54 protein-coding genes, 1 tRNA gene and 2 pseudogenes (1 of these 57 running past the window's edge) are annotated in these 56,111 nt (G+C 70.8%); 34 read left to right on the top strand and 23 right to left on the bottom strand.

What is annotated here, in order from left to right; translation table 11 throughout:
• A protein-coding gene (locus tag NT132_RS05525; protein ID WP_297786028.1) for a sensor histidine kinase crosses the window boundary here: on the top strand, positions 1-403 show its end. 1,091 nt of this gene lie to the left of the window's left edge; only the last 403 of its 1,494 coding nucleotides appear in the window; the start codon falls outside the window, past its left edge; the stop codon is at positions 401-403.
• A gap of 18 nt (positions 404-421) precedes the next feature.
• On the opposite strand, the gene NT132_RS05520 is transcribed toward NT132_RS05525, so the two are convergent.
• A complete protein-coding gene (locus NT132_RS05520) occupies positions 422-670 on the bottom strand; it encodes a WhiB family transcriptional regulator (protein ID WP_036295594.1) in 249 nt (82 codons plus the stop codon).
• Positions 671-917: 247 nt separating this feature from the next.
• Here NT132_RS05520 and NT132_RS05515 point away from each other — a divergent pair, with 247 nt between their 5' ends.
• Positions 918-1,325 (top strand): histidine kinase, encoded by a 408-nt coding sequence (locus NT132_RS05515; RefSeq protein ID WP_297786023.1) that lies wholly within the window; start codon positions 918-920, stop codon positions 1,323-1,325.
• A 48-nt stretch (positions 1,326-1,373) separates the two neighbouring features.
• Here the strand turns inward: NT132_RS05515 and bcp are convergent, their stop codons facing one another.
• The 3 genes from bcp to aroA are packed head-to-tail and all read right to left on the bottom strand — an operon-like array spanning position 1,374 to position 4,207.
• The gene (bcp, locus tag NT132_RS05510; protein WP_297786020.1) at positions 1,374-1,841 is read right to left on the bottom strand and encodes a thioredoxin-dependent thiol peroxidase; all 468 of its coding nucleotides are present in this window, start codon (positions 1,839-1,841) and stop codon (positions 1,374-1,376) included.
• A gap of 9 nt (positions 1,842-1,850) precedes the next feature.
• Positions 1,851-2,912, bottom strand: a complete 1,062-nt coding sequence (gene rsgA, locus NT132_RS05505) for a ribosome small subunit-dependent GTPase A (protein ID WP_297786017.1) — start codon at positions 2,910-2,912, stop codon at positions 1,851-1,853.
• Complete coding sequence (gene aroA / locus NT132_RS05500) at positions 2,909-4,207, bottom strand: 3-phosphoshikimate 1-carboxyvinyltransferase (RefSeq protein WP_297786014.1); 1,299 nt, start codon at positions 4,205-4,207, stop codon at positions 2,909-2,911. The genes rsgA and aroA overlap by 4 nt, the downstream gene beginning before the upstream one ends.
• A 104-nt stretch (positions 4,208-4,311) precedes the next feature.
• On the opposite strand from aroA, the gene NT132_RS05495 reads away from it, so the two are divergent.
• Both NT132_RS05495 and NT132_RS05490 read left to right on the top strand, forming a co-directional pair.
• Positions 4,312-4,899: a sigma-70 family RNA polymerase sigma factor gene (locus NT132_RS05495; RefSeq protein WP_366940363.1), complete on the top strand. Its 588-nt coding sequence runs from the start codon at positions 4,312-4,314 to the stop codon at positions 4,897-4,899.
• The gene (locus NT132_RS05490) at positions 4,896-5,141 is read left to right on the top strand and encodes a zf-HC2 domain-containing protein (RefSeq protein ID WP_297786007.1); all 246 of its coding nucleotides are present in this window, start codon (positions 4,896-4,898) and stop codon (positions 5,139-5,141) included. The genes NT132_RS05495 and NT132_RS05490 overlap by 4 nt, the downstream gene beginning before the upstream one ends.
• A 116-nt stretch (positions 5,142-5,257) precedes the next feature.
• Here NT132_RS05490 and NT132_RS05485 read toward each other — a convergent pair whose 3' ends face one another.
• On the bottom strand, positions 5,258-8,950 hold the full coding sequence (locus NT132_RS05485; protein WP_297786004.1) for a multifunctional oxoglutarate decarboxylase/oxoglutarate dehydrogenase thiamine pyrophosphate-binding subunit/dihydrolipoyllysine-residue succinyltransferase subunit: 3,693 nt from the start codon (positions 8,948-8,950) through the stop codon (positions 5,258-5,260).
• 298 nt (positions 8,951-9,248) lie between these two features.
• Between NT132_RS05485 and NT132_RS05480 the strand changes: the two genes are divergently transcribed.
• The 6 genes from NT132_RS05480 to NT132_RS05455 all read left to right on the top strand — a co-directional run bounded on the left by NT132_RS05480 (position 9,249) and on the right by NT132_RS05455 (position 15,492).
• A complete protein-coding gene (locus tag NT132_RS05480; RefSeq protein ID WP_297786152.1) occupies positions 9,249-10,577 on the top strand; it encodes a hemolysin family protein in 1,329 nt (442 codons plus the stop codon).
• Positions 10,574-11,626, top strand: coding sequence for a hemolysin family protein (locus tag NT132_RS05475; RefSeq protein WP_297786001.1), 1,053 nt, complete (start codon positions 10,574-10,576; stop codon positions 11,624-11,626). Before NT132_RS05480 ends, NT132_RS05475 begins: the two co-directional genes overlap by 4 nt.
• 29 nt (positions 11,627-11,655) lie before the next feature.
• The gene (locus NT132_RS05470) at positions 11,656-12,507 is read left to right on the top strand and encodes an ADP/ATP-dependent (S)-NAD(P)H-hydrate dehydratase (RefSeq protein ID WP_297785998.1); all 852 of its coding nucleotides are present in this window, start codon (positions 11,656-11,658) and stop codon (positions 12,505-12,507) included.
• Between the two features lie 82 nt (positions 12,508-12,589).
• Positions 12,590-13,873: a hypothetical protein gene (locus NT132_RS05465; protein ID WP_297785995.1), complete on the top strand. Its 1,284-nt coding sequence runs from the start codon at positions 12,590-12,592 to the stop codon at positions 13,871-13,873.
• Positions 13,873-14,217 (top strand): thiamine-binding protein, encoded by a 345-nt coding sequence (locus NT132_RS05460; protein ID WP_297785993.1) that lies wholly within the window; start codon positions 13,873-13,875, stop codon positions 14,215-14,217. Before NT132_RS05465 ends, NT132_RS05460 begins: the two co-directional genes overlap by 1 nt.
• A gap of 18 nt (positions 14,218-14,235) precedes the next feature.
• Entirely contained in the window at positions 14,236-15,492 is a 1,257-nt protein-coding gene (locus NT132_RS05455) for an MFS transporter (protein ID WP_297785991.1), read from the top strand.
• A 224-nt stretch (positions 15,493-15,716) separates the two neighbouring features.
• On the opposite strand, the gene NT132_RS05450 is transcribed toward NT132_RS05455, so the two are convergent.
• Together NT132_RS05450 and NT132_RS05445 are read right to left on the bottom strand one after the other, a co-directional pair.
• A complete protein-coding gene (locus tag NT132_RS05450) occupies positions 15,717-16,922 on the bottom strand; it encodes a homoserine O-acetyltransferase (RefSeq protein WP_297785988.1) in 1,206 nt (401 codons plus the stop codon).
• Between the two features lie 258 nt (positions 16,923-17,180).
• Positions 17,181-18,503 (bottom strand): bifunctional o-acetylhomoserine/o-acetylserine sulfhydrylase, encoded by a 1,323-nt coding sequence (locus tag NT132_RS05445; protein WP_297785984.1) that lies wholly within the window; start codon positions 18,501-18,503, stop codon positions 17,181-17,183.
• 137 nt (positions 18,504-18,640) lie between these two features.
• Between NT132_RS05445 and NT132_RS05440 the strand changes: the two genes are divergently transcribed.
• From NT132_RS05440 to NT132_RS05425, 4 genes are read left to right on the top strand one after another with little or no spacing between them, the layout of a single operon-like run.
• On the top strand, positions 18,641-19,420 hold the full coding sequence (locus NT132_RS05440) for an SDR family oxidoreductase (RefSeq protein ID WP_297785981.1): 780 nt from the start codon (positions 18,641-18,643) through the stop codon (positions 19,418-19,420).
• 47 nt (positions 19,421-19,467) lie between these two features.
• The gene (locus NT132_RS05435; protein WP_297785979.1) at positions 19,468-19,980 is read left to right on the top strand and encodes a phosphoribosyltransferase; all 513 of its coding nucleotides are present in this window, start codon (positions 19,468-19,470) and stop codon (positions 19,978-19,980) included.
• 4 nt (positions 19,981-19,984) lie between these two features.
• Positions 19,985-20,677, top strand: a complete 693-nt coding sequence (locus tag NT132_RS05430; RefSeq protein ID WP_297785976.1) for a uracil-DNA glycosylase — start codon at positions 19,985-19,987, stop codon at positions 20,675-20,677.
• Positions 20,678-20,687: 10 nt separating this feature from the next.
• Positions 20,688-21,311, top strand: a complete 624-nt coding sequence (locus NT132_RS05425) for a GNAT family N-acetyltransferase (protein WP_297785973.1) — start codon at positions 20,688-20,690, stop codon at positions 21,309-21,311.
• Between the two features lie 135 nt (positions 21,312-21,446).
• Here the strand turns inward: NT132_RS05425 and NT132_RS05420 are convergent.
• From NT132_RS05420 to NT132_RS05395, 6 genes and pseudogenes are all read right to left on the bottom strand, one after another.
• A pseudogene (locus NT132_RS05420) lies at positions 21,447-22,191 on the bottom strand (ATP-binding cassette domain-containing protein).
• The gene (locus NT132_RS05415; RefSeq protein WP_297785970.1) at positions 22,188-22,988 is read right to left on the bottom strand and encodes an ABC transporter ATP-binding protein; all 801 of its coding nucleotides are present in this window, start codon (positions 22,986-22,988) and stop codon (positions 22,188-22,190) included. Before NT132_RS05415 ends, NT132_RS05420 begins: the two are co-directional and overlap by 4 nt.
• Complete coding sequence (locus NT132_RS05410) at positions 22,985-23,893, bottom strand: ABC transporter permease (protein ID WP_297785966.1); 909 nt, start codon at positions 23,891-23,893, stop codon at positions 22,985-22,987. The genes NT132_RS05415 and NT132_RS05410 overlap by 4 nt, the downstream gene beginning before the upstream one ends.
• Entirely contained in the window at positions 23,890-24,840 is a 951-nt protein-coding gene (locus tag NT132_RS05405; protein WP_297785963.1) for an ABC transporter permease, read from the bottom strand. Before NT132_RS05405 ends, NT132_RS05410 begins: the two co-directional genes overlap by 4 nt.
• Positions 24,837-26,345 carry an ABC transporter substrate-binding protein gene (locus tag NT132_RS05400; protein WP_297785960.1) on the bottom strand — a complete coding sequence of 503 codons (1,509 nt, stop codon included), beginning with the start codon at positions 26,343-26,345 and terminating at the stop codon, positions 24,837-24,839. Before NT132_RS05400 ends, NT132_RS05405 begins: the two co-directional genes overlap by 4 nt.
• A 119-nt stretch (positions 26,346-26,464) precedes the next feature.
• On the bottom strand, positions 26,465-27,394 hold the full coding sequence (locus NT132_RS05395; RefSeq protein WP_297785957.1) for an alpha/beta hydrolase: 930 nt from the start codon (positions 27,392-27,394) through the stop codon (positions 26,465-26,467).
• 56 nt (positions 27,395-27,450) lie between these two features.
• Here NT132_RS05395 and NT132_RS05390 point away from each other — a divergent pair, with 56 nt between their 5' ends.
• From NT132_RS05390 to NT132_RS05375, 4 genes are read left to right on the top strand one after another with little or no spacing between them, the layout of a single operon-like run.
• Entirely contained in the window at positions 27,451-27,924 is a 474-nt protein-coding gene (locus NT132_RS05390) for a carboxymuconolactone decarboxylase family protein (protein WP_297785954.1), read from the top strand.
• Entirely contained in the window at positions 27,921-28,661 is a 741-nt protein-coding gene (locus NT132_RS05385) for a tyrosine-protein phosphatase (RefSeq protein ID WP_297785951.1), read from the top strand. Before NT132_RS05390 ends, NT132_RS05385 begins: the two co-directional genes overlap by 4 nt.
• A 36-nt stretch (positions 28,662-28,697) precedes the next feature.
• On the top strand, positions 28,698-29,162 hold the full coding sequence (locus tag NT132_RS05380) for an SIP domain-containing protein (protein WP_297785948.1): 465 nt from the start codon (positions 28,698-28,700) through the stop codon (positions 29,160-29,162).
• Between the two features lie 24 nt (positions 29,163-29,186).
• Complete coding sequence (locus NT132_RS05375) at positions 29,187-29,711, top strand: hypothetical protein (protein ID WP_297785945.1); 525 nt, start codon at positions 29,187-29,189, stop codon at positions 29,709-29,711.
• Here NT132_RS05375 and NT132_RS05370 read toward each other — a convergent pair.
• The 4 genes from NT132_RS05370 to NT132_RS05355 are packed head-to-tail and all read right to left on the bottom strand — an operon-like array spanning position 29,702 to position 33,803.
• Positions 29,702-30,088: a Fe-S oxidoreductase gene (locus tag NT132_RS05370; protein WP_297785943.1), complete on the bottom strand. Its 387-nt coding sequence runs from the start codon at positions 30,086-30,088 to the stop codon at positions 29,702-29,704. The two genes, NT132_RS05375 and NT132_RS05370, sit on opposite strands and share 10 nt — an antisense overlap.
• Entirely contained in the window at positions 30,085-30,906 is an 822-nt protein-coding gene (locus tag NT132_RS05365) for an arginase family protein (RefSeq protein WP_297785940.1), read from the bottom strand. The genes NT132_RS05370 and NT132_RS05365 overlap by 4 nt, the downstream gene beginning before the upstream one ends.
• Before the next feature lie 56 nt (positions 30,907-30,962).
• A complete protein-coding gene (locus NT132_RS05360; protein ID WP_297785937.1) occupies positions 30,963-31,751 on the bottom strand; it encodes a PspA/IM30 family protein in 789 nt (262 codons plus the stop codon).
• A 57-nt stretch (positions 31,752-31,808) separates the two neighbouring features.
• Positions 31,809-33,803 (bottom strand): TPM domain-containing protein, encoded by a 1,995-nt coding sequence (locus NT132_RS05355; protein ID WP_297785934.1) that lies wholly within the window; start codon positions 33,801-33,803, stop codon positions 31,809-31,811.
• A gap of 142 nt (positions 33,804-33,945) precedes the next feature.
• On the opposite strand from NT132_RS05355, the gene NT132_RS05350 reads away from it, so the two are divergent.
• The 4 genes from NT132_RS05350 (at position 33,946) to NT132_RS05335 (ending at position 36,201) form a co-directional block, all read left to right on the top strand.
• Entirely contained in the window at positions 33,946-34,779 is an 834-nt protein-coding gene (locus tag NT132_RS05350; protein WP_297785931.1) for a DUF3097 domain-containing protein, read from the top strand.
• Between the two features lie 88 nt (positions 34,780-34,867).
• Positions 34,868-35,533, top strand: coding sequence for a tRNA (guanosine(46)-N7)-methyltransferase TrmB (trmB, locus tag NT132_RS05345; protein WP_297786149.1), 666 nt, complete (start codon positions 34,868-34,870; stop codon positions 35,531-35,533).
• Between the two features lie 52 nt (positions 35,534-35,585).
• A tRNA-Arg gene (locus tag NT132_RS05340) sits at positions 35,586-35,658 on the top strand.
• A 120-nt stretch (positions 35,659-35,778) separates the two neighbouring features.
• Positions 35,779-36,201: a hypothetical protein gene (locus NT132_RS05335; RefSeq protein ID WP_297785928.1), complete on the top strand. Its 423-nt coding sequence runs from the start codon at positions 35,779-35,781 to the stop codon at positions 36,199-36,201.
• Positions 36,202-36,204: 3 nt separating this feature from the next.
• Here NT132_RS05335 and NT132_RS05330 read toward each other — a convergent pair whose 3' ends face one another.
• On the bottom strand, positions 36,205-37,581 hold the full coding sequence (locus NT132_RS05330) for a CoA transferase (RefSeq protein ID WP_297785925.1): 1,377 nt from the start codon (positions 37,579-37,581) through the stop codon (positions 36,205-36,207).
• A 108-nt stretch (positions 37,582-37,689) separates the two neighbouring features.
• Here NT132_RS05330 and NT132_RS05325 point away from each other — a divergent pair, with 108 nt between their 5' ends.
• Complete coding sequence (locus NT132_RS05325) at positions 37,690-37,929, top strand: hypothetical protein (RefSeq protein ID WP_297785922.1); 240 nt, start codon at positions 37,690-37,692, stop codon at positions 37,927-37,929.
• Positions 37,930-37,935: 6 nt separating this feature from the next.
• Here NT132_RS05325 and NT132_RS05320 read toward each other — a convergent pair whose 3' ends face one another.
• The gene (locus NT132_RS05320) at positions 37,936-38,604 is read right to left on the bottom strand and encodes a TetR/AcrR family transcriptional regulator (protein ID WP_297785919.1); all 669 of its coding nucleotides are present in this window, start codon (positions 38,602-38,604) and stop codon (positions 37,936-37,938) included.
• 95 nt (positions 38,605-38,699) lie between these two features.
• On the opposite strand from NT132_RS05320, the gene NT132_RS05315 reads away from it, so the two are divergent.
• Positions 38,700-40,937 carry an ABC transporter permease gene (locus NT132_RS05315; RefSeq protein WP_297785916.1) on the top strand — a complete coding sequence of 746 codons (2,238 nt, stop codon included), beginning with the start codon at positions 38,700-38,702 and terminating at the stop codon, positions 40,935-40,937.
• 18 nt (positions 40,938-40,955) lie between these two features.
• Here NT132_RS05315 and NT132_RS05310 read toward each other — a convergent pair whose 3' ends face one another.
• On the bottom strand, positions 40,956-41,453 hold the full coding sequence (locus NT132_RS05310) for a DUF6328 family protein (protein WP_297785913.1): 498 nt from the start codon (positions 41,451-41,453) through the stop codon (positions 40,956-40,958).
• Between the two features lie 190 nt (positions 41,454-41,643).
• On the opposite strand from NT132_RS05310, the gene NT132_RS05305 reads away from it, so the two are divergent.
• On the top strand, positions 41,644-42,102 hold the full coding sequence (locus NT132_RS05305) for a MarR family transcriptional regulator (protein WP_297785910.1): 459 nt from the start codon (positions 41,644-41,646) through the stop codon (positions 42,100-42,102).
• Positions 42,103-42,107: 5 nt separating this feature from the next.
• Here the strand turns inward: NT132_RS05305 and NT132_RS05300 are convergent, their stop codons facing one another.
• Entirely contained in the window at positions 42,108-42,431 is a 324-nt protein-coding gene (locus tag NT132_RS05300) for an ATP-dependent DNA ligase (RefSeq protein ID WP_297785907.1), read from the bottom strand.
• A gap of 51 nt (positions 42,432-42,482) precedes the next feature.
• The gene (locus tag NT132_RS05295; RefSeq protein ID WP_297785904.1) at positions 42,483-43,286 is read right to left on the bottom strand and encodes an SGNH/GDSL hydrolase family protein; all 804 of its coding nucleotides are present in this window, start codon (positions 43,284-43,286) and stop codon (positions 42,483-42,485) included.
• Between the two features lie 102 nt (positions 43,287-43,388).
• On the opposite strand from NT132_RS05295, the gene NT132_RS05290 reads away from it, so the two are divergent.
• The 9 genes and pseudogenes from NT132_RS05290 (at position 43,389) to prfA (ending at position 54,950) form a co-directional block, all read left to right on the top strand.
• Complete coding sequence (locus tag NT132_RS05290; RefSeq protein ID WP_297785902.1) at positions 43,389-44,189, top strand: transglutaminase family protein; 801 nt, start codon at positions 43,389-43,391, stop codon at positions 44,187-44,189.
• Between the two features lie 129 nt (positions 44,190-44,318).
• Positions 44,319-45,986, top strand: a complete 1,668-nt coding sequence (argS, locus tag NT132_RS05285) for an arginine--tRNA ligase (protein WP_297785899.1) — start codon at positions 44,319-44,321, stop codon at positions 45,984-45,986.
• A gap of 4 nt (positions 45,987-45,990) precedes the next feature.
• A complete protein-coding gene (locus tag NT132_RS05280) occupies positions 45,991-46,803 on the top strand; it encodes a DUF2993 domain-containing protein (protein WP_297785896.1) in 813 nt (270 codons plus the stop codon).
• A gap of 212 nt (positions 46,804-47,015) precedes the next feature.
• Positions 47,016-48,333 (top strand): annotated as a pseudogene (locus NT132_RS05275) (alanine racemase).
• Positions 48,330-49,685: a homoserine dehydrogenase gene (locus NT132_RS05270; RefSeq protein ID WP_297785893.1), complete on the top strand. Its 1,356-nt coding sequence runs from the start codon at positions 48,330-48,332 to the stop codon at positions 49,683-49,685. Before NT132_RS05275 ends, NT132_RS05270 begins: the two are co-directional and overlap by 4 nt.
• A 1-nt stretch (position 49,686) precedes the next feature.
• Positions 49,687-50,772, top strand: a complete 1,086-nt coding sequence (thrC, locus tag NT132_RS05265; protein WP_297785889.1) for a threonine synthase — start codon at positions 49,687-49,689, stop codon at positions 50,770-50,772.
• On the top strand, positions 50,769-51,713 hold the full coding sequence (thrB, locus tag NT132_RS05260; protein WP_297785886.1) for a homoserine kinase: 945 nt from the start codon (positions 50,769-50,771) through the stop codon (positions 51,711-51,713). Before thrC ends, thrB begins: the two co-directional genes overlap by 4 nt.
• Positions 51,714-51,880: 167 nt before the next feature.
• Positions 51,881-53,848 (top strand): transcription termination factor Rho, encoded by a 1,968-nt coding sequence (gene rho, locus NT132_RS05255; RefSeq protein ID WP_297785884.1) that lies wholly within the window; start codon positions 51,881-51,883, stop codon positions 53,846-53,848.
• 22 nt (positions 53,849-53,870) lie between these two features.
• Positions 53,871-54,950, top strand: a complete 1,080-nt coding sequence (gene prfA, locus NT132_RS05250) for a peptide chain release factor 1 (protein ID WP_297786146.1) — start codon at positions 53,871-53,873, stop codon at positions 54,948-54,950.
• A 189-nt stretch (positions 54,951-55,139) separates the two neighbouring features.
• On the opposite strand, the gene NT132_RS05245 is transcribed toward prfA, so the two are convergent.
• Positions 55,140-56,111, bottom strand: a 972-nt coding sequence (locus tag NT132_RS05245) for an amidase (RefSeq protein WP_297785881.1), incomplete at its 5' end; no start/stop codon positions are given.

The following is a 56,111-nucleotide window of genomic DNA, read 5'->3' as shown; positions in this document are numbered from 1 at the left end:
CCGCGTGCTGAAGCTCGCCGCCGAGGTGGCCGCCGCCCCGAACACCCGCGCGAAGACGCGCAAGACCGGGACGTTCGGCACCCTGCCCAGCGAATACGCCACCCCGCTCGCCCTCGCCCTGACCGAACTCGTGACCAACGCCGTCGAGCACGGCTTGGCCGGGCAGGAGGGTGAGGTGGAGATCAGCGCCGAGCGCACGGAGGAGAGCCTCGAGGTGCGCGTGCGCGACACCGGCATCGGGTTGCCGGAGGGTCAGGTCGGGCGCGGTCTCGGGACGCAGATCGTGCGCACCCTCATCCAGGGCGAGCTCGGCGGCACCATCGACTGGCACACCGTCATGGGTAGCGGCACCGAGGTCACGATCGATATCCCGTTGCGGTACATCGAGCGCGACGCCGGCTGACCGTGGGGTGAGGGCGCGTCAGGAGGCGCGGCGGGCGCGCGCGGCGCGGCGCTTCAGCGCGCGACGCTCATCCTCGGACAGTCCGCCCCACACGCCCGAGTCCTGACCGGACTCCAGGGCGTACTGCAGGCAGATCTCGGTGACGGTGCACCGGGCGCACACGGCCTTGGCCTTTTCGATCTGGTCGACCGCAGGACCCGTGTTCCCCACCGGGAAGAACAGTTCGGGGTCTACCGTCAAGCAGGCCGCTTTGTCGCGCCAATCCATGGTTGTGCTCCTCAGGGTACGAAACTTCGGGTGGGTTCTCTTCAGAGCACGAAGACATGTCCGTTACTCTGTTTCGGTGTGCGGACTTCAAGCCCGCCCCACGTCGCTGTGGGAGCACACGACGTACTCCATCGTCCCACAGCGACCCCACCTTGACAAGGTTCAGTTTCCGTTTCCCCGGAGTTCACTCGCCCCGGAGACGGCTCTGAGCGGCGGTTCGCCGCATCCGAATGGAGCATCCACGCGCATGAAAACGACCCTGGCGGAATGGCTGGCGGGGGTCCTCGTGACCCTCGAGGGAGTCGGTGTCCTCGCGCTCGCGGTGTGGCAGGCGGTCGAACTGGCGGGCGGCAACACCGATTCCGTCACCAGCGCGATCGCGCTGCTCGTGCTCACCCTGCTGGGCGCCGCGGCGGTGATCGCCTTCGGCGTCGCGACCCTTCGCGCGCGGTCATGGGGACGCTCGGGCGGTATCGTCACGCAGCTGCTCATTCTCGCGGTCGCGGGTGGCGCCGCCACCGGTGCCTATGCGCATCCGCTGGTGGCACTCCTGCTGGCACTGCCCGCGGTCGTGGTCTTCGTCCTGCTGCTCGTCGCCGTCGCGCACGCCGGGCGGCGCAACCGCACCGCTGAAGGGGACGCGCCGGTCTCGTAGGGCCGGAGACGCGCTGAGGGCCCGCTGGCGGGGCGTGCAGGACCGGGCCTAGGCGTCGACGCCCAGAAGCTTGCGGAGCCGCGCCACGTGGCCGGTGGCCTTCACATTCCGCTGGGCGACCTCGATGCGTCCTTCGGCGTCGATCACGTACGTCGAGCGCAGCACGCCCTCGACGGTCTTGCCGTAGTTCATCTTCTCGCCACACGCACCGTAGGCGTCGTGCACCGCGTGCTCCGGGTCGGAGAGGAGCGGGAAGGTGAGACCGTCGCGCTCGCGGAACTCGCGCAGCTTCGCTGGAGTATCACGGGAGATGCCGAGCACCGTGAAACCTGCAGCCGTCAGCGATGACAGGCTGTCCCGGAAGTCGCACGCCTGCGTGGTGCAGCCGGGGGTCATCGCCGCGGGGTAGAAGTACACGATGACGCGGGATCCGCGCAGATCGTGCAGCGACACCGGGTGCTCGTCCTGGTCCAGGAGGGTGAAGTCGGGGGCCAGATCTCCGGGCTGCAGTGTCATGTCCCCAGCCTATTGCGTGGGCCGGCCGTACCCCACGTCGCGGGACGCGAACGTCGACAGCAGGCGCTGCAGCGAGTCCAGCCGACCGGGACCGGTGGGGCCGAGCCGTCCCGCCGCGACCGCCTCCATGATGGCGCAGTCGGGGGCATCCGGCAGATGCGTGCAGCCGCGGGGGCAGTCCTCGGCGACGAGCGCCAGGTCGGTGAACGCGCGCAGGATGTTGGCGGGGTCCACGTGTCCGAGCCCGAAGGACCTTACGCCCGGGGTGTCGATGACCCAGCCGGTGCCGGCATCGCTCCGATAGCGCAGTGACACGGTCGACGACGAGGTGTGGCGCCCCCGGCCGGTGACCTCGTTGACGTGACCGGTGGCGCGGCCGGCGGACGGCACCAGGGCATTCACCAGGGTCGACTTGCCGACCCCGGAGTGCCCGACGAACACGGTCGAGCGTCCCACGAGCTCGGCTCCGATGCGTTCGACCGGCATCTCGCCGCGGCGGCTGGTGAACACCTGCAGGTCGATCCCGTCGAAGTGCGTGAGGAACTCGGACGGATCGGCGAGATCCGTCTTGGTCACGACGAGCATGGGACGGATCCCGGCATCCAGGGCGGCGATGAGGTAGCGGTCGACGAGACGGGCCCGCGGTTCCGGGTCGGCCGCCGCGACGACCACCAGCATCTGATCGGCGTTGGCGACGACGATCCGTTCGACGTCGTCCGAGTCGTCGGCGCTGCGGCGCAGCAGCGTCGTGCGGGGCTCGATTCCGATCATGCGGGCGAGCGTGCCCTGGTCCCCGCTGGTGTCGCCCACGACCCGCACCCGGTCGCCCGTGACGATGGGCTGCTTTCGCAGCTCCCGGGCCCGGGTGGCGGTCACCTCGCGTTCGGTGGGGCCGTCCTCGTCCAAGAGCACGGCGTACCGACCCCGGTCGACGCCCGTGACCCGGGCGATTTGAGCGTCCGCATGCGCGGGCCTGCGCTTGGTGCGCGGCCGGTTGGCCTTCGGGTTCGGGCGGACGCGGACCTCGTAGTCGGGTTCCTCGTCCTCGTCGTCGGGCTCCAGCCAGCTCATACGGCGTCGTTCTGCCGACCCAGCATCCGGGCCCAGAGCTCCGGGAACTCCGGCATGGTCTTGGCGGTGGTGCCGATGTCGTCGACCTCGACCCCGGGGACCCGGAGTCCCACGAGGGCGCCGGTGGTGGCGAGCCGGTGGTCGTGGTGGGCGCGCCAGACGCCGCCGGCGAGCGGGCGCGGGATGACCCGGATGCCGTCGGGCAGCTCTTCCGCCTCGCCGCCGACAGCGCGGATGTCGTCGACGAGCGCGGCGATTCGATCGGTCTCGTGGCCCCGGATGTGGCCGATGCCGGTGAAGGTGGAGGGGCCGTCGGCGAACAGCGCGATGCCGACGAGGGTCGGGGTGAGTTCCCCCACGGCCGACAGATCCAGCTCGACGGGGGTGAGACGGTCGCCGCCGGTGACCGTCAGCGCGCCGTGGCGACGGACGCTGTGCGCGCCGAACGCCGCGAGGAGCTCCGGCAACTGGGCTCCGGGCTGGGTGGAGTGGGCGGGCCAGCCCCCCACCGTGACGGAGCCGCCGGTGAGGAGCGCGGCGGCGAGAAACGGCGCCGCGTTGGACAGATCGGGCTCGATCGTCACGTCCTTGGAATGCGGCACCATCGGCGGCACGATCCATTCGCCGGGCGCCGGACGCTCCACATGGACACCGCGGTGCGCGAGCGCGTCGACGGTCATGTCGATGTGCGGGATGCTGGGAAGCCGCGGTCCGCGATGACGCAGCCGCAGCCCGACGTCGTACCGTGCGGCGGCCAGCAGCAGCCCCGAGACGAACTGGCTCGACGCGCTCGCGTCGATCTCCACCTCGCCGCCGACGACGCGGCCGCGTCCGCGCACCGTGAAGGGCAGCGCCCAGCTGCCGCCGTCGTCGATGTCGACACCGACCTGCCGGAGGGCCCGGATCATCTCGCCCATGGGGCGGTGCAGCGCGCTGGCATCGGCGGTGACGGCGACGTCGCCTGCCGCGAGACCCGTGAGCGGTGTCACGAACCGCATCACGGTGCCCGCCTGGCCGCAGTCCACCGTGCCACCCCCGGCGAGGTGGGCGGGAGGCGTCACCCGCAGATCGTCGCCGAACCGGCCCTCGCCCGGGACCGGCTCGATGCCGACGCCCAGCGCCCGGAGCGCGTGGATCATGCGCGCGGAATCGTCGGAGTGCAGCGGCGCGCGGACGGTGGCCGGACCGTCCGCGATCGTCAGCGATTTCGAGCCGGGGACGGCCACGGTCGCGGTCACGGGACCGGGGACGGTGGGCGCCGACCAGGGACGGGGGGAATACCGCGGGATGCTCATCGGTTCCAGACTACCGAGGGGCGCACGCCGGCGCCTCCGGAGGGAGGATGCGGATGCTCGCGACCATGCAGCGACCCGACGCACCCCCCGTAGACTTGCGCGTGATGGACGACCAGGCCGATGTGCGCACGCAGTTCGAGGAGCAGGCGCTCCCGTTCATGGATCAGCTCTACGCGGCTGCCATGCGGATGACGCGTAACCCCGCCGACGCCGCGGATCTGGTGCAGGAGACGTTCGTGAAGGCCTTCGCCTCGTGGGCGAGCTTCACGCAGGGGACGAACCTCAAGGCGTGGCTGTACCGCATCCTCACGAACTCGTACATCAACACCTACCGCAAGAAGCAGCGTGAGCCCTACCAGAGCGCGATCGACGACCTGGAGGACTGGCAGCTGGGCGGGGCGGAATCCACCACCGCCACCAGCTCGCGCTCCGCGGAGGCGGAGGCCATCGACCACATGCCGTCCTCCGTGGTGAAGGACGCACTGCAGTCGATCCCCGAGGATTTCCGTCTTGCGGTGTATCTCGCGGACGTCGAAGGCTTCGCGTATCAAGAGATCGCGGACATCATGAAAACCCCCATCGGCACGGTCATGAGCCGTCTGCACCGTGGCAGACGGATGCTGCGTGAACTGCTTGCCGATTACGCCCAGGAGCGGGGCATCACCCCGCCGGCATCCAGGAGCACGAAATGACTGATTGCGGCTGCGACGAGGCCCGTCGCGACCTTGAGGAGTACCTGCGCAACGAGGTGTGCCACACCCAGCACTCCGATATCACCGAGCACCTCGCCACGTGCGAGGCGTGCCGGAACGAGGCCCTCGTGGCCCGCACCCTCACCGAGGTCGTGGCGCGCGCGTGCCGGGAGACCGCGCCGGAGCAGCTGCGCGACCAGGTTCTCAGCCGGTTGCGCGCCGCGCAGGCCACTCACCACTGACGCCTCGCGCGCCCTCCCGCCCGCGAGACCGCATCCATTCGTCGAGACGACATCCGATCCGATGTCGCCTCACGGCATGGATATGGTCTCGGTGGTTCGGGCAGGCGAGTTCGCGATCAGAGCTCGAGGGCCTTCTGCATCAGCGCGGCGTGCTCGATGGCGTGCGTCTTCGCGGAGCCGGCGGCCGGCGACGCGGATGCGGCGCGGGAGACGACCCGGATCGTCCGGCCGTGCAGGTACTTCACGACCTCGAGGGCGATGAACGGCCAGGCGCCCTGGTTCTCCGGCTCCTCCTGCACCCAGACGAGCTCGGCGTTCGGGTAGCTGTCGATGACGGCGTTGAGCTCGTCGATCGGGGCCGGGTAGTACTGCTCCAGGCGCACCAGCGCGATCTTCTCGTTCGGGTTCTTCGCCAGCTCCGCCGCGAGGTCCCAGTGGATCTTGCCGGAGTGCAGCAGGACACGGGTCACGGCGGTGCGATCGAGCTCACGCGAATCGTCGATCACCGGCTCGAACGTGCCCTGAGTGAAGTCCTCCACCGGGCTCGTCGCGTCGCGCAGACGCAGCATCGCCTTCGGGGTGAACACCACGAGAGGCTTGCGCGGCCGGGCATACGCCTGTCGGCGCAGCAGGTGGAAGTGCGACGCGGGCGTCGACGGGCGGGCGACGATCATGTTGTCCTGCGCGCACATCTGCAGGAAGCGCTCGATGCGTGCCGAGGAGTGGTCGGGGCCGGCGCCCTCGTAGCCGTGGGGGAGGAGCAGCACGACGCTCGACTGCTGGCCCCACTTCTGGTCGGCCGCGGTCAGGTAGGTGTCGATGACGGTCTGCGCGCCGTCGACGAAGTCGCCGAACTGCGCTTCCCACAGCACCAGCGCGTCGGGGCGCTCCACCGAGTAGCCGTACTCGAACGCCATCGCGGCGTACTCGCTGAGGAGCGAGTCGTACACGAAGAAGCGGCCCTGGTTCTGGGCGAGGTTGACCAGCGGCAGCCACTCCTGCCCGTTCGAGCGGTCGTGGAACACGGCGTGACGCTGCACGAAGGTGCCGCGGCGGGCATCCTGGCCGGCGAGGCGCACGGGCGTGCCCTCCAGCACGAGCGAGCCGAACGCGAGCAGCTCACCGAACGCCCAGTCGATCCCGCCGTTGCGGCTCATGGCGTGACGCTTGTCCAGCAGCTGCTGCAGCTTGGTGTGCACCGTGAAGCCCTCGGGCTTGTTCACGAACGCGTCACCGATGAGGTGCACGACCTCGGTCGAGACGCCGGTGGTCTCCGGGGCGCCGACGGCGGGCTCGACCTCGGCGGTCTCGCTGACGATGTCGGTCGTACCGGTCTCGGCGGCATGGGTCTGCGCGAATGCCACCTCGAGGCGATCCTGGAAGTCGCGCTTGGCCTGCTCGTACTCCTCCTCGGTGATGTCGCCGCGGCCGACGAGGGCCTCGGTGTACAGGCGACGGACGGACCGCTTCGCCTCGACGAGGTTGGTCATCAGCGGCTGCGTCATCGAGGGGTCGTCGCCCTCGTTGTGACCGCGTCGGCGGTAGCAGACGAGGTCGATGACGATGTCGCGGTGGAACTCCTGGCGGTAGCGGAACGCGAGCTCCGCGGCGCGGACGACGGCCTCCGGGTCGTCGCCGTTGACGTGCAGCACCGGCGCCTGGATGGTCTTGGCGACGTCCGTGGCGTACACGGAGGTGCGGCCGTCGACCGGCAGGGTGGTGAAGCCGTGCTGGTTGTTGACCACGACGTGGATGGTGCCGCCGGTGCGGTAGCCGCGCAGCTGCGACATCTGCAGCGTCTCGACGACCACGCCCTGGCCGGCGAACGCGGCGTCGCCGTGGACGAGGATCGGCAGCCACGAGAAGGTGCCGATGGGCTTGCGGTCCTGCTTGGCGCGGACGATGCCCTCGAGCACGCCGTCGACGGTCTCGAGGTGCGACGGGTTCGCCGCGAGGAGCACGGGCAGCTCGGTGCCCGCATCCGAGACGAACGTGCCCTCCGTGCCGAGGTGGTACTTCACATCGCCGGAGCCGTGCTTGTTGCCGGGGAGCGTGGTGCCCTCGAACTCGCGGAACACCTGGCCGTAGGTCTTGCCCGCGATGTTGGTCAGCACGTTGAGGCGACCGCGGTGCGCCATGCCGATCGCGGCGCCGTCGAGTCCGGCCGAGGCCGCGCCCTGCAGCATCTCGTCGAGCAACGGGATGAGTGACTCGCCGCCCTCCAGGCTGAAGCGCTTCTGACCGACGTACTTGGTCTGCAGGAACGTCTCGAACGCCTCGGCCTCGTTCAGCTTCGACAGGATGCGCAGCTGCTCGTCGTGGCCGGGCTTCTGGTAGTGCACCTCGAGGTTGTCCTGGAACCACTTGCGCTGCACCGGATCCTGGATGTGCATGTACTCCACGCCCGTGGTGCGGCAGTAGGAGTCACGCAGCACGCCGAGCACGTCGCGCAGCTTCATCACGCGCTTGCCGCCGAAACCGCCGGTGACGAACTCGCGGTCCAGGTCCCAGAACGTCAGGCCGTGGTTCTCGATCTCGAGGTCGGGGTGGGTGCGCTGCACGTACTCGAGCGGGTCGATGTCGGCCATCAGGTGCCCGCGGACGCGGTAGGAGTTGATGATCTCCTGCACGCGGGCGGCCTTGTCGATGCGCTCGGCGAGGTCGACGTGGATGTCGCTGGACCAGCGGATCGGTGCATAGGGGATGCGCAGCGCGGCGAAGATGTGATCGTAGAAGTCGCGCTGCCCGATGAGCAGCTCGTGCACCTTCTTGAGGAACTCGCCGGAGCCGGCGCCCTGGATCACCCGGTGGTCGTAGGTGCTCGTCAGGGTGATCGTCTTGCCGATGCCGAGCTCGGACAGCGTGTTGCCGCTCGCGCCCTGGAACTCGGCCGGGTACTCGAGGGCGCCGGCGCCCACGATGCATCCCTGACCCTTCATCAGACGGGGCACGGAGTGGACAGTGCCGATGCCGCCCGGGTTCGTGAGCGAGATCGTCGTGCCCTGAAAGTCGGCGGCCGTCAGCTTGTTGGCCCGGGCCCGCTTGACCAGGTCCTCGTAAGACGCGAGGAACTCGGTGAACGTGAGGGTCTCGGCGCGCTTGATGCTCGGCACCATGAGGGCACGAGTGCCGTCGGGCTTGGGCAGGTCGATCGCGATGCCGAGGTTGATGTGAGCGGGTGCGACGACGGACGGCTTGCCGTCGACCTCGGCGTAGAAGACGTTCTGGCTCGGGAACTCCTTGAGCGCCTGGATGAGCGCCCACCCGATGACGTGGGTGAAGCTGACCTTGCCGCCGCGGGTGCGGGACATGTGGTTGTTGATGACGATGCGGTTGTCGATCATCAGCTTGGCGGGAACCGTGCGCACGCTCGTTGCGGTCGGGACCGTGAGCGACTCGTCCATGTTGGCCGCGAGGGTCTTCGTCATGCCGCGGAGGGTCGTGACGGTGTCCTCTTCGACCGCAGCCTTCGGGTCGGAGGGCTGCGGGCTCGGGGCCTGTGCCGGGATCGGCTGCGGGGCGGCGGGCTTCGCGGTGGTGCGGGCGACGGGTGCGGCGCCGACGACGGGGATCGCGGCGGTCGTCGGCCGGGGCTCCGTGGCGGACGGGGCCGGGGCGGCACTCGCGGTCGCCAGCGTCTTCGCGTCGGTGGTGTCAGCGGGCTTGTACGACTCGAGGATCGGCCACCACGACTTGTCCACGGAGTTCTTGTCGACCTGGTACTGCTCGTACAGTTCCTCGACGAGCCATTCGTTGGCCCCGAACTCTCCTTCGCTCGATACCCCGACGCCTGTCACCTGGCTCGACACTGAAGATCGCCTGCTTTCGTGGATTCCGCTGTGGTCATTTCCGGGCCGTTGGCGACCCGAACACACGAGCTTCCATGGTATCTCAGCGGGTAATCCCATGGTCCGGATCCGGCGTGTCCCAGGGGAACGATTGGGAATCATTATCCGCACTGTCAGGAATCGTCATCCTTGACAGCACGGATGCAGACCGGCGGGGCTGCCGTAGAATGGGCGACACAATGGACGACCCTCCACATTGCAGACGATCGCCCCGCCAACCCGCCTCCCACTCGGGAGGTGACGTGTGACCGCGTACGTCATGCTGGGCGTGGGGCTCCTGCTCACGGTGGGGACGGGCTTGTTCGTCGCCAGCGAGTTCGCGCTCGTGAACCTCGACCGTGCCGATCTCGAATCTCGCCGCGCCGCCGGTGAGACCCGGTTGTCGCTAACGATCGACGCGCTGCGGCACACGTCGACGCACCTGTCCAGCGCCCAGCTGGGGATCACACTCACGACGCTGCTGACCGGTTACATGATGGAGCCGGCGATCTCCGAGCTGCTCGGGCCGCTGTTTGCCGCGGGGGGGTTGCCCGAGGGTGTGCGGGTGCCGCTGGCCGCGATCATCGGCATCGCGATCGCGACCGTGTTCTCCATGATCGTCGGCGAGCTCGTGCCGAAGAACCTCGCCCTGGCGATCCCGCGGGTGACCGCGAAGGTCGTCATGCCGTTCCAGGTCGGCTTCACGACCGTGTTCCGCCCGGCGGTGTGGCTGCTCAACGGCAGCGCGAACGCGGTCCTGCGCGGCATGGGCATCGAGCCCAAGGAGGAGCTGTCGGGCGCCCGCACCGCGGAGGAACTGTCGAGCCTCGTGCGCCGCTCCGCCAGTGCCGGTGTGCTGGAGGAGGACACCGCATCCCTGCTCGACCGGAGTCTCACCTTCGCGCGGCTGACCGCGGCCGACGTCATGACCCCGCGCCCGCGGGTGCACGCGCTCGCCGCCGACGACCCGGTCGAGGAGATCGTGCGGCTCGCCCGTGACACCGGTCACAGCAGGTTCCCGGTCTTCGGCGAGTCCATGGACGACATCGTCGGCATCGTGCACCTGAAGGCCGCCGTCAGCGTGCCCCGCGACCGTCGCGGCGACGTTCCCGCGGCGGCGCTTTCCAGCGAGGCGCTCCGGGTGCCCGAGACCGTGCACCTCGACGCGCTGATCACGGAGCTGCGCTCGCGCGGCTACCAGATGGCGATCGTGGTGGACGAGTACGGCGGCACCGCCGGCGTCGTGACCCTGGAGGACCTGGTCGAGGAGATCGTCGGCGAGGTGCTCGACGAGCACGACCGGCGCCGCGCCGGCGTCGTCCGCGGCGCCGATTCGCTGACGTTCCCCGCGAGCCTGCGACCCGACGAACTGCTCGACCGCACCGGCATCCGCGTCCCCGAGGGCGAGGTCTACGACACTGTCGGTGGCTTCCTCATGAGCGAACTGGAACGCATCCCCGTGGTCGGCGACACCCTCACGATCGACGACGGCACGCTCGAAGTCGTGCGGATGGACGGACGGCGGGTGGATCGGGTGCGGTTCACACCGCGGCCGATGCCGGCAGGCACGGAACCGGATGCGGGCGACCGGGGCGGTGATCGCCGATGAACGATTGGGCGGGAATCCTCTGGCTGGTCGTGCTGCTGATCTTCAACGCCTTCTTCGTCGGCGCCGAGTTCGCGGTCATCTCCGCGCGCCGCTCGCAGATCGAACCGCTCGCCGAACGCGGGTCGCGCTCGGCCAAGACGGCGCTGTGGGCCATGGAGCACGCGACGCTCATGCTGGCCACCTGCCAGCTCGGCATCACGATCTGCTCGCTGCTGATCCTGAACGTCTCCGAGCCCGCCATCCACCACCTGCTCGCGGTACCGCTGGAATGGACCGGCTGGGCGGAGGCCACGGTCGATGTCGTCGCGTTCATCGTCACGCTCGTGATCGTGTCGTACCTGCACGTCGTGTTCGGTGAAATGGTGCCGAAGAACCTCGCGTTCTCGGTGCCCGACCGGGCGGTGCTCATGCTCGCCCCGCCGCTGGTGTGGGTGGCGAAGCTGTTCCATCCGGTCATCGTGGCGCTCAACTGGCTGGCGAACCACGCGGTGCGGCTGTTCCGCGTGGAGCCGCAGGATGAGGCCGCATCCACGTTCACGCTCGACGAGGTCGCGGCCATCGTGAACCAGTCGCGCATCGAGGGCGTGCTCGACGACAGTGCCGGCACGGTCGCGGCGGTGGTCGAGTTCACCGACAAGAAGGTGAAGGACGTGGCGGTGCCGCTCGCCGAGCTCGTGACCCTGCCGACCACGACGACCCCCGCCGAGATCGAGCGGGCGGTCGCCAAGCACGGCTTCTCCCGCTACGTGATCGTGGACGCCGAGCACACGCCGGTCGGCTACGTGCACCTGAAGGACGTGCTCCGGGTCGCGGAAGCGACCGACGACGTCTACCTCGCCCGTCCGATCCCCGCCAAGCGCATCCACCATATGGTGCCGCTGCAGGAGGGGACGGACCTCGAGGACGCCCTCGCGCTCATGCGTCAGGCGGGCCGCCACCTCGCCCAGGTGCGTAACGACGCCGGCGTCACGACCGCCGTGCTGTTCCTCGAGGACATCATCGAAGAACTCGTCGGCGAGGTCGAGGACGCCACTCGGCGCAGGCGCTGACCCGGGTTCGCCCGGCTAGGGTGAGGGCCATGAGCGGGCAGTGGACGGCGGCGGATGCGGCAGGGTCGTTGCACGCACCGGCATCGGACGACCACAAGTACTCCCGCGGGGTGGTGGGCCTGCGCACCGGCTCGGAGGCGTATCCCGGCGCGGCGGTGCTCGGCGTAGAGGCCGCCTGGCGCACCGGCACCGGCATGGTCCGTTACCTGGGCCCTGCCCGCGCCGCCGACCTGGTCCTGGCGCGCCGGCCCGAGACGGTGACCGTCGACGGCCGGGTGCAGGCATGGGTCGTCGGGTCGGGGACGGATGCGGCCGCCCGCTCCTTCGCGGAGACCGAGACGCTGCGTCGCCTCCTCGCCGGTGACGTGCCGGTGGTGGTCGACGCCGGCGCGCTCGACCTCGCCGCGGGGGCGACCGCCCCGCTCGTTGTCACCCCGCACGCCCGCGAACACGACGCGCTGCGCGGCACCCTCGGCCTCGGCCCGGTCGATCCCGCCGCCGGCGAGGAAGAGCGTTCCCGCGCCGCCGCCGAGTCCGCGGCGCGGCTCGGCGGCGTCGTGCTGCTGAAGGGGGCGCTGACACTCGTCGCCGAGCCCGGCGGCACCGTCCGCCGGGTGTCCGCCGGGACGCCGTGGCTCGCGACCGCCGGCACCGGGGACGTTCTCGCCGGCGCCGTCGGCGCGGTCGTCGCGGGCATCGCCGCGCGCCGGAACCCGGACGCGGTCGCGCTCGCGGATGCCGCCGCATCCGCCGCCTGGCTCCACGGCCGGGCGGCCAGCCTGGTCGCTGCCGCGTTCGGCGGAGCGGGCGGCCCGCTCACCGCCCTCGATGTGGCGGACGCGCTGCCCCGCGCGGTGGCGGAGGCGCTCGCCGCCGGCTGACCGGCGCCACCCGTGCGGGCACCGGCTGCGGGTCGCGCGGGCGTACAGGAAGCCGCGGATCGCGCACCCTAGGATGTGAGCCGTGTCGAGACGAGCCGTGCTGTGGATCGCGTTCGTCGTCGTCCACGTGGGTGTCGCGGTGCTCGGCTGGATCCTGCCCAACAGTCCCATGGGCGACGTCTACCTCGTCTACGAGAAGTGGTCGCTCGCGTTCTTCCACGGCGGGTATGTCACCCCGGAGGATTACCCCCTCGTCGAGGGTATCGTCCACGTCGGCTTCGTCGGTCTCGACAGCCCCTGGGTGTACCCGCAGCTCGCCCTCGTCCCCATGCTGCTGGCGTGGGCGTTCGGCTGGGCGATCTCGTACACGCCGGCATGGGCGGTCCTCGTCATCCTGATCGATGCGGCAGCCTTCGCCGTACTCGTCGGCCGCGGGCGCGGGACCGGTCGCACCGTGGCCGCCTGGTTCTGGCTGGTGTTCATCGCCCTGCTCGGCCCCGTCGCGCTCTACCGGATCGACGCCATCACCGTGCCGCTGTCGATCCTCGGCTGCCTGTGGCTGGTGCGCCGGCCGTGGCTCGGCTCCATCCTGCTGGCGATCGCCACCTGGATGAAGGTGTGGCCGGCGGCTCTCCTCGCGGCCGCCGTCATCGCGGTGCGCCGTCGTGTCGCGGTCGTCGGGGGTGCGTTGGCCGTCAGCCTCGTGACGCTCGCCGTCGTGGTGCTCGCGGGAGGCGGCGCGTACGCGTTCGGGTTCATCGGCGACCAGACCGGTCGTGACCTGCAGGTCGAGGCCCCCGTCAGCACCTTCTACCTCTGGGATGCGATGCTCGGCGGCGGGTCCCGCGTGTACTACGACCCGGTGCTGCTGACCTTCGAGGCCAGCGGGCCGTTCGCGGATGCTGTCGTGTCGGCCATGACCCCCGTGCTCCTCATCGCCGTCCTCGCGGTCGCCGGTGTCGGCGCGGTGAAGGTCTGGCGAGGCGCCGCGTTCGCGCGGCTGTTCCCCGCGCTGGCGCTGGCGCTCGTGAGCGCGTTCATCGTCTTCAACAAGGTCGGCTCGCCGCAGTACATGGTGTGGCTCAGCGTGCCGCTGGTCATCGGACTCGTGCTGGACCGGCGTCGGTGGTGGGGGCCGGCGTCCCTCGGCCTCGGGATCGCGCTGTGCACCCAGGTCATCTACCCGCTGACCTACTACGACCTCCTCGCGGCGCAGCCGTTCCCGGTGGCCGTCATCACGGTCCGGAACGCCCTGCTCGTCGTCCTGTTCGTCTGGTCCACGGTGTTGCTCGGTCGCGTCGCGGCGCCGACCCTGGCTGCCACCGCATCCGTCCGCTCCGAATCCGCCACCGCAGGAGGCTCCTGATGCTCATCGCGTTCTCCGTCGCTCCCAGCGGCACCGGTCACGCCGACGGCTCCGTGCACGACGCGGTCGCCGCCGCCGTCCGCGTCGTCCGCGACTCCGGGCTGCCGCACCGGACCACCAGCATGTTCACCGAACTCGAGGGGGAGTGGGACGAGGTGTTCGACGTCGTACGACGCGCCACCGAGGCCGTGCTGCCCTTCGGCTCCCGGGTCTCGCTGGTGCTGAAGGCCGACATCCGTCCCGGGTACCGGGGCGAGATCGACGGCAAGATCGAGCGGCTCGAGACCGCCCTCGCGGATGCCGCGGACACGCCCGATCGAAACGATTCGCCACCGACGCTCTGACGCCGTTACCATGGCGGGATGACCTCCTCGACACCCTCGAGGGGGGCGGCGATGTGGGCGCTCCTCTCCCTCGCCATCGGTTCCTTCGGGATCGGCATGACCGAGTTCACCATGATGGGCCTGCTCCCCGACATCGCCGCGGAACTGCTGCCGCAGGCGTGGGCCGCCAATCAGGAGGATGCCATCGCGCAGGCGGGCTGGCTCATCAGCCTGTACGCGCTCGGCGTCGTCGTCGGGGCGCCGACGATCGCGGGATCGGTCGCGCGTTTCCCGCGTCACCGGGTCATGATCGGACTCTCCCTCGCGCTGACCGTATTCACGGCGCTCACCGTGATCGCGCCGAGCTTCGGGCTGGTGGGGGCGTCCCGGTTCCTCGCCGGCCTTCCACACGGCGCGTACTTCGGTATCGGAGCTCTCGTCGCGGCGGAGGTGCTCGGCCCCGGGAAACGGGCAAAGGGCGTCGCGTTCGTCCTCACCGGGCTGACGCTTGCGAACGTCGTCGGGGTGCCATTCGGCACCTTCCTCGGCCAGCAGTTCGGCTGGCGGAGCGCGTTCGCCGTCGTCACCGGCATCTTCGCTCTCACGACCGTCGCCATCTTCTTCTTCGTCCCCCGATCGCCGGGACAGCCCGGACGAACTCTCCGCGCGGAGCTCGGCGTCTTCCGCATCCCGCAGGTGTGGTTCGCGCTGGCCACCGGCGCGATCGGCTTCGGCGGCTTCTTCGCGGTGTACAGCTACGTGGCGCCGCTGGTCACCGACGTCGCCGGATCGCCGACGTGGGTGGTACCGCTCGTGCTCGTCGTCGTCGGCGTCGGCATGACGGTCGGCAACATCATCGGCGGGCACCTGGCCGATCTGAACCTCCGACGGACGCTGCTGTGGGGCATGGCTCTGATGGCGGTGGTGCTCGCCGTGCTCGCGCTGACGGCAGGCTGGATCATCGCGCTGTTCGCCACCCTGCTCGGCATGGGCCTCGTCTCATCGGCCCTGAGTCCCGCCATCCAGACCCGCCTGATGGACGTGTCGGGCGACAACCAGTCGATCGCCGCCGCCCTCAACCACTCGGCGCTGAACATCGGCAACAGCCTCGGCGCCTTCCTCGGCGGCATCGTCATCGCCGCGGGCCTCGGCTATGCCGCCCCGGCGTGGGTCGGCGTGCTGCTGGCCCTCGCGGGGCTTGCCATCGCCGTCCTGGCGTACCGGATGCAGGACCGCTCCCGCGGCGGCGCGGCCGCCGAATCGCACCGTCACATCGAGCCGCTGCCGTTCGACTGATCCGGCCGGTCCGGCTTTCCGGCGGCTGTGCTGCCGTCGACGCCTCTGACGCCGGGCACAACGGCGGAGATCGCGTCGCAGACCCCGCGAAACTGCATCCGTCTCCGGTGAGCCGGGGAGGATCTCCGCCGTTGTGTCGGCAGGCGCGCGGGGAGGGATGCGGCAGGTGATCGCGGGGAGGGATGCGGCGGCTGTGGGCGGGGCCGGATGCGGCGGCGGAGGGGTCAGGCCTCGAGCAGGCGGCGAAGGTGCCCCGCGACCACATCCGTCTCGATGAGGAATCCGTCGTGGCCGAAGTCGCTCGTGATGACGGCGGCGCGGTCGCCGTCGAGGGTGTTCCGGATGCCGCGGGCGATGCGGTGCTGCCCGTCGACGGGGAAGAGCCGGTCGCTGTCGATGCCGAGCACGAGCGTCGTGGCGGTGACGCGGGCGAGGGCGTCCTCGATGCCGCCCCGGTCGCGGCCGACGTCGTGCGAGTTCATCGCCTCGACGAGGGTGAGGTAGCTGTTGGCGTCGAAGCGGCGGGTGAACTTGTTGCCGTGGAAGTCGAGGTACGACTCCACGGCGAACCGGCCGCCGTGCCCGAAGGGGCTGACACCGGACTGCCACGATCGCTGGAACCGCTGGTTCAACTCGGCCGGGCTCCGGTAGTTCAGCAGCGCCATCCGGCGGGCGAGCGACAGTCCGCGATGCGGGCCCTCGCCGGGCGACGCGTCGTAGTACTCGCCGCCGGCGAATCGAGGGTCGATGCGGATGGCCTCGAGCTGGACCGAATTCAGCGCGATCTGGTCGGCGGTGTTGGCCGGGGGAGCGGCGATGACGGCGAGCCGGGCGACGCGGTCGGGGTGGGTGACGGCCCACTCCAGCGCGTGCATCCCGCCCATCGAGCCGCCGATGACGCCCGCCCAACGGTCGATGCCGAGGTCGTCGGCGAGGAAGCGCTGCGCCTCGACCTGATCGCGGACCGTGAGGTAGGGGAAGCGGTGCGCCCATTCGTAGCCGTCGGCGGCGATGCTCGCCGGTCCCGTGGAGCCCTGGCATCCGCCGAGCATGTTCGGGGCGATGACGAACCAGCGGTTCGTGTCGATCGCGGCTCCCGGCCCGACGATGTCCTGCCACCACCCTGCGGTCGGATGCCCAGGGCCCGCGTCGCCGCGGACGTGGCTGTCGCCGGTGAGGGCGTGGAGGACGAGCACCGCATTGTCGCGGGCGGCGTTGAGCTCGCCCCAGCTCTCGTACGCCAGGCGGAACGACGGCAGATGTCCGCCGCTCTCGCTGCGGAAGTCGCGGAAGGCGGCGAAGCGGCGTTCCCCGACCGGATCGCCGTCGCGCCACGCACCGGTGGCCGGGGGGCGTCCGCGCAGCAACCGGGCATCGGCCTCCGTCACCGGTGCGCTGGGCACGGTGTCCTCAGAGGTCTGCCAATCCATAGCGCCCATTCTCCCGGAGCGGCTGCGCCCCGGCGTCCGTGTTACGTCGGCCTGCCGCATCCGGGTCCGGCGGGAACGCGCCGCGTCCCCGCATCCATGTCCCACTTTCTGCCGTTATGGACGGCCTATTCCGGCAGAAAGTGGGACATGTTCTGCAGAAAGTGGGACATGGGCACCGAGGTGGGGAAGGACGCGCCGGAAAACGGCGGATGCCCCGCCACCCGGGAGGGGTCGCGGGGCATCCGGATGCGGCGGGCGTCAGGCGCGCGCAGCCTCCACGACCCGGCGCGCGGCGTCGAGCGCCTGCTCCAGGTCGGCCTTGAGGTCGGCCACGTTCTCGATGCCGACCGACAGGCGCACCAGGCCCGGGGTGACCCCGGCGGTGAGCTGCTGCTCGGGCGTCAGCTGCGAGTGGGTGGTGGATGCGGGGTGGATCACGAGCGAGCGCACGTCACCGATGTTGGCAAGGTGGCTGAACAGCTTCAGGCTGTTCACGAACTCGCGACCGGCCTCGACACCGCCCTTGAGCTCGAACGACAGCACCGCACCGACACCCTTGGGGGCGTACTTGTTCGCAGCGGCGTACCAGGGCGAGGTCGGCAGGCCGGAGTAGTTCACCGAGGCGACGTCGTCGCGGCTCTCGAGCCACTCGGCGACCTCCTGCGCGTTCTGCACGTGACGCTCGATGCGCAGCGACAGCGTCTCGATGCCCTGGATGAGCAGCCACGCGCTGTTCGGCGCGATCGAGGAGCCGAGGTCGCGCAGCAGCTGCACGCGGGCCTTGATGATGTAGGCCAGGCCGTCGCCGACCGCGGTGGTGTAGCTCGCGCCGTGGTAGGAGGGGTCGGGCTCGGTGAGGCCCGGGAACTTGTCCACGTTCTGCGACCAGGCGAAGGTGCCGCCGTCGACGATGACGCCGCCGATGGTGGTGCCGTGACCGCCGAGGAACTTCGTGGCCGAGTGCACGATGATGTCGGCACCGTGCTCGAACGGACGGATGAGGTAGGGCGTCGCGATCGTGTTGTCGACGATGAGCGGCACACCGGACTCGTGGGCGACGTCCGCGACCGTGCGGATGTCGAGCACGTTGATCTGCGGGTTGCCGATGGTCTCCGCGAAGAACAGCTTCGTGTTCGGGCGGACCGCGCGGCGCCACTCCTCGGGGTCGTCCTGGTTCTCCACGAACGTGGTCTCGATGCCGAGCTTGGCCAGCGTGTACTTGAACAGGTTGTACGTGCCGCCGTAGATCGAGCTGGACGAGACGATGTGGTCGCCGGCCTGCGCGATGTTCAGGACGGCGAAGGTCTCCGCAGCCTGACCCGACGAGACGAGCAGTGCGCCGGTGCCGCCCTCGAGCGCCGCGACGCGCTGCTCGACGACATCCTGCGTGGGGTTCTGGATGCGGGTGTAGATGTTGCCGAACTCGGCCAGGGCGAACAGGTTCGCGGCATGGTCAGCGTTGTCGAAGACGTACGACGTGGTCTGGTAGATCGGGGTCGCACGGGCCTTGGTGACCGGGTCGGGCGCTGCGCCGGAGTGGACCTGCTTGGTCTCGAACCGCCAGTTCTCGGGTGCGGACATTGCGTTCTCCTGAAAGCTCATGGGTCCCGCGGCGGGTGTCGCGGCCATCCCCGACACTACGGATGCGGGGGGCGGGCGACAATGCCTCGGACACGGTGCGTAACACGCTCGGAACGGTGCCCGGTTACGGTGGAACCATGGTGACCAGACGCGCGGTTGTGACGGGGGCAAGCTCGGGGATCGGCGAGGCGACGGCACGGATGCTGCGTGCCCGCGGCTGGGACGTCGTCGCCGTGGCGCGACGCGCCGACCGGCTGCAGGCCCTCGAAGCCGAGACCGGCGCCGTGGCGTTCGCCGCAGACCTCACGGTCGAGGGCGACGTCGACGCGCTCGCCGTCTGGCTCGCCGAGTCGGGCCCGGTTCACGCGCTGGTGCAGATCGCCGGCGGGGCGCGCGGCGCCGACCGGATCGAGGATGGCGACGCGGAGCAGTGGCGGTGGATGTTCGAGGCGAACGTCCTCTCCACGCAGCGACTCGTGGCGCACCTGCTGCCGCTGCTGCGCCGGGCCGCCGCATCCGACGGCCACGCGGACACCCTGTTCGTCACCTCCACCGCCGCGCAGACCGCCTATCAGGGCGGCGGCGGGTACAACGCCGCCAAGGCGGCAGAGGCGATGCTCGTGAAGGCGCTGCGTCTGGAGCTGAACGGCGAACCGATCCGGGTGAGCGAGATCGCCCCGGGTATGGTGCGGACCGAGGAGTTCTCGCTGCGGCGCCTGGGCGGTGACACCGCGGCGGCCGAGTCCGTCTACGACGGCGTGGAGAACCCGCTCACCGCCGAGGACATCGCCGACGTCATCGCCTACGCCCTGGACGCGCCCGGACACGTGAACCTCGACCTCGTGACCGTGCGCCCGGTCGCCCAGTCCGCCCAGCACCTGCTCGCCCGCGGGCCGCTGCACGTCCGCGAGGGCTGAGGCCGCCGCGGCGTGTGACGGGCGCGGCGCGCAACTAGGCTGGTGCCGTGAGTGAAGCGGTGGCGCAGGAGCGCGAACATCTCAGCTGGGACGGATTCGGCGAGGCGTCGCGAGACATCGCACGCGCCATCATCGCGGACGGTTTCGTGCCGGAGGTGGTCGTCGCCATCGCCCGCGGCGGACTGCTGCCGGCCGGGTCCATCGCGTACGGCCTCGGCATCAAGAACTGCGGCGCCATCAACGTGGAGTTCTACACCGGCATCGGCACGGTGCTGGACGCACCGGAGCTGCTGCCCCCCGAGCTCGACATGACGTACCTGAACGGCCGTCGCGTGCTGCTCGTGGATGACGTCGCCGACAGCGGCCGCACCCTCGACCTCGCGGTGCGCCTGCTCACCGAGCAGGGCGCCGAGGTGCGTTCGGCCGTCATCTACACGAAGCCGACCACGATCATCCAGCCCGACTATGCGTGGAAGGCCACGGACCTGTGGATCGACTTCCCCTGGTCGTGGCAGGGAACCGTCCTCGAAGAGGACGCCGGGCTCGTCGGCTCCGCCTGATCCCATGGCACGAAGCCTGCCCGAACTCGCCGCGGACGGCCTGATCGATCCGGGCTGGGCGACCGCACTGGAACCGGTCGCGGGGGACATCGCCGCCCTCGGGGAACGTTTGCGCGCCGAGGTCGCGGCCGGACGCCGCTACCTGCCGGAGGGAGAGCGGGTGCTGCGCGCCTTCCAGCGGCCGCTGGACCTGGTGCGCGTCCTCATCGTCGGGCAGGACCCGTACCCCACCCCGGGCCACCCGATCGGGCTGTCGTTCGCGGTCGACGCCCACGTCCGGCCGCTGCCGCGCAGCCTCGCGAACATCTACCGCGAACTCGACGACGACCTGGGCATCCCGCCCGCCCCGCACGGTGATCTGTCCCGCTGGAGCGACCAGGGCGTCATGCTGCTGAACCGCGTGCTCACGGTGGCGCCCGGCGCCCCCGCATCCCACCGCGGCTGGGGATGGGAGAAGGTCACCGAGCACGCGATCCGCACCCTCGTCGCCCGGGACGAACCGCTGGTCGCGGTCCTGTGGGGCAATGACGCGCGGAACCTCCGGCCGCTCCTCGGCGATACCCCTGTGGTCGAGTCGCCGCATCCGTCACCTCTGTCTGCGAGCCGCGGATTCTTCGGCTCCCGGCCGTTCTCGCGGGTCAACGCGCTGCTGCAGGAACAGGGCGCTGACCCCGTCGACTGGCGGATTGCGTCGTAGGCTGATCGCCATGCTCGAGGAGGAATACGAGAAGCGCCGGCGACTACCCCGCCACCTGCGCACCGTGCCGCCGGCACCGGAGTTCGCCTACGAGATCCGACCGGTGCAGCCGCGCGACATCCCGGACATCCGCGAGATCTACAACTACTACGTGACGAACTCCGTGGTCACGTTCGATGAGAAGAAGTGGTCGCTCGCGAAGTGGCGGGAGAAATACGACCACCTCCACAAGCTCGGCCTGCCGTTCCTCGTGGCGCAGTCACCGACCGGGCAGATCCTCGGCTACGCACTGGTGCAGCCGTGGGCGGGTAAGTCGGCGTATCGGTACACCGTGGAGGACTCCATCTACCTCGGGCAGGCCGCATCCGGCAAGGGACTCGGGCGTGCGCTGCTGCAGGCGCTCATCGAGGCGTGCGAGGAGCGAGGGATCCGTGAACTGGTCGCGGTCATCAGCGACAAGGGCGCCGAGGCCTCGATCGCGCTGCACGAGCGGCTCGGGTTCACCGAGGTCGGTCGGATGGGACGCGTCGGCTTCAAGTTCGGACGCTGGCTCGGCACCGTCTACCTGCAGAAGTCGCTGAAACCGGCGAGAAAGCGGCGATTGTTCGGCCGCGACGCCGACGAGGACCGCTGACCGCGACTCCTGCGCGGCGCGGCGCTGCGTCGCGAGATTCGGGGATGCGGCGAGATTCGGCGCGGATGCCGGCATCCCCTCCGAATCTCGTGACATCTCCGAATCCGACGACGGGCGGGGGCGGATGCGGCCGGTTCAGGGAGCGGTCGCGCCGGGGTCGATCGTCGGGATCGAGGCGAGCAGACGGCGCGTGTACGCGGCCTGCGGCTGCAACAGCACCTTCTCGGTCGGGCCCTCCTCGACGACGGCGCCGTCCTTCATGACCACGACGTCATCGCAGAGGTTCTGCACCACCCCGATGTCGTGCGACACCATGACGAGGGTCAGCGCGCCCTCCGCCCGCAGCTCGGCGATGAGGGCGAGGATCTGCGCGCGGACCGTGACATCCAGCGCCGAGAGTGGTTCGTCACCCACGAGCAGCCGCGGCCGGTGCACGATCGCGCGGGCGAGAGCGATGCGCTGACGCTGGCCGCCGGAGAACTCGTGCGGGTAGCGGTCGGCGGCGCCCGCTCCGAGCCCCACATGCGTGAGGACGTCGCGCACGCGTGCACGGCGGTCGCCCGGGATGTCGAGCGCCCACAGCGGCTCGCCGATGATCCGGCCCACCGACATGCGCGGGTCGAGGGAGGCGTACGGATCCTGGAAGACGATGCCCGTCTGCCGCCGCACCCAGTGCAGCGCGCGCGCCGAGGCGCGGGCATCGACCGGTGCGCCGTCGAATGTGACGCTGCCCGCGGTGGGGGAGTCGAGACCGAGCAGCAGTCGCACGAGCGTCGATTTCCCGCTGCCCGACTCGCCGATGATGCCGAGTGCGGTGCCCTCGTCAACGTCGAGCCGGGAAGCGCTTGGTCAGTCCGCGGGCGCGGAGCAGCTCGCTCATCGCTGCCTCCCCTCGCGGCCCTCGGGGCGCCACAGGGTCGCGGTCGCATCCCGCAGCAGTCCCTGCGTCACGATCGAGCGCGGGGCGGTGAGCAGCTGTGCCACCGGCGCGCTCTCGACGACACGGCCGTGCTCGAGCACGATGCCGTGCGTGGCGATCTGCGACAGCACCGCCAGATCGTGCGTGATGAACACCAGCGACATGCCCGCATCCGCCACGAGGCCGGACAGCAGGTCGAGGATCTCCGCCTGGATCGTGACGTCGAGCGCTGTCGTGGGCTCGTCGGCGATGAGCAGGCGCGGGCCGGCTGCCAACGCGATCGCGATCGCCACCCGCTGACGCTGTCCGCCGGACAGCTGGTGCGGGTACCGGCGGACGAGGTTCTCCGGGTCGGGCAGCTGCACGCGACGTGCCTCTTCCACGGCACGCGCGCGGGCGGTGGCGCGGTCCACCCGGTGATGGATGCGGACGGATTCCGCGATCTGCCGGCCGACGGTGCGGATGGGGTTCAGTGAGGTCTGCGGTTCCTGGAACACGATGCCGAGCTCGTCGCCGCGGAGGCCGGCGAGTTCCCGTTCGGACAGGCCCAGGATCTCGCGCCCGTCCCACCGCACGCTGCCGGATGCGGTGGCGCCGTCGGGCAGGAGCCCGAGGATCGCGAGCGCGGTCAGCGACTTGCCCGAGCCGGATTCGCCGATGAGACCGAGGCGGGCGCCCTCCGGGACATCGAACGAGACCCCGTCCACGACCCGCTGCCCATCGATGTCGACGACGAGGTCCCGCACCTGCAGGCTCACGAGACCACCTCCGGGATGTGCGTGCGGGCCGCGCTGCGTGCGCGGGAGAGGGTGGGGTCGGTGGCATCGCGCAGGCCGTCGCCGAGGAGGTTCAGGCCCAGGACCGACACGGCGATCGCGAGTCCCGGCCACACCACCGAGAGCGGATGCGCGGTCAGATACTGCTGCAACTGGGCGAGCAGGAGCCCCCACGAGGGCTGGGTCACGGGCGCCCCGAAGCCGAGGTAGGAGAGGCCGGCCTCGGCGAGCACCGCGACGGCCATGCCCCAGGACAGCTGCACGATGAACACCGGCGCGACGTTCGGCAGGAGGTGCCGCACGAGGTTCTGCGCCGTGGTGAGCCCGGAGGCACGTCCGGCCAGCACGAACTCGCTGTGCAGCACCCGGCGCAGCTCCGGCCGGGTGACCCGGGCAACGTTCACGCCGAAGCCGATGCCGACAGCCCACACCACCACCCAGAGCGACCCGCCCCAGACGGCGGCGATCATCATGGCGATCAGCAGCACCGGGAAGGCGATGAGGATGTCGACCACGACGGCGACGGTCTCGCGCACCGCCCGGACGGTCAGCGCGCCGAGCGAGGCGAGGGCGAGACCGAGAAGGGTGGCGATCACCCCGGCTCCCACGGCCACCAGGACGGTCGTGCGGGCGCCCACCATCAGGAGACTCGCGATATCGCGGCCGGTGGCATCGGTGCCGAGCACGTGCGGCCAGCTGGGACCCGCCCACCGGCTCGGCACGTCCGTGCGCTGCGGGTCGAACGGGGTCCACACCAGCGACACCGCGGCGGTGAGGAGGATGAGAGCCACCACGATGAGTCCGAAGCGCCCGGTCGGGAGCTGCCAGAGGCGTTGCAGCGTGCTGAGTCGCGGGCGGCGGCCCGTCGTCCCTCCGGCGGCGCTCATGCGGCCTCCCGCTGCCGGGGGTCGATGGCGCGATGCACCAGGTCCACGAGGAATCCGATGACGAGCACGAACGCGGTGAGGGCCAGGAGCTCTCCCTGCACCTTGGGGAGGTCCCGGGCGGCGACGTCGGCCACCAGCATCCGTCCGATACCGGGGAGGGCGAACAGCTGCTCGATGACGACGGCGCCCACCACGATCCCGGCGATCTGCAGGCCCAGCACCGTGATGATGGACAGCCCGACGTTCGGCAGTCCGTGGCGCAGCAGCGCCTGCGTGCGGGTCAGGCCCTTCGCCGCCGCGGTGCGGACGTAGTCCTGCCCGACCGCCTGCAGCGTGGCGCTGCGCACGAAGCGCAGCAGCATCGCGCCCTCCACGATCCCGATGGTGATCGCGGGCAGCAGCAGCGCGCGCACCGCCGCGGCGGGATCCGCCCAGCCGGAGCGGGGGAAGCCCTGCGCGGGCAGCCACCCGAGCCACACGGCGAACACGACGACGAGCATCATGCCCGCCCAGACCACCGGCACCGCGGCCAGTGCCTGGGCGCCGACGCCCAGCGCCGTCCCGGAGGCATGTGTGCGTCGCACCGCCGACAGGATGCCGAGCGGGATGCTGATCACGAGCGCCACGAGCAGGGCTAACGCGCCGAGCGGGAGCGTGACCTCCGCCTTCGCGGCGATCTCCACGGACACCGGTGTGCCGGTGATGAGCGATGAGCCGAGGTCGCCGTGCAGCAGGCCTCCGATCCACTCCGCATACTGCACCGGCCATGGCCGGTCGAGGCCGAGCCGATCGGTGATGGCCGCGACCTGCTCAGGGGAGGAATTCGTGCCCGCGATCATCTGCGCCACGTTTCCCGGAAGCAGCCGCAGCGTGGCGAAGATCACCGCGCTGGCAACGAACAGGCCCAGCACCAGCAGGGCCAGCCGTGTCAGCGCGTACCGGATCACCCGTCGCTCTTGGTCAGCTGCGCAACGTTCAAGCGCTCGTTGACGCTGTCGGCCGGCATGCCGCTCACCGTCGTGCCCACTGCCACCAGGGACAGACCGTTGAAGAGCCAGTCCGCGGCGGCATCCTCCGAGACGATGCGTGCCGCGCGGGTGAGGAGCTCGTCCGCCTCCTCGTCGCTGGTCGCGGTCAGCGACTGCGCGAACAGCGTCTGCACCTCGGCGTTGTCGTAGGTGAAGTAGTAGTCAGGATCGGCCCAGTTGCCGAAGTCGCGTGCCTCGGTGTGCAGCACGAAGCTCAGCTCGTAGTCCTTGTTCGTGTACACGTCCTGCAGCCAGGTCGCGAAGTCGACGGAGTCGACCTTGAGCGTAATCCCGACCTGATCGAGATCGGAGACGAGCAGCTGCGCGATCGTGGTGGGGTAGAAGGACGGGATCGTCAGGGTCAGCGTCAGGTCCTCGTAGCCGGCGTCGGCGAGCAGCTTCTCCGCCGCATCCGGGTCGTACGGCGCCACGTCGGAGAGGTCTTCGTAGCCGGGGTCGAGCGCAGGGATCGGACCGTACAGGGTCGTCGAGCCGCCCAGCGCTTCGACGAACGCCTCGTGGTCGATGGCCTGCCGGATCGCCTGGCGCACGCGCTGGTCGGCGAGGGGACCGGTGGTCTGGTTGAACGCCAGGGTGCCCTTGTCGGTCGACTCGCCCTCGATGATCGTGAAGTCGCCCCCGTCGCTGAGCTGATCGGCGATGTCGGCGGTGAGTGCGAGACCGGTGACGACGTCGAGTTCGCCGGCCAGCGCGGCGCTCAGCGCGGCCTGGTTATCCGGGATGTAGTCGAAGATGACCTCGGCCGCCTCCGAGGGCGTGCCCCAGTACCCGTCATAGCGGGTGAGGGTGACGCTGTCCCCCTGCGCCCATGCGGTCAGCGTGAAGGGACCGGTGCCGTTGGCGGCGGTCTGGTAGTCGACGCCGTCGCCCTCCTTGAGGATGATGCCCGCGCGGCCGGAGAGGTTCCACAGCAGCTGCGAGTCCGGCTCGCTCAGTGTCAGAGTGACGTTCTGTCCCTCCGCCGCGATGCCGGTGACCTTCGCGAGGGTGCTGGCGTCGACCCAGTCCGCGTTGTCGCGGTGCTGGGTGAGCGACCATACGACGTCCTGGGGTGTCAGCTCCTGGCCATCATGGAAGGTCACCCCGTCCTGCACGGTGAACGTGTAGGTGAGTCCGTCGTCGGACACGGTCCAGTCGCTCGCCAGCGCGGGCTCGATCTCCTGCTCCGGCGTGCGAGACACCAGGCCCTGGTAGACGTTGTCGATCAGCAGCTGGTCGAGGGCGGCGCCTGACGTCTGCCGGATGTCGAGGTTGGTCGGTTCGAGCACGAGCCGGACCACGACGGAGGCGTCGGGGTCGGGCGACCCGGTGCCCTCCGTCGGTGCGGTGCCGGAGCAGGCAGTGAGGGTCAGTGCGGCGGCGGCCACGAGAGCTGTGGCGGCGACCAGGGTTCGGCGGAGCATGCGCGTCCTTTCGCCCGGGGCCGGGCTCGAGATTCCAGGTGGTGCTGCGGTGCGATACACCAGCCTAGGGTGGCGGCGATCACGGAAGGGTCACGGCGTGTGTCACATGACATCCGCCGTCATGAGGCGGCGATCCCCCGGATGAGGTCGGCGAGCTGCGCGGGGATCTCCTCGTGCACGTTGTGGTGCGCCGGGACCACGATGACGCGGGCGGCGGGCGCATGGCGGCCGAATTCCTCCGCATCCGCTTCGGTCACGTAGCCCTGATTCCCCCGGATGAGGGTGACGGGCGCGGCGACGGCCTCGACGTCCGCCCAGGCGGCGGTCGAGAGCAGCCCAGCGACGGCGCCGTCCGGGGCGGGCGCGGGGTCGGCTGCGGCTGCGGCTGCGGCGGCGAGGTGAGCGAAGTGGTGCTTCCACTCCACCCGGCCGTCCGGGCGCACCCGGGAGTTCAGGTACACGCCCCGTTCCGCCGCGCGGCGGGTGCCGCCGAGCCCGAAGGACAGCGCGCGTTCGACCAGCTCGTCCCGATCCGCCCAGTCGGTGGGGCCGGCGAAGAACTCGCGCACCTGGCGGGGCCCCGCGTCCGGGTTCACGCCGGGGGTGATGTCGACGATCGTCAGGGATGCCACGAGATCGGGGGCGGAGGCGGCGACCGCCGTCGCGGTGAGGCCGCCCAGCGAGTGCCCGACGAGCACCTGTGGGGTGTCGGTCCAGGCGCGGAGCGCCTGCACCACATCCGGGGCGAGGGTGTGCGGCGAGTAGTCGGCATCGTTGCGCCAGGACGAATCGCCGTGGCCGGGAAGATCCAGCGTGAGGGCGGGGAGGCCGAGCGCGAGCACCGTGGTGTCCCAGGTGTGCGCGTTCAGACCTGCGCCGTGCAGGAACGTCACCTGCGGGGGCGCGTCGCCGTACCGCAGCCCGGAGAGGACCCGGCCGTCGCGGAGCGTGAACTGCAGCCGGCGGGCGGTGGGCAGCGGCCCGGTCACGCCGAGGTCGGCGGCCTGCTCGGGAAGGAAGGAGAACTCGTCGAAAGCGTCGTCGGTCACGTCAGAATGCTACGGGCCGGCCCGGGCGAGCGGATGCGAATCGGTAGTCTGGCGACATGAGCGAGGAACAGCGCGTCCACCTGTCGAAGTCCGCCCCGGAGGCATACCAAGCGCTCGACGCGCTCGCGAAGTCGGCGAAGGTCATCGCCACGAAGGCCGGCATCGATGCTCGCCTCGCCGAGATCGTCCAGCTGCACGCCTCGCAGCTCAACGGCTGCGCCTACTGCGTTCGGGTGCACGTCGACCGGGCCGTGAAGGCCGGGCTGGATGCGGACGTCATCGCCCAGATCGCCACCTGGCGGGAGTCCGGCGTCTTCAGCGAACGCGAGCGCGCGGCACTGGAATTGACCGAGGCGTTCACGTTCATCCACGAGGAGGGCGTGCCCGATTCCGTGTACGACCACGTCGGGGGCATCCTCTCGGAGGACGAGTATGTCGCGTTGAGCTGGATCCTGGTGTCCATCAACGCCTTCAACCGCATCACGATCGCCGGCCGCTACCCGGTGCCTCCTCGCGGTGAGGGCGCGTGACGAGCGCGCTCCACGTCTCCGGCGCGGTCAACCTCCGCGACGTCGGCGGGCTGCCTGCAGGGTCCGGCACCACCCGGCACGCGGTGCTGCTGCGCTCGGGCACGCTGGGCCGGCTCGACGAGACCGGTCGCGACACCCTGGTGGCGCGAGGGCTGCGCCGCATCATCGACCTGCGCGACGACGACGAGGTCGCCCGCGAACCCAGCCGTCTCGACGACCGGCTGCCGGTGCCCCAGCGCGTACCGCTGTTCCTCGGCTCCGCGGACTCGTTCTTCGTGAACGACATCAGCCTGGAGGAGCTTTACCGGCACCTGGTCACCGAGTCGGGCGAGCGCATCGCGGAGGTTGCCCGCGGCATCCTCGTCGAACAGCCCGTGCTCGTCCACTGCACGGCGGGAAAGGACCGGACCGGGGTGATCGTGGCGCTGCTGCTGGAGGCTGCGGGCGTCGAGCGTGACGCCGTCGTCGCGGACTACGCCCGGACCGCCGCCGAGCTGCCGCCCGAGCGTAACCGCCGGCTGATCGCGTGGCTCCGTGCGGCGCATCCCGACGCGCAGCATGTGGAGGAGCTCGTCGCTCACTCGCCGGCCGAGGCGATGGCGACGCTCCTGGACGAGGTCGACCGGAGCTACGGTTCGGCCGCCGGCTACCTGCGCTCGGCGGGGCTGAGCGAAGCGGAGATTGCCGCCCTTCGGCGGGTACTCGTCGCCGAGGCTGAGAATCCCGACCAAGGTTAGGCAACCCTACCCTTTGCGGGGTATAGTGATTCCGTCATGCCCGAGATCACTCCGCACAACGAAAGCGCCTGCCGTGCGTCCAAGCACGCCCGCGCGCAGCACGTCGTCACGGCGGACGAGGCGTCGCTGTCCGATCTCGAACTGGCGCTGACGACGCTGCCGATCTGCTCCACCGGCCGGGTGTTCGTCGAGGTACCGGATGCGTCCGCCATCGTGCCGCTGTCGGTCCCGCCGCGGATGACGGTCACCTGGCTCTGCCGGGATCGCCGCTCCGGCGCTCCGGGCACCGGGCGTGGATGCAGCAACGGCGAGGCGCTGGCCCGTGCCGTGAATGCGTGGGCCGACGAAATGCTGTGCGACGGCGGCTGCGAGACCACCGTGACGCTGCTCGGCGGCTTCCTCGGCACCGCGGAGATCGTGGATCACCTGGTGCAGGACCGGGGCATCGACCCCAGCCGCATCCACGCACCGGAACGCTTCGGCCTGCTGCCCGTCCGCTGATCCGGCGGCCGCTATCATGCGGCAATGACCGACCTGCAGCATCCCTCCCTCCGGCTTTCTCGCCCGATCCTCCTGTGGCTCATCGTCACCGCAGTGATCCAGACCTACGACGCTTGTTACGTGCTCCTCGGTCCGCTGTCGCACGAGGGCGGCCCGCTCGCGTTCTTCTGGCCGGGGCACGTGTTCTACGCCGGGTTCGACCACCGGTACGCCGACGTCGATTCGTTCGGCAGTGCGCAGAGCTGGGCGAATCTGCTGGAGGTCATCGTGCTCGTCTGGGCGATCGCGTTGCACCGTCGGTGGTCCGGCGTGGTGCTCGCGCTGCTGGTCAGCGTGGCGACGTTCTGGAAGACGGTGATCTACTTCCTCGTCGAGATCTCCAGTGGGCTGCAGATGACGCGCCAGTCGCTTGAGCGCGGGGATCTCCTGGGGTTCCTCACGGTCGCCGTGCTCCCCAACCTCGTCTGGATCGTCGTCCCGTTGATCGTCGTGATCGTGCTCGGCCGACGGGTCTGGCGGGTGGGGGTGCTGCGCGCCGGTCAGCCTTGACCTGCGCGGCGCCGCCGCGGCAGGTAGTTGCCGTCCTCAAGGCCCGCCTCGATCTCGAAGCGGTTGCGGAGCGCGTCGCGACCCGCCAGGGCGTACAGGACCGGCATGAGGAAGCCGTACCGACGCCACTGCCGCTCGTGCACGGATTCGTGTGCGATCAGCCGATCGTCGATCCGGCCGTCGCCGGTGAGGAAGCAGTGCCCGACGCACACGCCGCCGCGCGGGTATGCCCACCCCGGCATGCCGCGGAACACCCACAACCGGCCGCGCCGTTCGATCCGGCCCCGGCTGAGGAGCCCGCCCCACACCCAGCCGACCGTGCAGCCGTAGACGTAACCCGCCAGCCGGACCGCCTCGACGACGCGTGAGCCGGTCATGCCAGCGCGCCGATCAGACGGAGGAGGGTCCCCATGTCGGCGGGGTCGGCCTCGGAGGAGGCCGGGACGAACTCCGCCAGCGTCGCCCCTGCCAGCGGCACATTCTCGCGCAGCCGTTTGAGGGCCGCGAGGAGCGCCGGAACCCGCACGCCGAACGGCTCCGCGGATTTCACGCCAGGCATCTGATCGGGATCCAGCACGTCGACGTCGATGTGGACGTACACCGCGTCCGCGCCCGTCGCCGCGACCGCGCGCGCCAGCGCCTCGGGGTCAGAGAGGTCGTCGACCGATACGGTCTGGATGCCGTAGCCCTCGATGTAGCCATCCTCGGCGTCGTCGAAGGAACGGGCGCCGACCAGCACGACGTCCGTCGGTAGCACCGTGCCCTCGGCCAGGCGGAGCCCGTCCGGCCCCTCACCGAGCACGGCGCGCAGCGCCATGCCGCTGAAGGCATGCGATGCGGAGGTGAGTGGTGAGTGCAGGTCGGGGTGCGCGTCCGCCCACACCACCGCCAGGCGGTGATGCCGGGCCGCGGCGTGACCGATCCCGCCCACCGACACCGAGCAGTCGCCGCCGACGATGAGGACGGGTTCGTCCTGGTGCGCCAGCACCGCATCCAGCGACTGGCGGACCTGCAGCAGCGAGCTCAACCGCTGCACGGGGCTACCGAGAGCGTCTCCCGCCTCGAGCGGGACGTCGACCCGGATGCGGGAGGACTTCGGCAGGTCGCCGGCGATCGCCTCCGCCCCGTCCATGAGCTGCATGGCGCGGGAAGACGGGGAACCCTGCCACTGCGGGACGACCACGAATCGGGTCACGGCGACTCCTGACTGGGGGAGGGAACCGTGCGCGGGCACGGCTCCCTCCGAGGGGATTACTGCTGGGCCTGCTGGGGCAGGTCCTGCGCGATGGCGGCCTGCTCCGCAGCGCCGGCCGAGAGGGCGCTCGGCGTGTTGCCTGCCTTCAGTGCGGCCAGCCGCGCCTCCACCTCGGTCAGCTCGCCGAGGTCGTCGAGCGACTCGAACTGCCCGTCGAGGCTCGAGGCCGCGAGCTCCGCCTTGCCCTGCGCGAGCGCCTCCTGCCGGCGGATCTTGTCTTCGAACCGCCCGATCTCACTCGTCGGGTCGAGGACGTTCACGCTCTTGATGGCGTCGTGCACTTTGTTCTGCGCCTCGGCGACCTTGGCCCGCGCGAGCAGCTCGCTGCGCTTGGTGCGCAGCTGCTCGAGCTTCTGCTTCATGCCGTTGAGGCCGTCCTTGAGCTTGTCGACGACCTCGGTCTGCGCGGCGATCTGCGGCTCGGCGGCCTTGGCCTGGCTCTCTTCGGACAGCTGCCGCTGCAGCGCGATCTTCGCCAGGTTGTCGAACTTGTCCGCACCGCTGCCGTCGCCGGCCGCGCGCAGTTCGTCGCCCTTGCGGCTGGCGGCGAGGGCCTTGCTGCCCCACTCCGCAGCCGCCTGCACGTCTTCCTGGTGGTCGCGCTCGAGCAGACGCAGGTTGCCGATCGTCTCGGCGATGGCCGACTCGGCGTCGGCGATGTTGTTGGTGTAGTCGCGCACCAACTGATCGAGCATCTTCTGCGGGTCTTCCGCCGAGTCGATCATGGCGTTGATGTTGGCGCGGACGAGGGTCGAGATACGTCCGAAGATGGACTGCTTGGCCATCGTTGGTCCTTTCCTAGGGAACAGGGATGAGGGTCGAGGGGAAGGATGCGGGCGGGGTCAGAAGCGCCCACCTCCTCGGCGCGAGCGGGAGCCGCCCCCGCCGAAGCCGCCGCCGCCGGAGCGGGAGCGGCCGGACGAGCTGCGGCCGGAGGAGCGGGAGCCGCCGCTCCCGAAACCGCCGCCGAAACCGCCCCCGAATCCGCCGCCGTAACTGCGGTTTCGGGAGGTCGAGGATCCGATCAGCAGACCGCCGAGGAAGGCGCCCATGTCGTTGCCGGGTTGCGTGTTGCCCCAGGAGGACGAGAACGATCCGACGTCGCTCTGCGCGGACTGCAGCGACTGCCGGGCAAGCTGTTCGGCGCGCTGCGCCGCCGCCAGGGCCTGCTCGGGGTCGGTGTCGGCGAGCCCCTGTGCCTCGGCGAGTGCGGCCTGCGCCTCCGTGAGCCGGGTGCGCGCGGTGGCCCCCACCGCGCCGCGGCGGGACGAGATGAAATCGGCCGCCGTCGCGGCACCGGCGCTCGCCTGGGTCAGCGTTGCCGGCAGCACCGAGCGGGCACGCGCCGCGCGGTCGGCCGCATCCCGGGCCTGGCCGAGCACCGCGTCGAGCTGGGTGTCGGCGTCCTGCAGCACCTGCAGCGCCTGCACCGGGTCGGCCGAGGCATCGACGGTGAGCGCCTGCTGGGCGAGCACGATGACCTGGGCGACGCGCGCGTCTGGGTCGGGCAGCGCGGACGCCGAGGCGATCTCCCGCTGCACTTCCGCAGCGAGGGCCGGCAGCTGCGCGGCGGCCTCGGTCAGCCTGGCGCCGAGGGCGTCGATGGCCTGCGCCAGCTGCGCGGCCTGCGCGACAGCCTGCTCGGCGCTTCGGATGGCCACGGCCGCGGGACCCGTCGTCCCCGCCGAGAGTGCCGTGCGGGCGGCCGCGATCTGCTGATCGGCGAAGCGGAGCCGCTCCTGTGCCTGCGCGGCGTTGTCGGCGACGGGGGCGAGCGCGGTGGACGCGTAGGACGCCGCGAGACGCTGGCCGGCGGCGACGGAGCCGTCCACCGCGGCGCCGACCCGCGCTCGTTCTGCTGCCGCGCGTTCTAGAGCGGCGGGAGCGTCCTGCTCGAGGCGACGCAGTTCGTCGAACGCGGTCTTCTTCTCTTCGAGCCGGGACTGCGCCGCCTGGCACAGCTCGAGCACCTGCGTCTGCCACGCCCGCTTCTGCTCGTCGGTGTCGGGGATCTCGTCGTCGAGCTGCTGCCGGAGGCGGAACGCCTGTTCGACTTCCTGCTGTGCCGTGGCGATCGCGGTCTGGAAGTCGGCGGTCGCGGCGTCGCCGAACTGCGCGGACGCGAAGCCGAGCTCCTCCTGACTGCCACGGACGGCGTCGTCGGCCTGCACCAGCGCGACCGCTGCGCGACGCGCGAGGTCCTCGGTGCTCTCGACGGCGGGCGTGCGGGCCCGGCCGCGGCGGCGGGAGCGGACGACGAAGAAGACGATGACGCCGATGATGACGACCACCGCCACGATCGCGATGACGGTGCCGACACCCGCCCCCGTCGCCTCGGATGGATCCGCTGCCGGCGCACCGGAGCCCCCGCCGGCCGCATCGGTGAGACCGGCGGCGGCGGCATCGATCGCGCCCGCCCAGTCGGACTCACGGAGCTCCGGCTGGATGCGCTGCTGTTCGATCGTGCCGAGCTGGTCTGCGGTGAGCGGCCCGGAGGTGTCGCCGGACAGGTAGTACTGGCGCGCGTCCACGGCGACCGCGAGGAGGTATTGGGTGGGGCCCAGACCGTTACGGGACGCGGTCTCGTTCGCCCAGCTCTCGGCGTCGCTCGGCGAGGTGAACTCGTCGACGAACACGACCCACAGGTCGAGGCCGCTCTCGTCGCGGAGTTGGTCGAGCCGCTCCTGGGCGGCCACGGTCTCCGCGGAACTCAGGGCACCGGCCTCGTCGGCGACATATCCGCTGCCGAGTGTGATCGGGTCGGCGGCCGCAGCCGGCAGGGCTCCGAGCAGCACGAGGCCGATCGCCGCCATCAGCGAGAGTGCCCAGCGCCGCATCGATGCCTCCTCCGGGCGCGGGGAAGCGCCCGATGCGAGTCTATTCACGGCTGCTCTGCATCCGCCATGAACCCGGAATCGGGCGGGTCGCTGCCGTCCGGTGCCGCCGCGGACGACTACGCTTGCCGACCCGGAGGTCCCCATGGACGATCGCTACGGCGCAGACGTGCTCTCACCCGGCTGGAAGCAGCGCGCACAGAAGCAACTCGCCCGTGTGCCCGCGGACCGCGACACGGTGATCGAGGTCGCCGAGGACGGGTTCTGCGGTGCGGTGACGGGCGTCACCGGCGGGCTGGTCGAGCTCGAGGACCGTCACGGCCGTCGCCGCATGTTCCCGCTCGGCCCCGGCTTCCTCGTCGACGGCGAGGCCGTCATCCTCGTGGCCCCGACCGGGCCGAAGGCGACGGGACCCGCACGGACCGCATCCGGCTCCTTCGCCGTGGCCGACTCCCGGGCGCGCATCGCCCGCCCGAGCCGCATCCTCGTCGAGGGTCGCCATGACGCCGAACTCGTGGAGAAGGTGTGGGGCGCGGATCTGCGCGTGGAAGGCGTCGTGGTCGAGTACCTGCAGGGCGTCGATCTGCTCGGCGCGCTCCTGGAGGAGGAACCGCCCACCGCCGAGCGCCGCTACGGGGTGCTCGTGGACCACCTGGTGCGGGGCTCGAAGGAGGAACGCATCGCGCGGGAGATCGAACGGGGGCGGCACGGGAAACACCTGCGGATCGTCGGGCATCCCTTTGTCGACGTGTGGCAGTGCGTCACCCCGCAGGCCCTCGGCATCGCGCGCTGGCCCGAGATCCCGCGGGGCATCGAGTGGAAGGTCGGGATCTGCCGCGCCTTCGGCTGGCCCGCCGAGGACCAGGCTGACATCGCGCGGGCGTGGCAGCGCATCCTCGGCCGTGTGCACAGCTACCGGGACCTCGAGCCGACGCTGCTCGGCCGGGTCGAGGAGCTCATCGACTTCGTCACCGCCTGAGCGCGCTCGGTACCCTGAAGGGGTGACCGAACCCGCCCCACCCTTCTTCCGTGACAAGCCGGTGTCGTTCGTCCGACGCAGTGGCCGCATGTCGGAGGCGCAGGAGCGTGCGTGGGCCGAGCTGAGTGCGGACTACCTCATCGACGTGCCGCGCGCGGAGGCGGCGACCAGCGTGGCGGCGGATGCGGCGATCGACCCCGTGCAGGTGTGGGGCCGTGAGGCGCCCGTGACCGTCGAGATCGGCGCCGGCCAGGGCCACGCCATGATCCACGCCGCGGGGGCCGCCCCGGAGCGGAACTTCCTCGCGGTGGAGGTCTTCAAGGCGGGACTCGCCCGCACCATGCGCGATGCGGACCGTGCGGGGGTCCGGAACCTGCGGCTCGTCGAGGCCAACGCCCCGGAGGTGCTGCAGCATCTGCTGCCACCCGCATCCGTGGACGAGCTGTGGGTCTTCTTCCCGGATCCCTGGCACAAGAAGAAGCACACCAAGCGCCGCCTGGTCCAGCCCGAGTTCGCCCAGATCGCGGCGGCGGCCCTCCGGGACGGCGGCGTGCTGCGCCTCGCGACCGACTGGGAGGACTACGCGCTGCAGATGCGGCACGTGCTGGATGCGGCACCGCCGTTCGAGCGGGCGTTCGCGGGGGAGTGGGCGGAGAGATTCGACGGACGCGTGGTGACGGCGTTCGAACGCAAGGGGGCCCGTGCCGGGCGCGACATCCGCGATCTCGCATACCGCCGCATCGCCCGGGCGTAGCCCCGCCCGGCCGACGGGCCGAGCGCTGACGGGTGATAGTCTCGATCGGTACGCCTCCGTAGCTCAGGGGATAGAGCGTTGGTTTCCGGTACCAAAAGTCGGGGGTTCGAATCCCTCCGGGGGCACGGCGTACATCAGGGGAGTCGAGCAATCGGCTCCCCTTCGCCGTACCCGGGTCCCGTGCGGCACGCAGCGGGTCGCGGCCGGCCTGGTGCCGTGTCCGGGGTGTCTGCGACCATCGACGCATGACTCGCTACGCGATCGACGCCGACGTCGCCGTACAGGTGCTGCGGCGGCGCCCGGTCCTGGGTCCGGGGGACTCGCTGGTCGCCCCGTCCGTCCTCCGCTCGCAGGTGCTGTCCACGCTCTATCGTGAGGTCCGCGCGGGAGCCCTCGACCGGCCGGAGGCGCGGCGGCAGCTCGAGCTGCTCGCGGAGTTGAAGATCCGGCTGCTGGGCGACCGGGTCTCACGCGCGCGAGCGTGGGACCTCGCCGAACGGCTCGGCTGGCCCGACACTCAGGCGGCCGAATACCTCGCCGTCGCCGCGCTGCAGGCCGACGTGCTGGTCACCGACGACCACACCCTCGCGACTGCCGCGCTGGGCTTGGTCACCGTGGTGGGTTCGGGGGCGTTCCTCGCGGAGGGCGGTCCCGGCGCGCGGGGCTGACCCTCAGTTGACCCAGACGGGCCGGTCGGCACCCCACGGGTCGCCGACGCGGTCGTAGTCCGCGGGGGCGCCGGTGAACGCCAGGACCGGCGGGGCGTAGCGGAGGGATCTGGCGGCTGGGCCGGGGAGCGCGCGCTCCCGCGTGGGCGGCTCGCCCTCGACCGGTCCGGGGATCTCATCGGCCGACGCCAGGAGCGCCTGCGCCGTGCGTGCGAGGGACATCCGCACCGTGCGGGAGTCGCCGCTGCGCCGCTGCTCGCCGAGCGCGGTCACGATGGCCGCCGCGAGGAAGTGGCCGGTGGAGTGATCCAGCGCCTGCGCGGGCAGCGCGCCCGGTGCCACCCCGTCGTCGCTCTCGACCATCGCAATGCCGCTCACGGCCTGCACGATGCTGTCGAAGCCCCGTCGGCCGGCCCAGGGGCCGTCGAACCCCCAAGCGGAGACCTGTGCCATGACCAGCCCCGGATGCCGTTCCGCCAGCTCGGGCGGTTCGAGGCCGAACCGCGTCAGCGCTCCCGGCCGATACCCGGTGAGGAGCACGTCGGCCTCCGCCAGGAGACGCTCGAAGGCGGCCCGGTCGGATCCGCCGGCGAGGTCGAGGAGCGTCGAACGCTTGCCCTGACCGGTGTCGAGGTGGATCCACCCGGTCTCCGGCAGGAGCGGTGAGTCGACGCGCAGCACCTCGGCCCCCGCCAGAGCCAGGTCTCGCGCGGCGATCGGGCCGGCGAGGACGCGGGTGAGATCCAGCACGCGAATGCCGCGCAGGGGCCCCTCGCCGACCTCGCGCCACGGGCGCGGATCGGCTCCGTCGACGCGCCCGGTCACCACGATCGGCGTGCGGGTCAGCGTCTCCGCCTGCGGATGGCGCGCCCACGTGTCCCGCGTCCGGACCGCGCCGACGATCGCGCCCGCGTCGGCGGCGGCGGATTCGAGGTCGATCGCGGAGCGGTGCGCGACGGCTGCGGCGACCGCATCCTTCCCCGCGTCCGGATCGAGCTGCAGCAGGGTCCGCAGCGCGCGCTCATGGTGGGGGTAGTTCGCATGCGTGCGGACCCATCCGTCCGCCGCGCGCCAGAACCCCGACAGGGGCGCCCACACCGCGGGCGGCTCACCGTCGATACGGATCAGCCGCTCACTGGTGAAGGATGCGGCCACGCGCGGTCCCTCGGCCTGCGCCGGTGACGGGGACTGGTTCTCCCGCGCCGCCCCGGTCAGCTCGATCGCAAGCGAGGCCAGACCCACGCTGTCCGTCGCGAGCCGTGCGACCGGAAGGTGCGAGCGCCAGGGGAGTCCGCCGACGGGATCCCGGACCAGGTCGCGTGCAGCCGCATCGATCCTGAGCGCCGCCGCAGCCTCGCTCCCCACCGCGCCGAGTCCCATCCCGACCTCCCTCGTTGCCACCCTGCCATATCCGCCTGTCAAGCCTCACGCGGGTCGCCGCCGCTCCGCCTACCGTCGCCGGGAGGAGAGACGAGAGGATGCGGCGATATGAGCGATGAGCGGAACGAGCACCCGAAGCACACCGAGGAACAGGCGGTGCGTGCCGACACGACCTACAGTCCTGCGAGCGAGACGGAGACGCAACGCAAGCAGGACGACCCGCTGCCGGACGGCATCGACGACGACATCGACCCGGAGCAGGTGCGCGTCGCACCCGGCACCGGTGGGCCGGATGACGCCGGCGATGTCGAGGTCGACCCGGATGACCTGAACCTCTCCGGGCACTGACCTCGATCAGACCAGTGCGGCGGCGAAGGAGGACGGCACCTCGCTGCGATGCGTCACGGGAGCGGCGAGCATGCCGGCGCTCGCGTCGACAAGGAAGTATCCGACGCCGATCCAGTCCGGGCGGCGCACGCCGGCCGCTACGTCTCGTTCATACGCGGCGCAGGTCGTCAGCACCATCTGGCCGAGGATGGCCGCCCGTCCCATCAGCACGCTCACCGGTACGTCCGACAGGGCGGTGACGAGCCGGGCGTTGAGCTCGGTCGCGGAGCGGGAGCCCGCGCCGGTCGGGCTGAGTCCTGCGATCAGCTCGGTCATGGCCGGAAGGCTCGGCAGCTGCGCGAGGAAGCGCGCCCGCCAGGTGGGCCGGGGCAGGTCCGAGAGCATCTCAATCCAGGGCATCACCCGGCACGCGATGAGTTCCGGCACAGTCGCGGCGGGGGCGAGCGCCTCGATCAGCTCCCGTTGCCGCGCGTCGATGGGCGGCCGGTGCCGCGCGATCAGGGCACGGAGCAGATCTTCCCGCCCGCCGAAGTGGTAGGCGACGGCGGAGTGGTTCGCCTGCCCGGCGAGCTCGGCGATCTGCCGGTTCGACGCCCCCTCGATGCCGTGCAGCGCGAACAGCTGTTCCGCTGCGTCCATGAGGGCATCACGGGCGCGCTCGCTGTGCCGTCCCATTTCCGCTCCGCTTCGCTCGCCGTCCCAGCTGATTCACAAGGATGATCGGATTCAATGAGTTTACGCCACGTGACTTAAATAATGGCGGAGACGCCTTGGAGACCCCTGTGACCGACCTCACGCCCCCGACCGTCGACGACGCCGTAGCGCCCGCCGACCCACGCCCGCGCACCCGCGCCGAGTCCAAGGCGGCGCACGCTGCCTCGCTGTCGCCCGATGAGCAGGCGGCGATGCGGGCCAAACGGGAGAACGTCGGTCGCCTGGTGGCGGTGTTCGTCATGCCGCTCCTGATCCTGTCGATGCTGATCGGCGGTTACCTCTTCGCGATGCACGCGCCGACACCGCACGACATGCCGATCGCGGTGGCCGGGGACTCGCAGGCCGTCGAGGGCTTCGTGACCGCGCTGGAGGACGCCGATCCCGACGCCGTGGACCTGGACGTACTCTCCTCCGCGGCGCTCGCGACCGAGCGGGTCACGGACGGCGATGCGGCCGGCGCCGTGGTCATCGAGAACGGCACCGCCACCCTCTACACCGCCGGTGCGTTCGGGTCTTCGCAGGCGTCCACCGTCACCAAGCTCGTCACCCCTGAGGTGATCGAGCAGGGCCTCACGCTGCAGACGGAGGACCTCCTGCCGCTGCCGTCCACGGATACCGCCGGACTCGGCGCGATCTTCATGATGTCGGCGCTGCTCATGGCGGGCTATCTGCCCTTCAGCTTCGTGTACTCCAACTCACCGGAGCTGCTGCGTCTGCGTCGTGCGGTCCCGCTGCTGGCCGGCTGGGCGGCGATCATCGCCGGACTCATCGCGCTGGTGACCGGCCCCATCCTCGACGTCGTCCCCGGCGACGTCGTGCTTCCCCTCATGGGCGTCGCCTGGCTGTCCGTGTTCGCCGTGGGAAGCGTGCAGCTGTTCCTGACCCGCATCCTCGGACCGATGGCGGCGCTCGCCTCGATGCTGCTGCTCATGGTGCTGGGGGTGCCGTCGTCGGGTCTGAGCATGTCGATCCACACCATGCCGCCGATCTACGGCTTCCTGCAGAATTTCCTGCCCGCCCCTGCGATCGGTCAATCGCTGCGCTCGGTGCTCTACCTCGACGGTGCCGGTGCGAGCCTGCACATCCTTGTCCTCGTCATCGGGGCGCTCGGCGGGCTCCTGCTCACCCTGACGATCGACACCGTCCGGCATCAGCGCAATCCGAACCGCCCTCAGGCGGCGTTGAATATGCCTGCCCTGCACTCCGGAAAGCGTCCGCGTTCCAAGGGGTGGCGCTACGGCATGCTGTTCGCGCTCCCGTTCCTCATGGTGACGATGATGATCTCGGTCATGCTCGGCGCGATGCACAGCACGACGCCCACCGACGTCCCGGTTGCGATCGTCGGGCCGACGGAGCAGGCCGAGCAGATGGCCGATGCGCTGACCGAGCAGACCGACGACGTCTTCGCGTTCACTGTGATGACGGATGCGGATGAGGCTCGCGATCTGGTCTACGACCGCGAACTCGCCGGCGCCTTCGTCCTGCCCTCGGCCGAGTCGCCCACCGCTGTGCTCATCAGCAACGGTGCCGCGGGGACCACAACACAGCAGATCGTGACCCGGGTGTTCACCGCGATCACCGCGGCGCAGCAGCTGCCGATGGAGGCAGAGGACGTCTCGCCCCTTCCGGCCGGCGACCCGAACGGCACCTCGCTGATCTACCTGGCCATGGGGTGGGTGATGGGCGGTTTCCTCATCGTTGTCGTCTCGGCGAACGCGATGCCGGCGCTCCGCCCGCTGAAGCGTCTGCTGCCGGTGCTGGCCGTGTGGTCGCTCGTCGGTTCGGCGTACGTGTGGATCATCGCGGCTCCGATCGTCGGGGCGATCAGTGGGCACTTCTGGCCGATGTTCGGGGCGGGCGCGCTGGCGATCTTCTGTGTCTCGCTATTCGCGACCCTGCTGGAGCGTCTCCTGGGGATGCTGGCGCTCCTGCCGGTGATCGGCATCCTGATGTTCCTCGGCATGCCGGCGTCCGGCGGCACGCTGCCGGTGTACATGCTGCCGGACGCCTTCCAGCGGCTCCACCAGATCCTGCCCATGCCGGCCGCCCTCGAGGCCATCCGATCGATCCTGTACTTCGGCGGCGACACCGTCGGCGCGCACCTGCTGGTCCTGGGGATCTGGGGCATCGTCTCGCTCGTGCTCGTCATGATCGTCGACGCCATCCGGCCGCCCCGTACCGCGATCGAGGTCGTCATTCCGGACGCGGTATCGCCGTCGCCGGCTGCGGCTGACGCCGTCCCGCCCGTGGATGCCGAACGGGACGCGACGCAGAAGGAACTCGTCGGGGTCTGAACCGGTCCGGCCCCGCGCTCAGCGTGCGCGGGGCCGCCCGAGGCGTGGCACGACGAACCAGACCGCCCCGACGATGACCATCGCTACCGCGAGGGTGATGACGCCGGCGGTGCGGTCCACGGTCACATCGACGATGAACGCGGTGACGCCCGCGACCAGCGCGGACACGACGGCGAGCAGGGCGATCAGGCAGCCGCTGCCGATGCGCACCAGACGCTCCTTCTGACGCTGGCGGAACAGCATTCGATGCATGATGACGGGCGCGAGCGCGACGATCGTGGCGATCCCCGCCAGCACCACGAGACCCAGGTAGGCCAGGCGCTCCTGTGTGGCGAGCTCGGCGAACGCCGGCTGGAAGGCGACGGCGAGCAGGAAGCCGGTGAGGATCTGCGTCCCCGTCTGCACCGCACGCAGCTCCTGCAGGATCTCGGACCAGTTGCGATCGGCGCGCTCCTCGCTCGTCTCGTCGCGGCCATGCACGGTCTCCGCATCCGCCCCGCTCCCCGGTCCCGCCATGTGCCCTCCCTCATGCGTGTGTCCCGAGAGTAGGGGCGATCGGGAGTGCCGCTCACGCGCTTGACATCGACCGCTGCGGATGAAGGAATGCAATGGAAGAGAATTCCGGCCGCTGAGGTATTATCGGAACTAGCGAACCTAGTTAACTAAAATGGTTAAGCGCGGACCCGAATCCGCGCGAGAGGAACAGATGCCCGAGTCCGAAGAAGACGGCACCCCCGCCGAGCAGGTGGCCCGCGCGACGGAGCGCCTGCGGCTGGCGGAGTCGCGGCTCTCTCGACGTCGACAGAACGACTGCGGTCCGAGTGAGAATGCGCGCGCCGCGATGCGCTTCGTGTACGACCGCGCCGACAGCGGCGAGGAGGCGACGCCCACCACGATCGCCGCGCACCTGGGTATCTCCACGGCTGCCGTGACCGGGATGCTCGATCGGATGCACGCCGGAGGACTGCTCGCCTTCCGGCCGAATCCGCAGGACGGCCGGAGCAAGCTCGTCGTGCCGGCGGATCGCACCGCCGATGTCGAGGAGCTCGACCCGCTGACGGCGCAGGTCAAGCGGATGGCTGACGCTCTCCCCGCGGACACCGCGGAACAGATCGCCGCGTTCCTCGGCCGGATCACGAGCGCGATCGACCGGGAGTGTGCCTGACCGGCTCAGCGCGCGGGCGCGGCCTCGGGCGTCGCCGGCTCCGGTTCGGGCAAGAGGGTCAGGCCGTTCGGTCCGCTCGCCTCGGCCATCAGGTCCTCCACCCAGGCCCGGTTGATGACCGGCTGGCGTGATCCGAAGAAATGGAAGACCAGCGGCACCGCGGGGTGCACCCAGACGCTCTTGGGACCGAGCCCGTCGGTGCGGTCGAGATGGAACATGAACGGTTCGTTGCGCCGCAACTTGTTCATGACGACGATGCGCAGATGCGCGAGAACCCGATCGTCGATGTCGAAGGACGACGCTGCGTCGGAATAGATGAACCTGCCCACCCCGTCAACGTACACGACCGAAACGGTTAACGAGCGCAGGAGGCTGGTTAACTAGTTTGAGGTTCCGTCCGAGGCGATCGCGCCGTCGGATGCGGGGGACGCGCGGAGCGCATCGAGATCGGCGGCGACCCGCTCGGCGAGGTAGGCGTGGCCCGCGGTGGTGGGGTGGTTCCGCCCGATGCCGGTGTCGATGATCCAGCCGTAGTTCGCGGGGGTGATCCAGTCCTCCGCGAGAGGGGAGAGATACGCCCACCCGCGTTTCGCGGCGAGGCCCGCGAGGTCCTCGTCGATTCGTGCGGTCGCGGATTCGACCGGGAGCACCTGTGGGGCGGGTCCCAGCACGACGATCGTCGCCTCCGGGTAGATGGCCTCGAGCGCATCCCATGCCGCGGGGACCGCATCGAGGTACCCGGTGGCGGCCACCTTGCGATCATTGATGGAGCCCTCGATGATCACGAGGTCGGGGTCGGCCGTGGGGTCGAGGTCGGCGATCCGCTCGCCGAAGGTGCCGCCGTCGAGGCCGGGCACGAGGTATCCGCTGCCGCGAACCCCGTCGACGATGGTCTGGCCGCCGAGCAGGTCGGCGAGCAGGTAGGCGTAGCCGAGCTCAGGGGTGGTGGCAGCCGAGCCGTACGTCCAGGAGTCGCCGAACACGAGCACGCGGGGAGAATCGGGAAGGTCCAGCGGCTCCACCGCGACCGCGGCGGCGGTGCCGCCGGCAGCGGCGGGGCCGGCCACGGGCGCGGCGCTCCACGGGTGCCACAGCGCCACCGCGCTCACCCCCGCGATCGCCACGGCCAGCCCGACGATCGCGGCCAACGAACGGCGCGGCGAAGGACGGTGGACTCGGGTCACCGGATGAGCGTACGTCGACTCGAAAGCCCGTGGGGTCGTCTGCGCCGAACTTCTTCATACACCCGTGGGTTCCGGTGTTCCGCGCCGTGCGAGGATGGCCCGATGCAGCGCGCCGTGACCGCCGAACTCGACCTGGATCTGGGGGGATCCGTCGATCTCATCTTCCAGATCGCGACCGCGCAGAATGTCCCGCTCATCAGCGAAACCCTCACGTTCCGGCAGGGTGAGCGCACCTACACGGCGGCGGAGCTCGTCGACCAGGGCGGAAGCCGCCTTCATCGCTTCACGGCAGAGGCGGGGCTGCTGGAGGTGCGCTATGCCGCGACGATCGCCGCCGCATCCGGCCCGTCCCGGTTCAGCGAACTCGACACGATCACGTATCTCCGGCCGAGCCGGTACTGCCAGTCGGACGAGGTGTTCGCCCAGGCGCGCCGCCAGTTCCGCGGCCTCGGCGGGGTGGAATTGCTCACGGCGGTCGAGGACTTCGTCGCGTCGAGCGTGACCTACACGCCTGGGCTGAGCCTCGGGACCGACAGTGCCGTCACGACGCTGATGACCGGCCAGGGGGTGTGCCGCGACTACGCGCACCTCGTGATCGCGATGCTGCGGGCGATGGATGTCCCCGCCCGCTACACCTCCTGCTACGCCCCGGACCTCGACCCGATGGACTTCCACGCCGTCGCCGAGGCTTATCTCGACGGTGCCTGGTATGTCATCGACGCCACCCGGCTCGCCCCGCGCTCGACACTCGTGCGCATCGCCACGGGTCGGGATGCGGCCGACTGTGCGTTCCTCAGCTACCACGGGGGGTCGCTGCTCATGCCGCACCTGCGCGTGGACGCCCGGGTCGAGGATGCGGCCGGCGCCGAGGACGACTACACCTCGCTCGTGCAGCTCGCCTGAGGGCCACCGCCGGCGCGCGAGCCGTCCGGGTGTGCCGTCTCGGGCGCGTCGGGACAGCAGTGACGTCTGGCCGGGGGAACGCGGGGACTCACGGGAACGGGGGAGGCGCGACCGTAGGATAGAAGGCCTATGGATCCCCAACAGCTCTCCGCCGCACTCCTCGCCGTCCTCGTCCCGCTCGCCGAGGAGCGACGAGCGGGCGCGGGCGCCGAGGTGACCGCATCCGACATCGTGCTGGAGCGCCCCAAGAACCGCGAGCACGGCGACTGGTCGTCGAACATCGCGCTCAAGTTCGCCAAGTCCCTCGGCATCGCGCCGCGCGAACTCGCCGCGCGGCTCGCCGAGGGTCTCGAGCAGACCCCCGGCATCGCATCGGTCGAGGTCGCCGGGCCCGGGTTCATCAACATCCGCCTGGACGCGGCGGCCGCCGGCGCCCTCGCGAAGACCATCGTGGATGCGGGTGCGGCGTACGGCACGAACGAGTCGCAGCGGGGCAACACGATCAACCTGGAGTTCGTCTCGGCGAACCCCACCGGGCCGCTCCACATCGGCCACACCCGGTGGGCGGCGCTCGGCGACGCCATGGCGCGTCTGCTGCTCGCCAGCGGTGCGACTCTCGTGCGGGAGTTCTACATCAACGACGCAGGCGCGCAGATGGAGCGGTTCGCGCTGTCCGTGCTTGCCGCGGCGGAGGGACAGCCCACACCCGAGGGCGGCTACGCCGGTGCGTACATCGACGCCCTGGCGCAGCGGGTGCTCGCGGAGCGGCCCGATCTGCTCGACCTCGACCCCGAGGAGCGGCTCGTCACCGCCCGCGAGGTCGCCTACCGCCTGCAGCTCGGCGAGCTCCAGGCGTCGCTCGAGCAGTTCAATGTGCACTTCGACGTCTGGTTCAGCGAGCGCATCCTGCACGACAAGCCCGCGGACGGCGGCCCGAGCCTCGTCGACGAGGCCGTCGATCGCCTCCGCGCGCAGGGTCACGTCTACGACCAGGACGACGCCGTGTGGGTGCGCACCACCGCGTTCGGCGACGACAAGGACCGCGTGATCCGTCGGTCCAACGGCGAGTACACCTACTTCGCCGCCGACGCCGCGTACTACCTCAACAAGGGTGACCGCGGTTTCGCCCACAAGATCTACCTGCTCGGCGCCGACCATCACGGCTACGTGCACCGGCTGAAGGCTCTCGCCGGTGCGGCCGGCGACGACCCGGAGAAGGACATCGAGGTGCTCATCGGCCAGCTCGTGTCGGTCAACGGGGCACGCCTGTCCAAGCGCGCCGGCAACATCATCGAGATGGACGACCTGCGCGAATGGCTCGGCACGGACGCGCTGCGCTACTCGCTCGCCCGGTACCCGGCGGACTCGCCGCTCACCCTTGACCCGGAGCTGCTGCGCAAGCGCACCAACGACAACCCGGTGTTCTACGTGCAGTACGCCCACGCCCGCACCCACAACGTGGCCCGCAACGCCGAGTCGTCGGGTGTCGACCGGGGCGAGTTCGCCCCCGAGACGCTCACGCACGAGACCGAGAGCGCGCTCCTCGGTGCGCTGCAGGAGTTCCCGCGCATCGTCGCGTTCGCAGCCGACGTGCGAGAGCCCCACCGGGTGGCCCGCTACCTCGAGGAACTCGCCGGCCTCTACCACCGCTGGTACGACAACTGCCGTGTCATCCCGCAGGGCGACGACCCGGTGGAGTCGGTGCACCGCACCCGCCTGTGGCTGAACGACGCGACCGGCCAGGTCCTGCGGAACGGACTCGATCTGCTCGGAGTGAGCGCCCCCGAACGGATGTGACCGGATGACCGGCCCGACGCAGCCCACGCTTCCGCTCGCCGCCGAGCCGGTGGCTCCGCCGCGTCGCCGGCACCGCGGCCGTCGCTGGCTGATCGCGCTCATCGTGCTCGTGGTGCTGCTCGTCGCAGCCGCCCTGGCCGGTGAGTGGCTCGCCCGTGACATCGTCACGCGCGCCGTGAAACAGCAGGCCGTCGCGAGCCTCGGAGTCTCGGACGCATCGAGCATCGACGTGGACATCCCGGGCATCCTGCTGGTTCAGCTGGTGCGCGGCACCATCGACGAGGCCACGGTCTCGGCACCGGACCTTCGGATCGACGACCTCTCCGGTTCCGTCGCGGTGACCGTCCGCGACCTCGCGTTCCGCGGCGACCCCACGATCAGCGGGGGAGCGGCGAGCGTGACCCTGGATGCGGCGCAGCTGCAGGCGCTGCTCGGCACCGTCGACGGTTTCCCGGCCGACGCCGTCGGCCTCGCCGACCCCGACGTGACCGCATCCACTGAGGTGCGGGTGTTCGGCGCCGCCATCCCGATCGGCATCGGACTGCGCCCGGGCGCCGCGGCCGGCGACCTCGTCCTCACGCCCGACAGCCTCACGCTCGCCGACGCCGAGGTGAGCGCGGACGAGCTGCGCGACCGCCTCGGCGGCCTCGCCGACGGCATGCTGCGGGAATGGCGGGTGTGCATCGCGCAGTACCTGCCCGCGCCGCTCGCCCTGGCGGACGTGGCGGTGACCGGCGACCGGCTCGTGGCCGGCTTCGACATCGCCGCCACCACCCTCACTGAGGAGGCGCTGCAGGCCAAGGGCACCTGCTCCTGAGCCCGGCGCCACGCCGAGACGACATCCGATCGCCCAGGCCACATCCGTTCTCATGGAGTCTCGCGAAACGAATGTGGTCTCGCGGTGCGGGGGCCGCGGATGCGGCGAGGGGACAGGGGGCGCCGACGTCATCCCCTAGACTGCAAGGGATCCGCGCGCCCGGTGTCCCGCCCCGGCAGTGCACGTCATCCACCCATCCGATTGGTCCCACCGTGTCCGCCTCGCCCGCCCGTCCGTTCGCGCCGACATGGCTCGCCGTTCCGGAAGACGCCAACGCGCTCGCCCCGCAGGTGTGGCCCGCGTCCGCGGCGCGTGACGCGGGCGAACTGGTCCTCGGCGGCGTCGGTGCGCGTGACCTCGCCGCCACCTTCGGCACCCCGCTGTACGTGCTCGACGAGGATGAGGTGCGTGCCCGCGCCCGCCGCACCCGCGCCGCGTTCGAGCGCGCCGCGGCCGCGCACGGCACCCGTGCCCGCGTCTACTACGCCGGGAAGGCGTTCCTCTCCACCGAGGTCGTGCGCTGGGTGCTCGACGAAGGATTGAACGTCGACGTGTGCTCCGGCGGTGAGCTCGCCGTGGCCCTCGCCGGCGGTGCCGCGCCCGCACGCCTCGGCTTCCACGGCAACAACAAGAGCGTCGCCGAACTCACCCGCGCGGTGCAGGTCGGCGTCGGCACGATCATCGTCGACAGCCTCGACGAGATCGACCGCCTTGCCGCGATCACCGCCCGCGAGGGCGCCGTGCGGTCGGTGCTCCTGCGCGTGAACAGCGGTGTGCACGCCGAGACGCACGCCTTCCTCGCCACCGCGCACGAGGACCAGAAGTTCGGCTTCGCCCTGAGCGAGGCACCCGCCGCGGTCGCCCGCATCCGTGAGGTGCCGGGCCTGCGCTTCCTCGGCCTGCACTGCCACATCGGGTCGCAGATCTTCGGTGTGGCCGGCTTTGCGGAGTCCGCCGCCCGCGTCATGGACCTCCACGCCGAGCTTCGCGGACGGCATCGTCGCGGCGGTCGCCCGCGAATGCCTCACCCGCGCCATCCCGGTCCCGGAGCTGGCCTTCGAACCCGGCCGCGCGATCGTCGGCACCGCGGGCGTCACTCTCTACGAGGTCGGCACCACCAAGCCCGTCCGCGTCGATGACGCGCACACGCGCCTGTACGTCAGTGTCGACGGCGGCATGAGCGACAACCCGCGCACCGCCCTGTACGGCGCCGCGTACTCCGCCCGCATCGCGTCGCGCTCCAGCGTCGCCGAGCCCGCCCTCACCCGTGTCGTCGGCGTGCACTGCGAGTCCGGCGACATCGTCGTCGAGGACGAGTACCTGCCGGGCGACGTCGCCCCGGGCGACCTGCTCGCCGTGCCGGCGACCGGCGCCTACTGCTTCTCACTGTCCAGCAACTACAACTACGTGCCCCGCCCCCCGGTGGTGGCGGTGCACGCCGGGACCGCGCGTGTGATCGTGCGCGGCGAGACGGTCGACGACCTGCTCGCCCGCGACGTCGGCGTTCCCGCCAAGGAAGGGGAGGCATGATCGACTACCGCAACCTGCGCGTGGCGCTGCTGGGGGCCGGGGCCGTCGGATCCCAGGTCGCCTCGTTGCTGCTCCGCCACGCCGACGAGCTCGCCGACCGAGCCGGTGCCACGCTGGAACTCGCGGGCATCGCCGTGCGCGACGTGGACGCCCCGCGCGACGTCGATCTGCCGCAGGAGCTGTTCACCACCGACGCCGAATCGCTCATCGTCGGAGCCGACATCGTCATCGAGCTCATCGGCGGGCTCGAACCCGCCCGCACCTACCTGCTGCAGGCCATCAACTCCGGCGCCGACGTCGTCACGGCCAACAAGGCGCTGCTCGCCACCTACGGCACCGAGATCTTCGACGCCGCCGACCAGGTGGGCGCCCAGGTTTACTACGAGGCCGCCGCCGCCGGCGCCATCCCCATCATCCGGCCGCTGCGCGACTCACTGGCCGGCGACCGGGTCAAGCGCATCATGGGCATCGTCAACGGAACGACCAACTACATCCTCGACCGCATGGATGCGGAGGGCGCCGAGTTCAGCGATGTGCTCGCCGACGCGCAGCGACTGGGATACGCCGAGTCCGACCCGACCGCCGACATCGAGGGTTACGACGCCGCGCAGAAGGCGGCGATCCTCGCCTCGCTCGCCTTCCACACGGCCGTGCCGCTGGACGCCGTGCACCGCGAGGGCATCACCCACGTCGACAAGGCGATGATGGATGCGGCCCGCCATGCGGGCTACGTCATCAAGCTGCTGGCGGTGTGCGAGCGACTGACCGGCGAGGCCGAGGCGTCCGCATCCGGTGAGGCCATCTCGGTGCGCGTCTACCCGGCCCTCATCGCCCGTACCCACCCGCTCGCGAGCGTGCACGGCGCGAACAACGCCGTGTTCGTCGAGGCGGAGGCCGCCGGCTCCCTCATGTTCTACGGCGCCGGTGCCGGCGGCGTGCAGACCGCGTCCGCCGTGCTCGGCGACGTCGTCTCGGCCGCCCGCCGCCACATCGCCGGCGGTGTCGGCGTCGGCGAGTCGACCCGCGCCAACCTGCCCGTGCTGGAGATCGGCCGCGCGGTGACGCGCTACCAGATCACGCTCGAGGTGGAAGACCAGCCGGGCGTGCTCGCCACGATCGCCGGCATCCTCAGCGACGGCCGGGTCTCGATCGCCACGGTCGAACAGACCGTCATCGACCCCACGACGGGCACCGCGACCGCGACCGACACCGAAACGGGTGCGGCGCAGGCGCGATTGGTCATCGGAACGCACAAGGCACGAGAGCAGGACCTGAGCGAGACCGTACAGCGGCTCGCCGAGAGCGGCGTCGTCGAGCGCGTCGTCTCGGTCCTGCGGGTAGAAGGAGACTGACATGGCACACGTCTGGCGCGGAGTCCTCCGCGAATACGCCGACCGACTCGGCGTGACCGAGACCTCGAACGTCGTCACGCTGGGGGAGGGCGGAACCCCGCTCCTTCCGGCACCGGCACTGTCGCGCCTCACCGGCGCGGACGTCTGGGTGAAGTACGAGGGCATGAACCCGACCGGGTCGTTCAAGGACCGCGGCATGACCGTCGCGATCTCCCGCGCGATCGATCACGGCGCGAAGGCCGTCATCTGCGCGTCGACCGGTAACACCTCGGCCTCCGCCGCGGCCTATGCCGCGCACGCCGGCATCACCGCCGCCGTGCTCGTGCCCGAGGGCAAGATCGCCATGGGCAAGCTCAGCCAGGCTGTCGCCCACAACGGCTCGCTCATCCAGATCCGCGGCAACTTCGACGACTGCCTCGAGATCGCCCGTGAGCTCGCCGACACGTACCCGGTGCACCTGGTCAACTCGGTCAACCCCGACCGCATCGACGGACAGAAGACGGCCGCGTACGAGGTCGTCTCGCAGCTCGGCGACGCCCCCGACTTCCACTTCATCCCGGTGGGCAACGCCGGCAACTACACCGCCTACACCCGCGGCTACCGCGAGGAGGCCGAGCGCGGCGTGTCCACGAAGATCCCGCGCATGTTCGGGTTCCAGGCCGCGGGTTCCGCACCGCTCGTGCGCGGCGAGGTCGTGAAGAACCCCGAGACGGTGGCCAGCGCCATCCGCATCGGCAACCCGGCATCCTGGCAGCTGGCCCTCGAGGCACGCGACGCCACCGACGGCTGGTTCGGCGCCATCGAGGACGACCGCATCCTCGCCGCGCAGAAACTGCTCGCCGGCGAGGTCGGCATCTTCGTCGAGCCCGCATCCGCCATCTCGGTGGCAGGCCTGCTCGACCGGGCCGAGGCGGGCATCGTCCCGAAGGGCGCCACCGTCGTCCTCACCGTCACCGGTCACGGTCTGAAGGACCCGCAGTGGGCCCTTCGCACCGCGGACGGCGGGCAGGTGACCCCCACGGTCGTCGACGCGACGGTGTCGGAGGTCGCCTCCGTCCTGCAGCTGCAGCCCGAGGCGTCGGCGTGACCCAGTCCGCTGTCGCCGTGGGGCGCAGCGTCGCGGTGCGGGTACCCGCCACCAGCGCGAACCTCGGCCCCGGCTTCGACACGCTGGGGCTCGCCCTCAGCGTGTACGACGAGCTGACGGTCACCGCGCTCGAGGCAGGCCGCCTCGAGATCGAGGTCGAAGGGGCGGGTGCCGACGCGGTGCCGCGCGACGCGACGCACCTCGTCGTGCGCTCGATCGCCTACGCCTTCGACGCGATGGGGCAGGTGCTCCCTGGCCTCCGGCTCGAGGGTCGGAACGTGATCCCGCACGGACGTGGCCTCGGCTCGTCCGGTGCCGCGGTGGTCTCCGGTCTCCTCGCCGCGAAGGGCCTGCTCGAGGGCATCGTCGACATCGACGCGGATACGCTGCTGCGGCTCGCCACCGAGCTGGAGGGGCACCCCGACAACGTGGCGCCGGCCCTGTTCGGCGGGCTGACGATCGCGTGGGTCGACGCCTCGGGTCCGCAGCACAAGAAGCTCCTCGTGCACCGCGGTGTCTCGCCCATCGTGTTCGTGCCCGAGTTCACCATGTCGACCTCGGTGGCGCGGAGCCTGCAGCCCTTGCACGTCTCGCGTGAGGATGCGGTGTTCAACGTGTCGCGCTCGGCGCTGCTCATCGCGGCGCTCACGCAAAGCCCAGAGCTGCTCATGGCGGCGACCGAGGACAAGCTGCACCAGAGCTATCGTGCGGCGGCGATGCCCGAGACCGACAAGCTCGTGCAGGCGCTGCGCGCGGCCGGCTTCGCTGCCGTCGTCTCCGGGGCGGGACCGAGCGTCCTCGTGCTCGCGGACGGGCCCGGTCGGCGTCTCGAGGCCGCGCAACTCGTGGCCTCGCATGCGGACACACCGTGGGAAGCCCTCATGCTCGCCGTCGACTTCAAGGGTGGTACAGTGAGGGACAACGCGGAGGGTGCCACGTAACCATCGTGTATCTGGCCTCCGTCGCAATTCTGCGAACCCGCGCCAATCCTCGCAACTGACCGAGAGCCCCGGCAGTCTGCCTCTGATCGTTACGAGGCGTACGCCCCGGCTCGATGACGTCGGTGCGCGGCGATCAGCGCATTTCCACACGTCACAAGGGAGCACTCGTGGAGTCCATCTCCGAGATCCAGACCACTGAGCCGAACGTCGACGAGAACGTCGACGCGGCTTCCACCCAGGCCACGACTCCGGATGCGGCGCCCGCCGCCGCCGAGCCGTCGGCCGAGACCCCCGCGGCCGACGCCGCACCGGTGAAGGCGCCGCGCAAGCGCGCGCCGCGCCGGGCCAAGAGCGCCGACCTCGCTGTCGCCGCGGAGGCTGCGACCGTCGAGGCCGCTGCGCCCGCCACGGATGCCGCGCCCGCCACGGATACTGCGCCGATCGAGAGCACCCCGGTCGAGGCTGCCGCCCCGGTCGAGAGCGCGGCCCCGGCGACCGACGACGCCACGCCCACCGAGGAGGCCGCACCGGCCGCGAAGACGCGTCCCGCCCGTGGCACCCGCTCGCGCGGTGCCAAGGCGAAGGCCGACGCCGAGAAGGCCGCCGCCGAGGCCGCCCCCGAGGCCCCCGTCGAGACGCCGGAGGCTCCCGCCGCCGCGGAGCAGCCCACCGAGCAGGTCGCCGAGACCGCCGGCGAGCAGGGCACCGAGCCCGGCGACGGCGAGGGCGACCAGTCCAGCCGTAGCCGTAGCCGTAGCCGTAACCGCAACCGCAACAAGCGCGGGACCGGCGGCGAGGCACAGGCCGGCCAGAACACGCAGGCCGCGCAGAACAACGCGCCCCAGAACAACGGCCCGCAGCACAACGACGCCGCCGACGATGAGCAGCAGGGTCGTGGGCGCCAGCGCAACAAGCGTCGCGGCGGTGCCCCGACCGACGAGTTCGAGCCCGAGATCGGCGAGGACGACGTCCTCATCCCGATCGCCGGCATCCTCGATGTGCTCGACAACTACGCGTTTGTGCGCACCAGCGGTTACCTGCCCGGGCCCAGTGACGTCTACGTCTCGCTCGGTCAGGTCAAGAAGTACAACCTGCGTAAGGGCGACGCCGTCGTCGGCGCCATCAAGCAGCCCCGTGAGGGCGAGCAGCAGGGTCGCCAGAAGTACAACGCGCTCGTCAAGGTCGACGCGATCAACGGCCTCTCGGCCGAGGACGCCGCCACCCGCGTCGAGTTCGGCAAGCTCACCCCGCTGTACCCGCAGGAGCGCCTGCGTCTCGAGACCGCGCCGGAGAAGCTGACCCAGCGCATCATCGACCTGGTCGCCCCCATCGGCAAGGGCCAGCGCGGCCTCATCGTCGCGCCCCCGAAGGCCGGTAAGACCATCGTGCTGCAGCAGATCGCCAACGCGATCGCGACCAACAACCCCGAGGTCCACCTCATGGTGGTGCTGGTCGACGAGCGGCCCGAAGAGGTCACCGACATGCAGCGGACCGTGAAGGGCGAGGTCATCGCCTCGACCTTCGACCGTCCCGCCGAGGACCACACCACCGTCGCCGAGCTCGCGATCGAGCGCGCCAAGCGCCTGGTCGAGCTCGGTCGTGACGTCGTCGGGCTGCTCGACTCGATCACCCGCCTCGGCCGCGCGTACAACGTGACGGCACCGACGAGCGGTCGCGTCCTCTCCGGTGGCGTGGACGCGTCGGCGCTGTACCCGCCCAAGCGCTTCTTCGGCGCAGCGCGCAACATCGAGAACGGCGGCTCGCTGACCATCCTCGCCACCGCGCTGGTGGAGACCGGTTCCAAGATGGACGACGTCATCTTCGAGGAGTTCAAGGGCACCGGCAACAGCGAACTGCGTCTGTCGCGCCAGCTGGCCGACAAGCGGATCTTCCCGGCCGTCGACGTGAACGCGTCCTCGACCCGCCGTGAGGAGATGCTGCTCTCGGCCGACGAGGTCAAGATCACGTGGAAGCTGCGTCGCGCTCTCGCCGGCCTCGACACCCAGCAGGCACTGGAGGTCGTGCTCGGCAAGCTCAAGGAGACGCAGTCGAACGTCGAGTTCCTCGTGCAGATGCAGAAGTCGATCCCGGCGCCGGGCGCCGGCGGCCACGCGCACGAGAACAGCATCCGCTGACCCGGACGTGTCCGACTCCGGCATGTTCGCCTCGGTCGAGGCGCTGATCGACGAGCACCGCGCGGTGCAGGAGGAACTCTCCGACCCCGCGGTGCACGCCGATGCCGCCCGTGCCAAGCGGGTGAACCGCCGTTATGCGGAGCTGTCGCGGATCGTCGCCGCGCACTCCGCGTACGTGGCGGCGTCCGAGGACCTCGCCGCCGCGCGCGAGCTCGCCCGTGAGGACGAAGCGTTCGCCGCCGAGGTGCCCTCGCTCGAGACCCGCGCGGATGAGGCCCAGGAGAAGCTCCGGCGCCTGCTCATCCCGCGCGACCCCGACGACGCGCGCGACGTGATCATGGAGATCAAGGGCGGCGAGGGCGGAGCCGAGAGCGCCCTGTTCGCCGCCGACCTGCTGCGCATGTACCTGCAGTACGCCGCCTCCAAGGGATGGAAGACGGAGCTCCTGGAGCGGACCGAATCCGACCTCGGCGGCTACAAGGACGTCCAGGTCGCGATCAAGGGCTCCTCGACCGATCCCGCACAGGGGGTGTGGGCGCACCTGAAGTACGAGGGCGGCGTGCACCGCGTGCAGCGGGTTCCCGCGACCGAATCCCAGGGCCGCATCCACACCTCCACCACGGGCGTGCTGGTGTTCCCCGAGGTGGATGAGCCGGACGAGGTCCAGATCAGCCAGAACGACCTGAAGATCGACGTGTTCCGCTCGTCGGGGCCGGGCGGTCAGTCGGTCAACACGACCGACTCCGCGGTGCGCATCACCCACCTGCCCACCGGCATCGTGGTGTCGATGCAGAACGAGAAGTCACAGCTGCAGAACCGCGAGGCCGGTATGCGCGTGCTGCGTGCCCGGCTTCTTGCCCGCCAACAGGAGGAGCAGGCGGCGGTCGCCGCCGATGCGCGCAAGTCGCAGATCCGCGGCATGGATCGGTCCGAGCGGATCCGCACCTACAACTTCCCCGAGAACCGCATCGCCGACCACCGCACCGGGTACAAGGCCTACAACCTCGACCAGGTCATGGACGGCGCCCTCGAACCCGTGATCGACTCGCTCATCAGCGCGGACGAGGAAGAGCGTCTCGCCGCCCTCGCCGGCGACGCCTGAGGCGTCCCTCCGTCGCATCGCGGTGCGCCTTGCCCGCGCCTCGGCGTTCGCCTGTCGCTTGTGATGGGTGCGCGTCGCAGTTTGCGTCAGGGGAGCGGGTGCGAGGCGCGTTCGCCTGTCGCTTGTGGTGCGAATGCGTCGCAGTTTGCGTCAGGGGAGCGGGTGCGAAGCGCGGCAGCGGGACCGCCGTCACCAGACCGGCGGATGCGGCAGCGGGCCGCGGGTGGCCTCGAGCTGTGCGGCGAGTCCCAGGATCGCCGCCTCGCCGCCGGGGCGACCCACGAGTTGCACCGACACCGGGTGCCCGGACGCGTCGCGCGTTACCGGGAGCACGAGCGCGGGGAGCCCCGCGACGTTCACGAAGCTGGAGTACGGGGCGTATTCCACCTGCTGCATGAAGTTGCGCTCCGCGTCCACCGGGTCGAACGACCCCACCGGGCGTCCGGGCAGCGCGAGCGCCGGGGTGAGCACCGCGTCGTAGTCCGCGAACGCGGCGATGGTCTCCCGCTCGAACGCGGTCGCCGCAGCGAGACCGCCGAGAAGCGTCTCAGCGGGCAGCGCGCGGCCCTCCCGGACGAGCCACGCCGTGATGGGCTCTACGCGCCCCAGGTCCGCGTCGGAGAGCGGCAGCCGCGCCGCGCTCGCGCGCCACAGGATGCGGAACAGTTCGGCGTAGCCGCGAGGGTGCCACGCCGCATCCGTCACCGTGTGCCCGAGCGTCGCCAGCGTGTCCGCGGCCGCCGTGACGGCCTCGCGCGCGGCGGGGTCCAGGCGGATGTCCGCCGCGTCGTCCCACGGCGATATCAGGGTCACCCCCACGCGGAGCCCCGCGACCGGGCCGCCGACTGCGGCGTCGACCGCGGCGGTGAAGGGCCCCTCTCCCGCCGCTCCGGTGGCATAGCGGTACGGGCGGCCCGCGACGAGCGCGTCGAGCAGCACCGCCGCATCCCCGACGGTACGAGCGAGCGGACCGTGCACCGGCAGTCCGCCGGGGGAGTCGAGGCCCGACCCCACCGGCAAGCGCCCGCGGGAGGGTTTCACCCCGACGATGCCGACCGTGGCGGCGGGGATGCGGATCGAGCCGCCGCCGTCCGAGCCGACCGCCGCCGGGAGGAACCCCGCCGCGACGGCGACCGCGGCGCCGCCGGAGGAGCCGCCGGC

The organism is Microbacterium sp. (assembly GCF_026393345.1).
Classification (GTDB): Bacteria; Actinomycetota; Actinomycetes; order Actinomycetales; family Microbacteriaceae; genus Microbacterium.
Note: the sequence above shows the minus strand (reverse complement) of the source record. Positions and strands in the feature narration are given on the sequence as shown.

What these genes read in the sequence shown, in the direction of transcription:
- NT132_RS05520 (WP_036295594.1), bottom strand. Translation starts at nt 670, where the DNA reads ATGGATTGGCGCGACAAAGCGGCCTGCTTGACGGTAGACCCCGAACTG.
- NT132_RS05515 (WP_297786023.1), top strand. Translation starts at nt 918, where the DNA reads ATGAAAACGACCCTGGCGGAATGGCTGGCGGGGGTCCTCGTGACCCTC.
- bcp (WP_297786020.1), bottom strand. Translation starts at nt 1,841, where the DNA reads ATGACACTGCAGCCCGGAGATCTGGCCCCCGACTTCACCCTCCTGGAC.
- rsgA (WP_297786017.1), bottom strand. Translation starts at nt 2,912, where the DNA reads ATGAGCTGGCTGGAGCCCGACGACGAGGACGAGGAACCCGACTACGAG.
- aroA (WP_297786014.1), bottom strand. Translation starts at nt 4,207, where the DNA reads ATGAGCATCCCGCGGTATTCCCCCCGTCCCTGGTCGGCGCCCACCGTC.
- NT132_RS05495 (WP_366940363.1), top strand. Translation starts at nt 4,312, where the DNA reads ATGGACGACCAGGCCGATGTGCGCACGCAGTTCGAGGAGCAGGCGCTC.
- NT132_RS05490 (WP_297786007.1), top strand. Translation starts at nt 4,896, where the DNA reads ATGACTGATTGCGGCTGCGACGAGGCCCGTCGCGACCTTGAGGAGTAC.
- NT132_RS05480 (WP_297786152.1), top strand. Translation starts at nt 9,249, where the DNA reads ATGCTGGGCGTGGGGCTCCTGCTCACGGTGGGGACGGGCTTGTTCGTC.
- NT132_RS05475 (WP_297786001.1), top strand. Translation starts at nt 10,574, where the DNA reads ATGAACGATTGGGCGGGAATCCTCTGGCTGGTCGTGCTGCTGATCTTC.
- NT132_RS05470 (WP_297785998.1), top strand. Translation starts at nt 11,656, where the DNA reads ATGAGCGGGCAGTGGACGGCGGCGGATGCGGCAGGGTCGTTGCACGCA.
- NT132_RS05460 (WP_297785993.1), top strand. Translation starts at nt 13,873, where the DNA reads ATGCTCATCGCGTTCTCCGTCGCTCCCAGCGGCACCGGTCACGCCGAC.
- NT132_RS05455 (WP_297785991.1), top strand. Translation starts at nt 14,236, where the DNA reads ATGACCTCCTCGACACCCTCGAGGGGGGCGGCGATGTGGGCGCTCCTC.
- NT132_RS05450 (WP_297785988.1), bottom strand. Translation starts at nt 16,922, where the DNA reads ATGGATTGGCAGACCTCTGAGGACACCGTGCCCAGCGCACCGGTGACG.
- NT132_RS05445 (WP_297785984.1), bottom strand. Translation starts at nt 18,503, where the DNA reads ATGTCCGCACCCGAGAACTGGCGGTTCGAGACCAAGCAGGTCCACTCC.
- NT132_RS05440 (WP_297785981.1), top strand. Translation starts at nt 18,641, where the DNA reads ATGGTGACCAGACGCGCGGTTGTGACGGGGGCAAGCTCGGGGATCGGC.
- NT132_RS05430 (WP_297785976.1), top strand. Translation starts at nt 19,985, where the DNA reads ATGGCACGAAGCCTGCCCGAACTCGCCGCGGACGGCCTGATCGATCCG.
- NT132_RS05425 (WP_297785973.1), top strand. Translation starts at nt 20,688, where the DNA reads ATGCTCGAGGAGGAATACGAGAAGCGCCGGCGACTACCCCGCCACCTG.
- NT132_RS05410 (WP_297785966.1), bottom strand. Translation starts at nt 23,893, where the DNA reads ATGAGCGCCGCCGGAGGGACGACGGGCCGCCGCCCGCGACTCAGCACG.
- NT132_RS05400 (WP_297785960.1), bottom strand. Translation starts at nt 26,345, where the DNA reads ATGCTCCGCCGAACCCTGGTCGCCGCCACAGCTCTCGTGGCCGCCGCC.
- NT132_RS05390 (WP_297785954.1), top strand. Translation starts at nt 27,451, where the DNA reads ATGAGCGAGGAACAGCGCGTCCACCTGTCGAAGTCCGCCCCGGAGGCA.
- NT132_RS05380 (WP_297785948.1), top strand. Translation starts at nt 28,698, where the DNA reads ATGCCCGAGATCACTCCGCACAACGAAAGCGCCTGCCGTGCGTCCAAG.
- NT132_RS05375 (WP_297785945.1), top strand. Translation starts at nt 29,187, where the DNA reads ATGACCGACCTGCAGCATCCCTCCCTCCGGCTTTCTCGCCCGATCCTC.
- NT132_RS05370 (WP_297785943.1), bottom strand. Translation starts at nt 30,088, where the DNA reads ATGACCGGCTCACGCGTCGTCGAGGCGGTCCGGCTGGCGGGTTACGTC.
- NT132_RS05360 (WP_297785937.1), bottom strand. Translation starts at nt 31,751, where the DNA reads ATGGCCAAGCAGTCCATCTTCGGACGTATCTCGACCCTCGTCCGCGCC.
- NT132_RS05355 (WP_297785934.1), bottom strand. Translation starts at nt 33,803, where the DNA reads ATGCGGCGCTGGGCACTCTCGCTGATGGCGGCGATCGGCCTCGTGCTG.
- NT132_RS05350 (WP_297785931.1), top strand. Translation starts at nt 33,946, where the DNA reads ATGGACGATCGCTACGGCGCAGACGTGCTCTCACCCGGCTGGAAGCAG.
- trmB (WP_297786149.1), top strand. Translation starts at nt 34,868, where the DNA reads ATGTCGGAGGCGCAGGAGCGTGCGTGGGCCGAGCTGAGTGCGGACTAC.
- NT132_RS05335 (WP_297785928.1), top strand. Translation starts at nt 35,779, where the DNA reads ATGACTCGCTACGCGATCGACGCCGACGTCGCCGTACAGGTGCTGCGG.
- NT132_RS05330 (WP_297785925.1), bottom strand. Translation starts at nt 37,581, where the DNA reads ATGGGACTCGGCGCGGTGGGGAGCGAGGCTGCGGCGGCGCTCAGGATC.
- NT132_RS05325 (WP_297785922.1), top strand. Translation starts at nt 37,690, where the DNA reads ATGAGCGATGAGCGGAACGAGCACCCGAAGCACACCGAGGAACAGGCG.
- NT132_RS05320 (WP_297785919.1), bottom strand. Translation starts at nt 38,604, where the DNA reads ATGGGACGGCACAGCGAGCGCGCCCGTGATGCCCTCATGGACGCAGCG.
- NT132_RS05310 (WP_297785913.1), bottom strand. Translation starts at nt 41,453, where the DNA reads ATGGCGGGACCGGGGAGCGGGGCGGATGCGGAGACCGTGCATGGCCGC.
- NT132_RS05305 (WP_297785910.1), top strand. Translation starts at nt 41,644, where the DNA reads ATGCCCGAGTCCGAAGAAGACGGCACCCCCGCCGAGCAGGTGGCCCGC.
- NT132_RS05290 (WP_297785902.1), top strand. Translation starts at nt 43,389, where the DNA reads ATGCAGCGCGCCGTGACCGCCGAACTCGACCTGGATCTGGGGGGATCC.
- argS (WP_297785899.1), top strand. Translation starts at nt 44,319, where the DNA reads ATGGATCCCCAACAGCTCTCCGCCGCACTCCTCGCCGTCCTCGTCCCG.
- NT132_RS05280 (WP_297785896.1), top strand. Translation starts at nt 45,991, where the DNA reads ATGACCGGCCCGACGCAGCCCACGCTTCCGCTCGCCGCCGAGCCGGTG.
- NT132_RS05270 (WP_297785893.1), top strand. Translation starts at nt 48,330, where the DNA reads ATGATCGACTACCGCAACCTGCGCGTGGCGCTGCTGGGGGCCGGGGCC.
- thrC (WP_297785889.1), top strand. Translation starts at nt 49,687, where the DNA reads ATGGCACACGTCTGGCGCGGAGTCCTCCGCGAATACGCCGACCGACTC.
- prfA (WP_297786146.1), top strand. Translation starts at nt 53,871, where the DNA reads ATGTTCGCCTCGGTCGAGGCGCTGATCGACGAGCACCGCGCGGTGCAG.